This is a genomic window from Rhodococcus sp. IEGM 1379, assembly GCF_030056815.1.
In the GTDB taxonomy this organism is placed as follows: domain Bacteria; phylum Actinomycetota; class Actinomycetes; order Mycobacteriales; family Mycobacteriaceae; genus Rhodococcus_F.
Window position 1 is genome coordinate 1 of the sequence record NZ_JASHKR010000037.1, and the last position, 46,551, is coordinate 46,551.

A 46,551-nucleotide genomic window follows, 5' to 3' on the forward strand; every position below is an offset into this window, starting at 1 on the left:
AGCTCGTAATCCTCCTGGTGGTAGTTGTCACCGCCCTCGCGTTCGATTTCACGAACGGTTTTCACGACACCGGCAATGCAATGGCCACATCCATTGCCACCGGCGCACTCAAACCGAAGGTCGCGGTCACACTCTCCGCCATACTCAATTTGGTCGGCGCCTTCCTGTCGGTCGAAGTTGCAGCGACTGTCGCGAAGGGCGTCGTCAATCTCAACACCGTCAGCGGGCAAGACCTGCTGCTGATTGTTTTCGCCGGCCTCGTCGGCGGCATCATCTGGAACCTCGCGACGTGGCTGCTGGGCTTGCCGTCGAGTTCCTCGCACGCCCTGTTCGGCGGATTGATCGGTGCTGCAATCGCTTCCATTGGCATGGGTGGAGTCGAGTGGGGTGGCGTCGCCACCAAGGTCATCTTCCCAGCACTCCTCGCGCCTGTTGTCGCGGCGCTGGTCGCCGGTGTCGGCACCAAACTCGTGTACCGCATCACGGCCTCCGTCAAGGAAGACGAGCGTGAGCGCGGATTCCGTTTCGGCCAGGTCGGCACCGCCTCACTGATCTCACTAGCGCACGGCACCAATGACGCCCAGAAGACTATGGGCGTCATTTTCTTGGCCCTTGTCGCGCACGGGTCCATCACCGCCGATGCGGAAATGCCTTTCTGGGTGAAGTTCACCTGCGCCGTAGCCATCGCTCTGGGAACGTATCTCGGCGGCTGGCGCATCATCCGCACACTGGGCAAGGGCCTGGTCGAGATCGCGGCGCCGCAGGGACTCGCAGCCGAAGCATCATCCGCTGCCATCATCTTGACGTCCAGCCACCTCGGACTCCCCCTCTCCACGACCCACGTCGCCACCGGCTCCATCCTCGGAACGGGCCTCGGCCGCAAGGGCGCCGAAGTCCGCTGGGGCGTCGCCGGCCGCATGGGTGCCGCGTGGTTGATCACTCTCCCGTCCGCGGCCATCGTCGGCGCGATCTGCTGGGCGCTCGCGCATTACATCGGCGGCCTCGCCGGCGTGCTGATCGTGTTCGCCGCCTTGATCGCCTTCGCCGTGTTCATGTACCTGCGTTCGCGTAAAGAACCCGTAGACGCCGCCAATGTGACGGCGGAATGGGACGAGGATCAAGCGGTCACCGTCGTAGATCCCGAACCGTCCCCCGAGACCACCCACAACTCCTGAAAGGGGTAGACGAGAATGCACCTCATCACCGATACCCTCAGTTCGCTCTGGCAGGTAGTTGCCGTCGGCCTACTCTTCGGAGCCGGATTGCCCGCGATCTTCGCATTCGGCCTCAAATCCCTGAGCTTGCAGAACGCCGACGGCACCGACGGACCCAGCCCGCTGGGCAGAGCCGGCGCCTACCTGTGCTTCGCGGTTGTGCTCATCACGATCCTTGCTGGGATACTGCTGCTGATGAAGAACTTCTTGGCCAGCACGTTCGGGATCAACGTCTTCTGAGTTGGGTGCTACGACTAACCCACTCCACTACCGAAACGAAAACGAGGCCGAGGATTTGAGCAAGTATTCATTGCGCAGTGTGCTCGACTGGCTGCGGGCGGGATACCCCGAGGGAATCCCGGACAAGGATCATTTTGCGCTGCTCGCCGTCTTGCGTCGACGTCTGACCGACGAAGAAATCGAGCAGGTCGTCGCCATGTCCATCGAGTCCGCACACGAAGTTCCGGACCGGCACGTCGATTACGACAGCATCCGAGCGATCATCGCGGGAATCCTGAACGAGGAGTCGTCCGAGGAGGACGTCGACCGTGTGACCGCGCGTCTACGCGCAGGCGGGTGGCCCGTCGCTGAGGACAACGTCAGCAGCGAAGTTCGAGATGTGAGCTGACACCATGGCCCTTCCGCCCTTCCTCACCTCGATAGTCGGTTGGTTGCGGGCCGGTTATCCCAATGGTGTTCCCGAACAGGACTACATTCCGTTGTTCGCGTTGCTGACGCGTCGACTCTCCGAAACCGAGGTCGACGCTGTCGCCGATGCGTTGATCGAGGATGGTGATCTCCCGATCGAGAAAACCGACATCCAGGTGCTGATCACCAAGATCACCAACGAGATGCCCCTGGAAACCGATGTCGACCGCGTGCGCAGCCATCTCGCTGTGGGTGGCTGGCCGTTGGCCGAACCGGACGACCGACGGTGAATACTCTTCGCACACTGCCGGTTCCGCAGGGCGAGGCGGTTCTCGCAATGATGCCGCGGATCGCGCAGATTCTCGACGGCAACCACTCTGCAGTACTCCCCGTCCCGGCCGCGGATACCCGCGAAACCGCCAGGCTCACCGATGCGTTGCGTCCTGATGAGGCCATCGAAGATGCTATCTCGTTGGTGGTCGCAACGTCTGGCACCACCGGCACCCCGAAGGGCGCAATGCTCCGCGCCGACGCCTTGCGGGCCAGCGGCGAGGCCACCCACGAACACCTGGGCGGGCCCGGTTCCTGGCTGCTGGCCCTGCCCCCTCATCACATTGCCGGGATGCAGGTGTTGCTCCGCAGCGCACTCGCGGGAACCGAACCGGTAGTTGTCGACGTCAGTGAAGGCTTTTCTCCCGCAACACTTTCCGGCGCCATTTCTTCGATGAGCGGACCGCGTCGGTACACATCCTTGGTGCCCACCCAGTTGGTCAAGGCACTCGGTGATCCAGGCGCCGTCGAAGCACTCGCTTCCCTCGACGCAGTCCTTCTGGGCGGCGCCGCAACTCCGGCACCGGTTCTCGAACAGGCCACTGCTGCGGGCATCATCGTCGTGCGTACGTATGGCATGAGCGAGACCGCCGGGGGTTGTGTGTACGACGGAATCCCGTTGGCCGGAGCAAGAATCCGCATCGACGACGGCCGGGTGTTGCTCGGCGGACCGATGCTGGCGTCGGGATACCGCGGGCTTCCCGACCATCCCGCTTTTGCCGAGCCTGGTTGGTTCCGCACCGACGACGCCGGATCCGTGGTCAACGGTGGATTGCGCATCAGCGGGCGCCTCGACGAGGCGATCTCGACCGGCGGCCTGACCGTCGTACCGCAGGTGGTCGAGGCTGCACTGATCGACCATCCTGCGGTACGGGAGTGCGCTGTCATCGGTGTCAGCGATCCCCGTCTCGGGCAACGGGTTGTGGCCGTCGTGGTGCCCGAGGGGACACCGCCGTCGCTCGAAGAGTTACGCGCGCATGCTCAGCGCACCGTGGATGCGACGGCAGCGCCCCGCGAACTCTTCATCGTGGATTCACTCCCCCTGCGCGGGCCCGGCAAGGTCGACCGCGCAGCATTAGTGGCCCGCTTCAGCTAGGCGGAATTGCGCGAACCGAGACTTCTGCCGCGGGTCGCACTGTCATTCATTCAGAGGACTGTTCGGCACTACACCACTGCGCTAATCTTCAAATCGTAGAGACCCACCGAAAAAGATGAACTTGTCCATATCCGAGAAGGCCGATAAGTAATCTTTTCCTAAAGTTAGTAAAGATACTTCGGCTAACTATCTTCTCATTGGAAATATCAGGCCGAAATCGCAGACAAAGACGAATCGCCATACTTCGAATAGGTGAAACGATCATGAGCACACTCCTCGAACTGCACAATCTCGCAACCCAACATCTCTCTACTGTGAATGCTGCGGAATCGACCGAATTCCTGGCCAAGCGCGGCCTCAAGGTTTCCGGAAAATCAGGGTTCGGCGGGTGGATCCTCATCCTCGTGATCGGCGGCGGCATCGTCGGTGCCGTTCAGTGGGCGCGTGACCGGGGCAGATGGGATCAAGTGAAGCGAAATCTTTCGAATCGCCCGGGATCGATGCCTCCCCCGGTCACACCTCCACCAGGCGCGCAGCATTTCCCGAATAGCCAGCAGTACCCCAGCAGCCAGCCGTTCCCAGGCTCACCGCCACCACCGCCGGCACCCTACCCGACCGTGCATCCCGACAATACTCACTATCCCAACGGACCTTACTGATTCACGACATCCACCCAATTTCAGGAGGCAGAGTTACTATGGTTGCCACTCACAAATTCTCGAATTCGCACATCACCGTCAGCGGCCGACTCAGCGCTGACCGCTTGGCCGAATTGGCGCATTACGTCGCCGAGAATGCCGGCAGTACCGCAAAGATAAGGTTCGAAGGAAGCCAAGCCGGCACCATCAGCTACTCAATTCGCTCATGGGTGGGCGCGAGCATGATGACCTTCGACGTCCACATAACAAATCAAGGCGATAGTGCAAGCGCAAGAAGCGAGATCGACATGTTCAAGACAACCCAGCAAACAATGTTCTTCATTCCGGTCACTCCGAAACAATTGCTGGGCTACAGCATGTACAAAAGGTTCATGGAAGGTCTCGCTCTCGCGGTCCGTGCCGAGGATCCCAACGCCGATGTGCAGATCATCGAGCAACCTCAGTTTGCCTGAGCCCGTGAAACAGCGGTGGGTCGGACGTGTGGAACAGCAGTCCACACGTCCGACCCACCGGCGCAGAAATTGATCGATCTACCCGCTACTCTTCCTCGGAATGTCCACTGCCTCCCGGACCACGGTGAGTAGTCGTTGCACGATCTGTGGCGCGAGGCAGCCCGATACGAGCAGGCCGAATGCTGCAAGGGTGACTATTACGGGTGTCATCCTCGTCAGGTTCACGAACGCGTCCTTTGCATGTTGATTGCTACGTCTCGGACGCCATTTCCTGGCCAGCTCCGACAAAGTTTGCGATTACCCACTCGCATTCGGTCGCGGAACCGCCATGCCGTCCAACTTGGCAGCAGCGCATTTGAGCGGCGGCAATTTGTGGCGGGTTTCACACAATTTCCATTACGGATCGTAACGAAATATTATAATTCGTCCTGATCACGCCCACTAGTCGGGACTCTGGGCCCATCCAACTGAATGGGCTACCTCTAGCCGCATTTTCGGTGCAAGCGTCCGCAAGTTCCATGCAAGACATATGCAAGCGCACTCTGTCAGGCTTTACACCATGAACCACACAGCTTCGCCTTTTGCCATCGAAGCCGAGGGCCTGGTCAAGAAGTTCGGCGAGCACCGCGCCGTCGACGGCGTCAGCCTCACCGTTCCCACCGGCACGGTCTTCGGGGTCCTCGGCCCCAACGGAGCAGGCAAGACCACGACGGTCCGCATGCTCGCCACACTCCTGCGCCCCGACGGCGGGGAGGCCCGAATCTTCGGCCACGACGTCAGCCGCGAGCCGACTGCTGTTCGGTCGCTGATCGGAGTGACCGGGCAGTACGCCTCGGTGGACGAAGATCTGACCGCCACCGAGAATCTGGTGATCTTCTCGCGGTTACTCGGCTTGAGCCGCAAAGATTCTCGCAAGAAGTCGCTCGAACTTCTCGAGGAGTTCGATCTGACCGACGCGGCTACGAAGCCGCTCAAGAACTTCTCCGGAGGTATGCGTCGACGCCTCGATCTGGCCGCCAGCCTGATTGCCCGCCCTCCGTTGCTGTTCCTGGACGAGCCCACCACCGGCCTTGATCCGAGAACCCGCGCTCAGATGTGGGAGACGATCCGCCGTCTGGTCGCCGAGGGGTCGACGGTCATGCTCACCACCCAGTACCTCGACGAAGCGGACCAGCTCGCCGATCGGATCGCCGTGATCGATCGAGGTCGTGTGATCGCGAACGGCACAGCCGACGAACTCAAGGCTTCGGTCGGCATTTCCTCCTTGCACCTCAAGTTGGTCGAGCGGGATCGCACCGAGGAGGCCCGGTCGATCATCGCAGCGATGCTCGGCGTCGAGGTTGCCGTAACGCCCGAGGTCGGCCGGGTCACCGCTCCGATGAGCGATCCTTCCGTCACCGCCGACCTGCTGATTCGCCTGCGGGAACGCGGCATCGCCGTGGACGAGATCAACGTACAAAAGCCCAGTTTGGACGAAGTGTTCCTGACCATCACCGGGCATCAGCCCGAAGACGGTAGCCGCAACGACGCCGATTCCGACAACGACTCCGATCGGATTCCCGTATGACCACTACGCTGACAACTCCCCAATCGCCGGTCACCGACCATGTTCCGAGGCGCATCAGTCTCGAGCAGAGCTTCGCGAATACCTTCACCATGGCGTATCGCGGAATTCTCAAGATCAAGCACAACCCGGAGCAGTTGTTCGACGTCGTCATCCAGCCCATCATCTTCACGCTGATGTTCACGTACATCTTCGGCGGGGCCATCGCCGGCGACGTCACGGCCTATTTGCCGACGATCATCCCCGGCATCTTGGTTCAGACAGTGATCACCGGTTCCATCGTCACCGGCACCCAGCTACGTGAAGACATGGACAAGGGTGTGTTCGACCGCTTCAAGTCTCTGCCGATTGCGCGCATCGCCCCCCTGTCCGGCGCCTTGCTTGCCGACGTCGTGCGGTACGGAATCGCGACGACCATTACGTTCATCGTCGGTTTTGCGATGGGCTACCGCCCCGCCGGTGGAGCTGTGGGTATTCTCTCGGCCGCGATCCTGGTGATGGTCTGCGCGTTCTCGATCAGTTGGATCTTCGCGTTGATGGGCGTGATGATGAACAAAGCGTCTACGGTGCAGGGTGTTTCGATGCTCGTGCTGTTCCCGCTGACGTTCCTGTCCAACGCGTTCGTCGATCCTGCCACCATGCCGAGTTGGCTGCAGAAGTTCGTGAATGCCAACCCGGTTTCACACCTGGTGACCGCAGTCCGAGAACTGGCCAATGATGGTCACTTCGGCATCCACGTCGTATGGTCCCTGGTCGGCGCCGCCGTGATCGTGGCGGTGATGGCGCCGCTGACCGTGCGGATGTACATGCGTAAGACGTAAGGAAACTAGTTTTCCAGCGGTCCGCGAAGCGCAGCCAGAACTGCTTCGCGGACCGCTCTGCGTGAGAGGCCGGAGACCTTCTGCATCTCGACACGCCACCGGTCTTCCCCGACGATTCCGGCCGCAAATGCCTCGAGCCGTCCGTGGTGCAGCGAGAAGAAGTCCTGTCGCCCCGGCATCTTGACGGACAGTGCCATCAATTCCGTTCCGCGGCTCAAGTTTCCGGTGCATAAATCGTAGGCACCGACGGCCGCTGCCACCGAACCTGCGAGCGGTAGATCCGCATATCCGTTGGGGTGCAACTTGATCACGCTGGATTCACTCATCCGGCGCACTCGATCAACCATCGACGCAAACTCCCCGTGCACCGCGTGCGCGCATACCGCTGCCGCGCTGAGCAGAACGACAAACGGATCTCCGTACACATTCTCGACCTCACCACCGAGCAGTTCCAGAGCCTCCCGATAGTGACCGAGCCCGAGTTCGATGTGCCCTTCCGCCAGATCGGCCTCGGCAACACTGGCGAACAGCGCAGCGCGCCGCGGAGCGTTCTCCATCGCAGCGCTCCCACCCGATACAGCCAATGCAGGACGAATCTGATCCAGCAACGCACGTCCGCCAACGGTATCGCCGCCTGCAATCAGTGCGCCGGCTTGAAAACTGATGAGCTGCAATGCCTCTTCGTGAGCACCGAGCCGTTCCGTGGACGCTGCTGCCATCGCGTAGAACGCGACGGCTTCGATATACCGCGCGGATTGACTGTGCACCGACCCCACCTGCTGAGCGGCCATGGCAACACCCCACTCGTCCCCGATCCCGCACGCGTACCGCAAAAGTTCTTCGGAGTCACCGAGTGCGCCGCGCAGGTCGCCGAGGTTCTCGCGCATGTTCGCCCGGGTTGCGAGTGCTGCCATCCGTGTCTCGACGTCCGGACTACGCATGCCCTCGGCCACCAATCGCGCCACCCGATATCCGGATTGCGGGCCGACCATCAATCGAATGAGGAACACGAACGTCGGTGCCAGATCGTCCCTCTCGCGCAGGATCTTTCGCAGACGCAGACGTGCTCGGGCGTGATCCCTCGTATATGCCCCGAAGAGCAGGTGCATGGCCACCATCATGAATGTCATCGCCGCCAGTTCGGCATTGACGTCAGCCAAATCATGGTTGTTCGTGGCCTCGACTACCTTGGGTGCCCAGTTCGCGACTTCCGAGTGTGATCCTCGGATCGCCCACAGTAATCCCAGCACCGGAAAGACATTCGCCACTACGCGGCCGTCACCGCGTTCGACGGCCCATCGCAGAACTGCCAGAAGGTTGTCGTGTTCCTCGTCGATCTCGGCGGCAAGCCGAACCTGGTCGGACCGCGAACGCTTCCGCGCGTCCGCGGCGATATCGACGGCCCATTGGTTCAGTCGCCGAAGAACTTCCGCTCCCTCACCCAGCGCCGCCAGTTGTTCCTCGCCATATTCCCGAACCGTCTCGAGCATGTGATAGCGCAGCCCGTTCGACGTGTCGACCACCGAGAGCAATGATTGATTGACCAGTGCTTCGACTGCGTCGGCGACGTCAGCCAACTGCCCCCATTCGGCAACCGCCTCAGCCGATGCCAAGGTGAAACCTGCTGGGAATCGGCATAATCGGGCGAGCGCCACTCGATGCTCGGCCCCCAGCAAATTCCAACTCCAGTCGATGACCGCGTGCAGCGTGCGATGCCGGTCCGGGGACGTCGGGTCTCCGGATCGAAGCAGAGCGAAACGATCACTCAAGCGCGAGGAGATTTCCTCGACACTCATCGTGCGGGCTCGCGCCGCCGCCAATTCAATGGCCAACGGCAAGCCGTCGAGTGTCGTACACAGCTTTCCGACGGTTTCCGCATCCAGGCGTACGGAGGGTCGCACGGCACGGGCCCGGGCCGAGAACAACTCCACTGCCGATCCGGCATTGCCTTCGATAGCCAACGGCGGCAACGGATACACGACTTCGGCACTGATCATCAGGGGCGATCGACTGGTGGCCAGGACGGTCAACTGCCCACCGGCCGCAATCAGTTCTGCGACGATATCCGAACAAGCACCGATCACATGCTCGCAGTTGTCGAGAATGAGCGTCATCGGACCGGCCGACAGTGCTTCGGCAAGACGCTCACGTGCCGAATGCGTTCGCCCGACTGTCAATCGTCCTGGTGCCAAGTCGGATTCACTGATACCGAGAGTAGCCCCGATCGCTGCGATGACGTCCTCACTGCTGCGCAGCGCCGCCAGTTCGACCAACGCCACGGAGGTACGAGCCGACGCACGCAACCCCAATTCGTGTGCCAGACGGGTCTTTCCCGCACCACCCGGACCGAGAACAGTCACCACACGCGAACGCGAGAGCAACTCCTCGACGTTTTCGATATCACTGGCACGGCCGAGCAATGAGTTGGGCGCTGCACGTAGACCGATTGCCCGGGTGCTCCGCGCCGGAGCAGACGCCGCTCTCGGAAGCGGCGTACTCAGAAGCGCGGCATTCAGCTCCACCAATCCGGGGGACGGATCGCCGCCCAAACGATCGGCCAGGTGCGCCTTGAATGCGGCGAACACCTCGAGCGCCTCATTGGTGCGACCCAAGCCGGCCAGCGCTCGCATCAGATCCCCGGCGGCCGTGTCGTCAAAGGGGTTGCCGGAGTGACGGATTTGCGCAACCGGAAGTGCGTCGGAGAAGTCACCGAGAGCAAGGAGGACGTGCAGTCTCACGGCGGAAAGCTCGTCGTGCAGGCGCGATGCGGTCGAAGCCAGCTGCTCCCCCGGCACTCCGACAACGTCGTCCCCGGCGCTTCCCCGCCACAAACTCAGTGCCGCGGTGACTACCCTCAATGACTCTCGGGAATCGGCGTCGGCGCGAACGCCACGAAGCGCGTCCTGCGCCCGGGCGAGGTCCACTCGATCTCGCGGCACTGTGAGCCGATAACCCGCCGCCGTAACTTCCACCGAACCTTCCGGCAGCGCGGACCGCAAGCGTGAAACCTGTGTGTGCAAAGCGTTCATGGGTGACCGCGGCGGATCGGACCCCCAGATTTCCTCGATGAGGTTTTGCGCCGGACAGGGCCGACCGGGAACGAGAGCCAAGACAGTGAGCAGTGCCCGCGCCCGTGGCCCGGGCAACGCAACCAAACGGTCCCCGGTACTGGTCGAGACAGCGCCGAGCAACCCTATGTCCACCGCGTCTCGAGCCTTGTCCTGATCCACCGCGTTCAATCGTATTGCACAGTGCAAAGATCGTTGCATGGCTACAGCTGCTCAATGGATCGAAGGCGCGAGGCCGCGCACCCTCCCGAATGCGATTGCACCTGTGCTGGTCGGCACCGGCGCTGCAGCATCGCTGGACCTCGCAGTGTGGTGGAAGGCACTGCTGGCGTTGATAGTCTCCTTGGCCTTGATCGTCGGCGTGAACTTCGCCAACGACTACTCCGACGGAATCCGCGGCACCGACGACGATCGTGTTGGCCCGCTGCGGCTGGTGGGCTCGAAGCTGGTGAGCCCCGGATCGGTGAAAGCCGCCGCGATCGGTTGTTTCGCGATTGCCGCAGTGGCGGGCTTCGCTTTGGCGGCGACGACGGCCTGGTGGCTGGTCGCTGTGGGAGTGTTCTGCATCATCGGCGCCTGGTTCTACACGGGCGGCAAGAAGCCTTACGGTTACAGCGGTTTCGGCGAGATCGCCGTGTTCATCTTCTTCGGTCTGATCGCTGTGTTGGGAACGCAGTTCGTGCAGGCCGAGCGCGTGGATCTGGCTGGATTGGCCGGTGCGGTGGCCATCGGTTCCTTCTCGAGTGCCGTGCTGGTGGCCAACAATCTGCGCGACATTCCGACAGACACGGAGTCCGGCAAGATCACCCTCGCAGTTCGTCTCGGCGACGCCAGAACTCGTGTGCTGCACATCATCCTGCTGACAGTGCCGTTCATCGCGACATTGCTACTCATTCTTCGAACCCCGTGGGCGTTGCTCGGACTGCTCGCGTTGCCGCTGGCAATCCGAGCTAACGCACCACTGCGCACCGGCGGTCAGGGAATGGCCTTGATTCCGGCGCTGCGCGACACCGGACTGGCAATGCTCGTCTGGGGTGCCACGACGGCGGTTGCCCTTAGCTTGTCTTGATCAGCGCTTCTCGGGCACCAACGCTCCGAGAACGAAGTTCACGATCGAGATGATCAAGGCACCCCAGACCGCGGTCCAGAAACCGTCGATGTGCAATCCTGCGTCCAGTGACGTCGACAGCCACGCAGTCAGCAGGAGCATCAGCGCATTGATCACCAAGGTGAACAGGCCGAGCGTCAGAATCAACAGCGGCAAGGACAGTAACTTCAATGCCGGCTTGATCAGGGCGTTGACGATCGTGAAGATCAACGCGATAACGGCAATGACCAGGACTGTTCCCCAGGTGTCGTCCTGTTTGGTTTCGATCGTGATGCCGGTGACCCACAGGGACGCGAGCCAGATAGCGATTCCGTTGACGATGAGACGTGCCAGAAATGTCATGCCCGAATGCTGACACATCTCGACCGATCAGATCAGTAGCTGGCCACTGCTCCGTCAACTGCGTGCTGCAAATCCCCCTGCACGACGCGGGCGATATCCATCGGCTTCCCACCCAGATCAACCACCGGGGTTCCGACGAAAACACTTGCGCGCTTAACATTTCCGATGCCCGGACCGTAGCTGATTCCGATCGACACGAGAGCTGGCGAGCACCCCAACTTCTCGGCCCGCGAGACGATATGGCCGATTCCGCTGTTGACGTGCTGAAGCGTTTTCGGGTCCTCGACGTTGCACGTTCCTTCAGGGAAGATCGCGAGACAATCCCCGCTGTTCAGACGTTCGGCGGCAACGTCCATCATCACGCGGCCCGCATCCGACACTGCGCGGAGTCCGTGGTTCTTGCTACGGAAAACCGGGATGCTGCCCATCATGTCGACCTTCTTGCGCTGCGCCGGATCGACGAAGAGTTCGTCCTTGGCCAGAACTCGCGTCCGCCCGATCATCCGACGCAGCGGTGTACGCCACGCCGTCGCCGCAAGCGTGAATTGGTCACTCTCCGTAAGGTGATTGACCGCGACAACCAGTTGTGTCCGCCGCTCCAGCAGCGCCGTCAACGCTGCTTCGGCACCGGGCGCGTAGGCGATCCGTGGCCGATACTTCAGTGCCAGCGCAGCGTAGGCAAGTTTCGCCGCCCACCGATTCTGTTGATGCGCCCGGTAGTACTCGTACACGGCTTCGTAGTTGCCGAGTGAAACTTCTGGACTGTCCATGATCTGCCCGTCGTTCGAGAATGCCCCTCGAACAAGACGATACACAAACCTACGGTTGCGTAGGTTTGTGCGAGATCAGCCGTTGGGCGCCCAGATTCCTGATCGTATGAACTCGTCCAGCACAGCCGTCGGACCCTCGAGATCGATCCCTTCGGTCGCAACCCACTCGTCGTTGTAGTAGGTCCCCGAATAGCGCTCGCCGCCGTCGCAGAGCAGCGTGACGACGCTTCCGCTACGACCGGCCGCCATCATCTCCGCAATCAACGCAAATGCACCCCAGAGGTTGGTTCCCGTCGAACCGCCCACCTTGCGACCCAGCGCGGCGCTGGCGTGCCGTGCAGCCGCAACGGAACCGGCGTCCGGCACCTTGATCATCCGATCGACGACCTGGCCGATAAAAGACGGTTCTACGCGCGGACGGCCGATGCCTTCGATCCGAGATCCACGGGTTCCTACGATCGACGGGTCACCCGCACTCCACGCGTCGAAAAACACGGAATGCTCCGGATCGACCACGCACAGGCCCGTGTCGAACTTGCGATAGCGCAGGAAACGGCCGATCGTGGCCCCGGTTCCACCCGTGCCCGCTCCGACGACAACCCAATCCGGCACCGGGTGTTCCTCGTGTTCGAGCTGAGTGAAGATCGATTCCGCGATGTTGTTGTTTCCGCGCCAATCCGTTGCACGCTCGGCGTGCGTGAACTGATCCATGTAGTGCCCACCCAGCTCGCGGGCGAGACGATGAGATTCCGAATAGATCGACGAAGGGTCCGTGACGAAGTGACAACGGCCGCCCTGCGCTTCGATCAACGCAACCTTGGCCGGACTGGTGCTCGCCGGCATCACGGCGACAAAATCGAGGCCCAGCAACTTCGCGAAGTACGCTTCGCTGACTGCTGTCGATCCTGACGAAGCTTCGATAACAGGCGTGTTTTCGGTAACCCAACCGTTGCAGATCGCGTAGAGAAAAAGTGATCGCGCAAGACGATGCTTGAGACTGCCGGTGATGTGCGTCGACTCGTCTTTGAGATAGAGCTGGACGCTCCAACTACTCGGTAGCGGGTAGCGCACGAGGTGAGTGTCCGCGCTCCGCTGGGCATCGGCCTCGATCAGCCGGACCGCGTTGTCCACCCAGGCCCGAGGGACCCGACGGGAGACATCGCGGGTTCCCGACGTCACCGCTGGTCACCACGCAATTTGGCCCGCAAATCGTCGCGATCTGCGCGTCGCTGAGCGTCGACGGCGGCGATGCCGAGGTTCACTCGCTTGCGCAACTTCGCAAAAAGGGCGAGCGACAGCGGAAGCGCGATCAGCACCGCAAACAGTGCTGCTACGAGAAGCGGAACTTCCGTGCCAGCGAGCTTGCCGCCACCGATGATGATGCCGCCGATAACTACCACTAGCAGGAGTCGGGCGACCGAATACAGGACGACATCTCGTACCAGTTGCCCCTTCGTCACAACCCCGGCAGACGCAATTGCTTGCTCAGAGTTTGCGGACCGACTCTCGGTCAGGTCCGGGCGGGAAGGCTGGTTTTCAGGGTGTTCAGGCAACTTACTCACACTCCAAGGTTACCTACTCGAGGCGATTAAAAAATTCGGCCCGCTTTATCCGCTTTGTCTATTACTTTTTATTTACCTAAATTTTAAGTTTCGACTACCTGACCACATCTGTGCAAACATTGCGCTACCAATCGAAAAATGGTCGAATGTGAGCAGCGGCCGCCGAAACAAACTCGGCGTAGGTTTTGAGCAACTGTTCGACACCAAATGTTCGACGCTAAGACGGAGGAACATCAGATGAGCGCACCAACATTCCACGTAGCCGCAGACGCACTCATGACACCCGGACAGGTCGCGGCTCTGTTTCATGTCGACCCGAAGACCGTGACGCGCTGGGCGCACGCCGGGCGACTGGGATCACTGCGTACCCCCGGCGGACACCGCCGGTTCCGCGAGACCGAGGTCATGCAGCTACTCCGCTCGCTGACAACAGAAGCTGCTCACAACTGAACGGGCCGGGTCGCAGGTAAATCGGCTACACCGACTACACCCGTTCCACCCAGATACAGCTACACCAGATACAGCACGGCGCACCAAGCCCAACACACGTCCCCGGGGATTCTGGCAAACCAGACCGGAGACTGAGTAGGCTCTTCCTTGTACTGAGGAGGTGCGCCGTGCTGTATCTGTTGGCGTTAGTGGGTTTGGTGACTTTGGCCGTCTTGATGTGGAAAGCGTTCGGGCCGTCTCCGTCTACCCGAACGCCTGTTGGTGGCGTTCGTGGACCCGACGACGATCCCGAATTTCTCTGGAACGTCAATCAGCAAACTCGACGCAAGCAAAACGAAGGGCCGGACACCACGCCGACGGATCCGTCGGCGTAAGTCCGGCCCTGCGAGGGTTTCAGCGCTGCTGGGGGAGTCCGTGCGGCGGGCGCGGGAAGTCCTGTGCCACTGCGGCAGCCAGTTCGAACAGCGCATCACGAGTGCTGGGCCGAAGTCGGTCTAGATCTACTTCGGCGCCTTCCTCGAGGTGCGGATCGAACGGAACCAGCTGCACAGCGCGGCAGCGTTGTTCGAAGTGCTCGACAACGCGCGATAGATCGACCTTCCCGGAACCTGGACGGACTGCGTTGATCACGGCAACGGAATTGGCGACAAGCCTGCTGTGCCCGTGCGCGTCGAGCCAGTCGAGAGTCGCGGAGGCGCTCCGCGCTCCGTCGACTGAACCCGAACTGATCACGATCAGGGAATTCGATCCGTCGAGAATCGCTTTCATCGCCGAATGCATCAATCCGGTTCCACAGTCGGTGAGAACGATGCTGTAAAACTTTTCGAGCATGTCGACGGTACGCATGTAGTCCTCACCGCTGAATGCTTCGGACACTGCCGGATCGCTGTCCGAGGCAAGCACTTCGAGTCGGTGGCGACTCTGCGAGGTGTACCCGCGCACATCGCTGTACTTCTCGATGCTCGCTTCGTCGCGGAGTAGGTTGCGCACCGTGGCCGGTGTTTCGAGAGAAACTTTCTGACTCAGCGTGCCGCGATCCGGATTGGCGTCGACGGCAATGACGCGGTCTCCTCGAACCGACGCGAACGTGGAACCGAGTGTGACCGTTGTCGTCGTCTTGCCGACGCCACCTTTGAGGCTGAGCACTGCAACCTTGTAGCACCCTTGCAGCGGTTGATTGATCTGCCGGGTCAGCTCGAGCATCCGCTGATCCTTGGTGCCGTTCCCGAGGTTGAGATGACGCCCGGACATTGCGTAGAGAGCCTTGCGCCATCCCCCGACCGGTGCGGGCTTTACTTGCTTGAGCAGTAATGCGCTGGAGAGGTCTTTTGCGGACATCGGCAGAGCGGACGCAGGTTGTTGCGACTCCGGCCTACTTGGTGCGGCCTGCGGTCCCCCGGGCAACTGTTGACCGGGAGCCCCGGGAGCCAAAATCTGCGGTCCCGACGGCGTCAAGACTGACGGTTGCGCACCCGTTAATGCCGACGGGGTGGGAATTGGGGGTGCCACCACCAACCGCCGGGGAGTGCCAGCGGAATCTGGTTGCGGCACAACAGAATTAGTAGACGCTGGATTTACCGGAGCAGGATTCGCAACAGCAGCAGGCTGAGCGCCGCGATGCGCGGGTTCGTAAGTCTGCGGCGGCTGCGTGGTCGAGAATTGGTCGGCAGTGAACCCCGGCGGACCAGCGGGGTACTGAATGACAGGCTGACGTGGACCGCTGGGCCCCACTATCGGCGCCGCAACGGGTACCGAGCCCGCAGCCGTTACCGCCGGAACCTGGGGTGCCGCCGGCCTCGAATTCTGCGGTGGCGCATACATGGGACCCAAGCCCTCGCTGGACGTACGCGGAACCTGACGAGGATCGACTGAATCCGTCGGCGCGACGAACAGACTCCGTGTCCCGGCATCGATAATCGCAGCAGGGCCGATACCTCTCGCCTGGTCAACCCTGGCAACCGGAACAGGCGCCACCGCCGGCTTGACCGCACTCTGTTCGTGCAGACTTGCCGCAGGACGCACTGGCTCCCAGATCCCCGCCCCCGCGTCGTCCTTGTTGTCGGCCATGGCAGCCCCCCTGTCGAATTCTCGGTCGCGCATACCTACGCGATGCAGAACGACGATACAGCTATCAAGCAGCTAGTTCGATTGGGATGTTGCGCCCAAAACGCTTGTCACGACTCGCACACCGAAATTCGCGCGGTCTGCAACACCCCACCGTACCGGAAGGGATCAGGTCAGTCCTGCGTAGGAATGCAGGCCCGATACCACCATGTTGACGATGAACAGATTGAAGAGCATTGCTACGAAGCCTGCGATGTTGATCCATGCGGCCTTGGTTTCACGCCATCCGGACGTTGCTCGGGCATGCAGATATGCGGCGTAGATCACCCAGGCGATGAACGACATCGTCTCCTTGGGATCCCACCCCCAGAACCTGCCCCACGCCGCTTCCGCCCAGATCGCGCCGAGAATAACGCCGGCTCCGAACAGCGGGAACGCGATAATAGTGCTCTTGTACGCCAGTCGGTCGAGGGTCTGCGCGTCGGGAAGTCGCTCGGCGATCCGGCCACCGATGCCGGTGCCCTCTTCGCCGGGCGGGAACTTCAGGCGCAGCAGGAACAGCAGGCTGGCAATGCCACCGATCATGAAGATGCCGGATCCGACGCTCACGATCGTGACGTGAATCGGAAGCCAGTAGGAACGCAGTGCCGGAACTACCGGCGCTGCGTCGGCGTAGAGGATGGTTCCGGCAAGGAACATAAGGATCAGTACCGGCGCCAACAGGAAGACCCACATCGGACGGTACGTCGCCTTGGCCAGCAAAACGTGGCCGACCAGCAACGCTGCCGCACACGCCATCGCGACAAATTCATACATATTGCCCAGCGGGAATCGCTCCGTGGCAAATCCTCGCAGCACGATCGACGCGAAGATCAGAACGGTGCCGACCACAAGGACTGCCCGGCCCATACCGCCGAACCGCTCGGCCAACGGTTTTGCCGGTCGTTCCGTCACTCGTCCGGGCGCCGAAGCGTCCACGGCAGCACCGGCACCGACCAGTTCTTTGTCTTGAACGGCTCGGGCCTGGGCGGACGCATACTGGATGATCAGCAGTACAAACGCCAGGACCAGCACAGTGAATGCGGACTTGAAGGCCCAGTCGCTGTACTGAGAGAGAGTCTCATTAGTTGTCATCGGGCATTCTCCTGCGCATGCGGCCTGGTAGCCGTGTTGGTGGGATTGCTGTCAAGTAGGCGATCTGCGAGGCGATCGAACTCGTCGCCCCAACCGGCATGGTCGGTACGGGCAAGTCCGCCCAGCTCTACTACAGTACGTCGTTCTTCGTCGAGATAGATACGCGCCCAGATTCGGCGACGCTTGATCACCAGCGAGACCAGTAGTCCGGCCATCATGGTCAGTGCCGAAATCAGCACCCATTGCTGTGCTGGATCGTGAGAAACCTGCAGGTTGACGAAGTCCACAGCGCCGTCGAACCGCACCTGAGTTCCGTCGGCGAGTGTCGCGCTCTCGCCGGGGAACAGGTTGACACGGTCCTGTTTAACCAGGCGTCCCTGGTTGATGAGCTCGGTGTTGAGCTCGAACAGCGACTGCGGGTTGCCGGTGTCGAGTCCGGAATCACCCTTGTAGATGTCGATGGCGACAGCAGGATCGTTCATCGCCGGGAAGCTCGACGACAACAGGTTGCCGTGGAACAGAGCCGTCGGCGCGAACAGGCCCTCGATGGCGATCTGGTTCTTGCGTCGTTCGTCTGCGTCCGGGTACATGCCGCCGGGAGGATCGAAACGCATTGCGCCACTGCTCAGGAAGGTGGTCGCGTCGTCCGGTCGCCACTGCAGTGTCTCCGTGCGGGTTTCCCCGTTCGGGAACGTGACGGTGAAAGTCGGTGCGTAACCGTGGCCCTGGAGGTACACGCGGTCACCGGCAACGCGCAGCGGGTGGTTCACCTGGATCGTCGTATCGCGCCAGGTGTCGGTCTCGAGATCGTCACCGGATTGGTAGGAGATGTCCGAGGTGAACATCTCGGCCTGGCCGGTTTCGAGGTAGTCGGCCTGGAAGTTCTTGACGCGCACGCACAACGGCGTCATCCCGGTGCCGTCGAGGCTCAGGCCCGCGACGAACGAATCGAAAACGGCCGGAGATGTGGTGCAGAATCCGGGACCGTCGTTAGCGATCACGATCCTGTTGCCCTCGTAACCGAACAGCTTTCCGGCGGCGATGGCAATCAGAAGCGCGACGAGCGAGAGGTGGAAGACGAGGTTGCCGGCTTCACGCAGATAACCCTTCTCCGCGGAGATCGTGATTTCACCTTCGCGGTGAGACCGCTCGTCGTCGGTGCGGGTTTCGACGCGCCAGCCCTTGAGTTCCTTCGACAGACGCGAAGCCAACTCCTCCGGAGTCTCGCCTTCGGCGACGCTCTTCGTGTGGTGCGGCAGGCGAGCAAGGTTGCGCGGGGCCTGCACCGGACGTGTCCGCAGTGCCTTCGCGTGTTCGACGCAGCGCGGCAGGATGCAGCCTACGAGCGAGATGAACAGCAGGGCGTAGATCGCGGTGAACCAGAAACTGCTGAACACGTCGAACAGTTCCAGCTTGTCCATCCATGGCCCGAGTGTGGGCCGCGCGGCGATGTAGTCGGCGACCTTGCCCTCGTTGAGGGAACGCTGCGGCAGCAGTGCACCGGGAATGGCTGCGAGAGCAAGCAAGAACAGCAACACCAGTGCGGTCTTCATCGAGGTGAGACCGCGCCAGGTATTGCGTCCGAGCGCGATGACGCGACCGAGCATCGACTGCCGAGGCAGTGTTGGAGTCGGGTTGTCGTTTTTATCGTCAACTGTCATATCGGCAGCGTCACCTCCGAGATAAATGCGTCACGGACCCAGCCGACGAACTGGTCCCACGCGCCCGTGACGAGGGCAATACCCACCGCCACCAACATGATTCCGCCGAAAATTTGAATGGTCCGCGCATTGCGACGCAACCAACCGACGCCCGTCAATGCACGTGCCGACCCGAGGGCCAGGAAGATGAACGGCAATCCGAGCCCGATGCAGTAGGCCACAATCAAGGCGACACCGCGGGCGGCGGTCATGCCTTCGGTACCGGCGGCCACGGACATCACGCCGGCCAGGGTCGGGCCGAGACACGGAGTCCAGCCGAGTGCGAACACGCCACCGAGCAACGGAGCGCCCACCAACGAGGACACTCGACGCGGCTCGAAGCGGACGTCTTTCTGCAGTGCGGGAACCAATCCGATGAACACGAGGCCCATCGCTATGGTGACAACGCCGCCGATGCGCATCAGTACTTCGCGGTTGATCAGCAGCGTGGAGATCACACCGAACACGGAGGCGGTAGCCAACACGAAGACGACGGTGAAACCGGCGACAAACAGTCCGGCAGCGCCGGCGACTCGCAAGCGAGAACTGCGGGCGATCGTTCGGGTTTTTGCCTCGTCCGCGGTAATCGCCGGAGCATCGGCGCCCACTACCCCGGCCAAGTAGGACAGGTAGCCGGGAACCAGCGGCACAACACACGGCGACGCGAAGGAAACAAGACCGGCGAGCAGGCACGCGCCCAGCGCCAGCAGCAACGGACCGGACGAGGCTGCATTCTGAAAAGCTTCGCCCACGCCTGCGCCGAGAGTTTCAGTCACAGAAGTATTTGTCATTGCTGCGCAGGCTCTTCCGCTGCCACTCGTTGGACGACGGGCAGGAGATCCTCGGCAAGGAGTTCCTGCAGGAACACTGCGGCGACGCGATGCTGACGGTCCAGAACGATGGTGGTCGGGATGACCGACGTCGGATAGCCCTTGCCCAGAGCGATCAAAGTACGCATCGACGGGTCGTAGATCGACGGGTACGAGACCTTGTTGTCGACGACGAAGTCCTGCGCCTTGTTCTTCGTGTCGTCACGGACGTTGATGCCGAGGAATTGCACTCCGGAATCACGCGTCTGTTCGTAGACCTGCTCGAGATCGTCGGCTTCGGCGCGGCACGGCCCACACCACTGGCCCCAGACGTTGAGGACGACAACCTTGCCCTCGAAGTCGCTGAGGCCGACGGTCTCACCTTCGGACATCAGGTCCGGTCCGGAAAGTTTGCCGATGGTCCCGCGGGTCGACGGCGGGTCGTAGAAGATCTTCGTCTTCCCACCGGGGGAAACGAAGTCGAAAGTTCCGCCCTGGGCGACGGCGTCGGTGCCGGTCGCGCACGACGAAAGGAAGAGCATCGCTGCAGCAGCCGTGGCGACTGCGGCAGCGACCTTGCGGAAAATCATGCTCCAGTCACTCTCGGGTCGGAGGCACCAGCAGGTTCGGAGTAGATGATGTCGACGAGGGTGTCACCTTCGTAGACAAGTGACGTCAGAGAAGCGAGGCCACACTGACGGTGACGCGGGTCGTGCCAGAGGCGTTCACCCTGCAGGAATCGGCGCAGCGTCCACACCGGCAACTGATGGCTGACGACGACGGCTTCGTGACCGACAGCAGCGACGCGAGCGGCATTGACGGCGGCAAGCATGCGGTGCGCGATCTGCAGGTACGGCTCTCCCCACGACGGTGTGAACGGGTCGCGCAGCTTCCACCAGTGGCGGGGACGCGAGAGTGCGCCGTCGCCGACGGCAACCTTGAGCCCCTCGAATTCGTTGCCGGCTTCGATGACGTTGTCGTCGGTCGTGATGTCGAGACCGTGTGCCTCGGCAATGGGCGCGGCAGTTTCCTGAGCGCGCTGCAACGGCGATGCGACGACGTGGGTGATGTCGTGATCTGCAAGAACAGCCGCAACTGCCCGTGCCTGAGCCTCGCCGGCCACCGACAACCGGAAACCCGGAAGCCGTCCGTACAGAATCCCGCGGGGATTGTGGACTTCACCGTGGCGAAGGACATGCACGATCGTGCGGGTGGACGTGTGGTCTGGGTGATCGACGTCGGTCACAGTCGAGAGTCCTCGCTGAAGAAGGTGTGTGGTGGGGAGCGCGTGTGCTTGTTTTAAGACTTGACGGCTGCTGCCGCAGCCTTGGCTGCGTGAGGCATAGCGTCGGCGATGATCGAGAACGCCCGATCGTCGAGTGCGGCCGAGACGAACCACGCTTCGAACGCGCTCGGCGGCGGGTACACACCGCGCGAGAGCAGTGCGTGGAAGAAAGCGGGGAACCGCCAGGTCTGCGCGGCCTTGGCTTCGTCGTAATTGGTGACCGCATTCTCGGAGAAGAACACGCTGACCAGTGTGCCCGCGTATTGCACGCGATGTACGACGCCTTCGGCGGTGAGCGCCTCGGACATGAGGTCGCCCAAGGCCGTGGCATTTTTGGCGAGTTTGGCGTACACGTCGGCGTCGGCAGCACGAAGGTTTGCCAGTCCCGCAGCAACGGCGACGGGGTTTCCGGAGAGTGTGCCGGCCTGGTAGACGGGGCCGTCGGGTGCGAGGTGACCCATGATGTCGGCGCGACCACCGAAGGCTGCGGCCGGAAGCCCACCGCTCATGACCTTGCCGAAGGTATAGAGATCACCGGCGACGTTGTCGATGCCGTACCAACCCGAAGCGCTGACGCGGAATCCCGTCATCACCTCATCCATGATCAGCAGTGCTCCGTGCTCTGTGGTGAGTCGACGCAGGCCCTCGTTGAATCCGGGCAGAGGCGCGACGGCACCCATGTTTCCCGCAGCTGCTTCGGTGATGACGCAGGCGACTGCTCCGGGGTTCGCGGCAAAAGCTGCGGCGACCGCCTCGAGATCGTTGTAGCGAACTACGATGGTGTCCTCGGCCTGAGCCCCGGTCACGCCCGGTGACGTGGGCAAACCGAAGGTTGCGAGTCCGGATCCGGCGTCGGCAAGGAGGGCATCGACATGGCCGTGATAGCAACCGGAGAACTTGATGATCTTGGTGCGGCCGGTGAATCCGCGGGCCAGACGTACTGCGCTCATCGTGGCTTCGGTGCCCGAGTTGACCAGGCGAACCTTCTGCACGGGCGCGACGCGGGCGACGATCTCCTCGGCCAGCGCGATTTCACCTTCGGTGGGAGCGCCGAAGGACAGACCGCCGAGCGCGGCTTCGCGAACAGCTTCTACGACGGCCGGGTGTGCGTGTCCGAGGATCATCGGGCCCCACGACGACACAAGATCGACGTAGTTGTTGCCGTCGACGTCGGTCAGTGTGTAACCGGAGGCTTCGCGGATGAATCGGGGTGTTCCACCCACCGAACCGAACGCCCGGACCGGCGAATTGACGCCGCCGGGGATCACTTTGCCGGCACGCTCGAAGAGGCGAGCCGAGTTCGTTGCATGCAGGTCGAAATCACCGGAAGACACAGTCACGACCTCCAGTGTCCCAGTTCTGTCGAATCTGACAACGACAGGGTGTAGGACTTCGGCACCAAGACAGCGTTTTCAGGTCGGAACTGACCAATTATGAGACCATTTCGACCATGAAGCGACTGTTGACCACGCTATTGATTCCAGTTGCGATCCTTGTCACATCCTGTAGTTCAGATGCCTCGAACGACGCTACAGCGACAACAACAGCCGCTTCGACCAGTTCAGTTGCGGTCGTGGACACCGCCGCGGCGCCTCGCACCGAGCCTGCATTTCTGGGTGGTTGTTCCGCGGTCTCGGTCTACGTCGCGCAGCGAACGCAGACCGGCGGCGCCCCCACCGATACAGCGGTGGCCTTCCTGAAAATCGTCGAAAACGACCCGTCGTACCTCGCTATGCCCGATACCGACAAACAACTGTTCAGAGAGGGAATCGAAGCCGGCGCCGCCGGAAACTGCTGACGCCTCGCGCCGCTCACCGCTAGGGTCGGGTCCATGGCCACTACAGCGGACCACCTCAGGATTACTCTCGACGGACGCTGGCGGGAGGTGCGCGAGCGGGTACGCGGCGAGTTGGACGATCCTCGTTTCGCTCCGCACTACACACCGAACCTCGCCATCGCTCGCACCAAGACGCTCGAGCAAATGCGAATTCTCGCCGATCTCGGTTATGCCGCAAACGGTTTCGCGGTAGAACACGGTGGAACCGGAGATGCCGGTGGCGCCGTCACCAGCATCGAGATGCTCGCAATGTCAGACCTGTCGCTGATGGTCAAAGCAGGGGTCCAGTGGGGACTGTTCGGCGGAGCCATCGAAAATCTGGGCACCGAACGCCACCACCAGGCCTACGTCAAACCACTCATCGACCTGGAACTTCTCGGATGTTTTGCCATGACCGAGACCGGTCACGGCAGTGACGTTCAGGAACTCGAGACAACCGCCACGTACGACGCCGCCACCGGCGAATTTGTTGTCCACTCCCCCACTCCGTCGTCCCGCAAGGACTACATCGGCGGAGCGGCGGAGCACGCGAGCGTCGCCGCAGTATTCGCGCAGCTCATCACCGGCGGTGAAAGCCAGGGTGTGCACTGCTTTGTGGTGCCGATCCGCGACGACGCCGGAAACGACTTGCCCGGCGTCACGACGTCGGACTGCGGACTGAAGGGCGGACTCCCCGGAGTCGACAACGGGCGCATCATGTTCGATCAGGTTCGGATCCCCCGCGACAACCTTCTCAATCGTTATGCCGACGTCGCCGAGGACGGGACCTACAGTTCCGAGATCGAGAACCCGAACCGTCGTTTCTTCACGATGGTCGGCACCTTGGTGCGTGGCCGTGTCACCGTCGGTGGTTCGGCGGCCGCAGCGGCCCGGGTCGGATTGGCCATCGCGGGTCGATACGCCTTGCAGCGCAGGCAGTTCAGCGCCCCCAAGAGTGACGACGAAGTCCTCATCATGGACTACCTCGTCCACCAGAGGCGCCTACTGCCGCTGATCGCCCGCTCCTACGCCCTGCAGTTCGCCCAGAACGAACTTGTCTCGGCGATGCACGATGTCCAGAGCAGCAAGGATCCCGATCCACAGGAGCAGCGCGAACTCGAAGGCCGCGCCGCCGGCCTCAAGGCCGCCAACACCTGGCACGCCACCAAAGCTATTCAGGAAGCACGCGAAGCCTGCGGCGGCGCAGGCTATCTCGCGGAAAATCGCCTCACCTCACTGAAGGCGGATACCGACGTCTTCACCACGTTCGAGGGTGACAACCACGTTCTGACGCAGTTGGTCGCGAAGGAACTCCTCACGTCGTACGCAGATGAAGTACGCGGGATGAGCCCGGTCGACTGGATGCGTTTCGCCGCAACGACGGTCTCCGACGTGGTCAAGAAACGTACTGCGGCGCAACAGATTCTGCAGACCATCGTCGATACCCGCCAGGACAACGAGGAAGACGGCAGCCTCTTCAATCGTGGTACTCAGATGAAGATGTTCGAGGATCGCGAGGAGTACCTACTCTCCACGGCGGCAAGGAGATTGCAGGCAGCACAGAAGCGCGAGGAGAATCCGTTCGACGCCTTCAACTTCGTTCAGGACCACGTTTTGAAAGCGGCCCAGGCTCACATCGAGCGCGTCATCCTGGAAGCCTTTGTCGCCGGCATAGATTCGTGTGAGGACGAAACCGCGAAGGACCTCTTCGGCGAGGTGTGTGACCTCTACGCACTCTCCGTCATCGAGGAGGACAAAGCCTGGTTCATGGAACACCGGCATCTGTCGGTCGAGCGTTCCAAGGCTGTAACTCGCGGAATCAACGAGCGTTGCCGCACCCTGCGCCCGCATGCCGCGACGCTGATCGACGGGTTCGGCATCCCCGAATCGTTGTTGGGTTCGGCGATGCTCAACGGAGCGGGCACTGACGCAGTTCGTCTGAAATGAAAAAATGGCGGGGCAGAATAATCTGCCCCGCCGTTCTTTCTCGCGTAATTCTAGTGCGCTGATGCCTTCTTCGACTGCTTCGCAACCAAAAGTCCGGTAAGCGCGAGAGTCACAACCAACCAGGCACCCAGCACAAGAAGATGCCCGCCGGCGCCGTTGCCGTCGAAGTAGATGACGGATCGGATGGGTTCCATGGCAGATGATCCCAGCCAGAACGAGTGGATGTGCTGCCAGAACGACGGCAGGAACGAGACCGGAATGGCACCACCCGAACTCGGAAAGTTGATGAAGACCAGCACTGTCAACACCGCAAAGATCGCTGCCTGACCGATCAATCGATTGAGCAGGACGCTCACGGCGCCGACGGTAAATGTGTAGACCATCGCGATACCCAGCAATTGCAGGATCTCACCGAACGACGCACCGAACGCATGCATGAAGATACTGGTGATTCCGAATGCGAGGAGCGGAGTGAGGATTGCCGCGCCGGCCAGAACCGCATACTGCTCTTTCAGACGCATTCTCGGCGCAACCTGACTGAGCACCGTGATAGTCAGGTAACCACCGAGTGTGCAGACGATCAGGAAGTAGAACAGCCCGACGGTCGAAGAATCCCGCGCGGTCACAGGAGCAGAGTCCACTGTAGTGACCTGCTGGCCAGTCTGGTCCGCGATGGAATGTGCAAGGCCCGTCACGACAGACACCGTGGAGGCACCTGCTCCGGTCGCGATGTGCGCGGTAACGGTTTCGCCGATTTCGATGGCACCGATGGCATCACGGTTGTCGATACGGGAGATGGCGTCAGCAACGCTGTCGGTGGCGACGATGTCGAACTTGTCGCCCGACGTTGCTTCGATTCCGTCGATCAACGGTGCCGTCGCGGACGCTGGGCCTACCACCACGATCGGCGCCTGATTCGGCATCGGCGAGTGGAAGGCACTGACGTAACACAGACAGAACATGATGACGAAGAACAGTGGGAAGGCCAGCCCACCACCTACTGCCTTCCAGTTCGTGGGTAGATCGACCGGTTTTGCTGCCTGACTCGGGATCTTTACGTCGTTATCTGCCATTACTTTTACTTCTTTCCGCTCACCACATCCAGCTGTCAACAGTGTTGACAGACTCGACAGTCAACACTGTTGACACGATATAGTCAACACTGTTGACAACGAGGTTGACGTGAAAGCGAGTGCAAGGGTCGATGTCGTGACAGAGCGCGGACAGATTTCACAGCGAGAGCAATCCACGACGTCAGACGCTATTCGCGACGCCGCATTCCAGCTCTTCGGTGAGCACGGCTTCGGAGGCACCTCGGTACGCGCAATCGCAAAAGTCGCCGGAATCGATCCGGCACTGGTGATTCGTCACTTCGGATCGAAGGAATCACTGTTCCTCGAGACCACTCCGGTCGAGGACTATTTCCAGGGACAATTCGACGGTCCGCTCGACACACTCGGATTCAGGATCGCCGCGTTTGTCCTGGGTAAGGCAGACGCACGAATGCTGTCGGTGCACACTGCACTCATGAGGGCATCCGACAGTCCTCGAATCCGCGGACGACTACGGGAGATGTCCGATACGTTCGCCCGCAATCTCGGATCCCGCCTGCCCGGCGAAAATGCTTACACACGTGCGCTTTTGATTTCCGCCCAGGTAACCGGACTGTTGAGCGCACTCGGTACGGAAAGCATTCCGCCGGATGCAGATCGAGCCGAAGTGGCCGAACTGTACGGGCGGGCGATACAGGGACTAGTCGATCAGTAGCAAGAAATAACTTCGTCGGCAAAACGTCGAATCGAGTCGAGTCGACCCTGCCTGTCATTGGCGTCCACACCGTACCGATACCACGGCGAGACACGGCATTCCGTGACGCCGAGGTCTTCGAGCCCGTGGTATCCGGAGATGTCGCTGACATCGGTGGGCGAGACATTGATCTCGAACGGGACGTCGCTGCGACCGAACTCGGCACGCAACTGCGTGAGACGGTCAATGGCAGAAACCAATTGCTCCTGAGTTGTGTTTACCGAGATCCACCCGTCGGCCAGCCTGGCCGCCCGCTTCAACCCCGGTTCACTGTGCCCACCGATGAAGATCGGTACAGGCACATCGGGGGCTGGGCTGATCATCAATGCGTCGAAATCGTAGTGTTTACCGTGGTATTCGACCCATTCTGGACCGCGCCCGGCACACACAGCCTTCAAAATCTCGATCGCCTCATCGGTGCGTGCACCGCGCGTCCGCATTTCGGTGCGGGTGTAGGTGAATTCCTCAGGAATCCACGATAGCCCGATGCCGATCGCGACGCGGTTCCGCGACATCACGGCCATGGTCGACACCTGCTTGGCCGTCAACAGCGGATCTCGTAGCGGGAGCTTGAGTACGTTGGTATAGAACCGAATCCGCTTTGTCACGGCGGCCATCGCGGCCATGGCGATGAATGGATCCGGCATCGGAGTCTCCGGCGCCCACATTCGCTTACCGTCGGGCGAGTACGGGTAAGGCGCCGAGACATGCTCCGGGTAAAACACAGAATCGGACATCGAGAGACCGTCGAATCCTGATTCTTCTGCGACCTGAGCCAACTCGCACAAATCCAGGGCATCGATCATCGCGCCCGCCAACGACCACTTCATCGCTCCACCATCTCTTCATTGTCTGAACCGGCAGTTAATCAACGATTGTATTGCCTTGCAATACAGAATTACTCGCCGATTCTGATGACTGGGATGGGTCCACGCATCATGCCTGTCGTCCGACCCGGTGGCCGAGCTTAGAACCTCAAATCCAGACGCTCTAGGAACCGAACATGCTCAAGATGTTCCGCAGAATGTCAAGCAGGTTGCCGCCACCGGGGGTGGTGCCGGCGGAGACTGTGATCGTGGAGGCGGCCGAGGCCGACTCCGTCATGCCCGATGCTCCGATGTAGACGGCGGTGATGTGGCGGTCACCGGTCAGAGCGAACTGGTAGGACAGCGGCACTCGTAACGGCGGTCATGGATCTCGATGCGGATTCCGATGTAGGTGCCATGTTGATCCGCAGTGATCAGCGGATCTTTTGCGGCGGAGCGGATATCGCAATGATGGATTCCTGGAGTGGAACTCTGGACCGTGGCATTCGGCTGCGCCGATTCACGGCTGCACTGCACGATACTTTCGGGTGCAGCAGGGCACCACACGGAGCGGTCGGTCAGGCAGAGATGGTCTGTTCAGTGACCTGATCCCAGATGTGGAATCGGATTGAGGCTTCGGTGCGGTGCTCGCTGGGGGCATACGATGCCGGGGCAGGCGGAAGTGCGGGGAGATACAACTGAAAGCAGCCAGAAACCGTTGCGCTGCAACGACAGCGCGGAACCCCTTCATCGCGCGTTTGCGTTGCCTGGTCGGTTGATGGAAGTTCTCGCACCGATTGTTCAAGTATTTGTTCTGCCGGTGCCCGACCGTCGACATAGTGGTCCGGTGCGCGACATGATAGTTGGCGAGTTTGTTGGTTATCAACGCCCGCGGCGGGTGCCCCTGCCGCTTCAGAAGTTTCTTGAAGAACCTGGTCGCCGCCTTCCCATCCCGCATTTTCTGGATGAGAATGTCGAGCACATTGCCGTGCTGATCCACAGCCCGTCACACGTACTTCTGCACCCATCGACCTTGATGAAGACCTCATCGAGATACCCCTTGTCCCCCGCCGGCGGGGGTATTCCGGCCCCAACCGAGTGCACCAGGCGCAGATCGCCTCATAGGTAACCTCGATCCCACACTCGGCTATGAGAAACTCGATCTCGCGGAACGAGAGGGGAACCGGCGATACAGCCACACTCAGGGGGAAGTGATCTCCCGTGGAAACCGGAACCCCTTGCACGTCGACACCACTGGATTATCCCAGATCAGACTGTTCGACCTGGCAATACACCAACCACTGAATTTTCATGCAGTACAGAATCACTCGCCGTTTCGACGACCGGAACGAAGCTCGTCCCGGTCATCCCTTCGAACTCACAGCCATGCAATCAGATCACTTCGACGAGATCCAGGCTTTGTCGAAGAACATAATGTCTGTGATATTTCGCTTGACACCGTGAATGCTGTCGTCCCACGCGGTCAGTACCGATGCCGGCCCCCAAATTACATAAGGGACAGTAATATTGGCGTATTCCTGCACTTTACTGATTGCATCACGGATAGCATCGTCACTCGGCGCGGTCTGGACGGCTGTGATCAGCGTGTCCATCGCGGGATCATTGAACCCGGAGGGATTATTCTTCGAATCGCTTGCCATACTGTTGTACAGATTTATGTAAGGCGCTTCTTCCCCGACCGGCGCACCGCCACGGGTCATATCGAAGTCATGGTCTTTGTACACTCTGCGAACCAGGTCGGTCACGTCGGTTGCGTACTCGATAGTCACGTCGAAGCCGATCGAGTTCAGCGACGCCTGCACGGTCAACGCTGTGGCCTGTTGGCTGGGTTCGGACGTAGCGAGGTAGCGGAGCTTACCGTCGTACCCGTCTGCCTTCGCTTGATCAAGCAAAGCCTTCGCCTTGGCCGGATCGAAAGGTAGGCCTTCGGTGCTGTTGTACCAACGCGATGTCTCGGGGACCAGTTCGGAACTGGCGGTGCCTAATCCGTTGTTCGCTCGTGTATTGATCGCTTCCGGATCCACCGCGTGGGCGATCGCCTGGCGCACGCGAACATCAGCTCCAGGACGGCCCTCACGGTTGTTGATCGTGCCGATTCCGTTCTGGCCGGTAGGGCTGAGGTAGCCCGAGTACCCGTCGCCCAGAACTGCCTTGATCACGCCTTCGTCGCGAAGGATATATGTCATGTTCAGCTGGCCGCTCTCGAGCGATTCGTATTGAGACTGAGCGCCCGACGTGGGAACGAATCGTAGCGTGTCCAGCGGCGGTTTACCGCCCTGATAGTCCTTACGCGCGGCGAGGATCAGTTCCTCGTGCGGTGCGAACTTGGCCAAGATGAACGGACCTGCACCAATCGGAGTAAACGCTCCGCCTGCCTCGGAGCTCCTGGCAACGATCATTCCGGGGCCCATCGACAACAAGGCCGGGAATTGCTTCCACGGTCGTTTGAGCGTGAACTCGATGGTGGTTGCGTTCGGCGTATCGAACCGCTCGACGATGTTGATCCAGGTTTGCGACACATCGCCCTTGCCTGCCACGAATCGATCGATGCTCCACTTGACCGCTTCCGCGTCGAGGGGGCTTCCATCACTGAAGGTCAGACCGTCGGGCAGGGTGACGGTGTACGACGTGAAGTCGTCATTGCTCGTCAACGCCTTCGCCAGCTGCGGCGCGAAGCCCCCGGAATCGGAGTCACTGCGCACGAGGGTGTCGTAAATTGCGGCCATTTCGGTTCCGCCGGTCGAGGCCGTGGCTTGAGTTTTGGTCGGATCCAGCGCAGAAGGGAAGGAATAGGACCCAAAGGTCAGGACACCCCCCGCAACCGACTCGCCGTCCTCGCGAACGCCCACGAAACCAGCCGCACTGGCGCCAACCGAAGAGTCTGCGTCCCCAGAGTCGCCACTACTCGACGCGCAGCCTGTCAACAACAGCGCGCCGGCAATACCGAGCACAACTATCCGCGCGCTTGTTCGAATCATCTTGGTGTGCATACGATCCCCACTACTGATCAGGGTCCGGCGAACGGTCCCCCACGCAGCGGGATGCCGGACTGCGCGGCCGATACGACCGCGCAGTCCGACTGCTCACACAAGACCAGGTGAACTGCTCTGTTTTAGAGCTTGATTACCTTCGAGGTCGGGATCGGGTGCGTATCCGCCTTGATCCAACGCAGCGCCCATGTCCCTTCCGCATGCGAATCGGTGTTGATCCAGTTGCCGTAACCGGGATCCTTCGCCGCCACCACGATCGTCATCGTGCCGTCGTCGTTGAGCTTCGCGGTGTGGTTGTTGATGTAGATGTTCGTCCGGTTGTAGTCGAGCGACTCCACCCAGAAATTCTGCAGCACAAAGTTGAAGTACTCACAGTTCGGAACCTCGGTCTCGATGACCCACGCCTCGTCCTCGGCGAGCTTCCAGTAACCGTGGAAGTAGAAGATCGTCGGGTCGCCACCGGCGTCCTGGAAGTAGTCCTGCCCCCAGTCGAAGATCTCGTTGGCGTGAGGCTGGAACTTCCGCGACCACTCGAGGAAAGTCTCCGCCATACCCTTCACGATCCCGACCGACTTGGTCAGGCGATCCCCCATCTGCTCCGGAGTCAGCGGTTCGAACTCCCCGTCCGGATTCAGACACTCGATGGTCAGATCGCCGACAACCTCGTTGCGCCGGTCCTTGTAAGTCTGCCGGACAGAGATGAGGTTGCTGTCGGGTGCCAACGGCAGCCATGCACCCTCGGCAGGCTTGTCCACGCTCGCAATGAACTCGAAGCGGCCGTTCTCGTCGACCTCGAGGTCATGAATGTGTAGGTCGCCGGTCTGCAGCATGGTGCCGTCGATATGGTACCGATTGATGCGAGAACCGAAGGTGATCAGCGGGACCGTGCCCCGGGTGCCGATGATCCGGTAGCTGTACTTACCGGAGATGTTGGCGCGCATGTAGACGTTGTCCGGGTTGTCGGCACCGATCTTCGTCATCATGTTGGGATTGGGCGCCGACGAGAACTGCGGCCACCGCGGATCGGTGTACTCGACAGAGTTGATCGTCGCGTAGCGCAGCAAACGAGACAGGTAGCGGACGCCCTCGGCCTGGGTCAGCGGATCCTGAGGGACGATCTCGTCCTCCAGGACCTTTCCGACGTCGAGCAGATCTGCGCAAAAGTTTTCCCAAGTAGCGTTCATATGAATATCCTTTCTCTGGTTAATGTTTCGATAATTCAGACAGTGGTGGCGAACTTCGCTTCGACCTCGGCGGCCGTCACCCCGAAGTCCTCGAGCGAATACTGGTGCGACGGACGACGATGGTCGGCGAGGCTGGCCTGATGCGACGCCTCCACGGCGGCGCGAGCCGCATCCGTGAACGGCAGGGCGAACTGCGAATAGATCTTCTCGACCGTACCGACCGCGTCGGCGAGGAAGTCTTTGAAGTCAACGTCGATGAACTGCTCCGGGTTGTACCGGACACGCGCACTGTTGAAGTTCGCGTTACCGCGCGCCCACAGGTCCAACTGGGTGCGTCCGATGGTCGGGCGGTCGAACGCCTTCGACATGTCGTGCCCGCCTTGCTCCGAGAGGCTGAACGTCGACGCCATCGACGTCTGCGGATCGCGGAAAGTGCGAACGAACAACGCATCCGGGTAGACCCGCAGGATTTCGTCGATCGCGAAGACATGGCTAGGGCTCTTGAGGACCCACCGCCGCCCCTGGTCGTTCAGTCCGATCAACTGCAGGTTCTTCTTGTGCCGCGCGTACGTTTCGGTCCAGTCCTGCGTCTCCAGCCACTGCGAGTAACTCGGTACGTGCGCGACCGTCTCGAACGCGGTAGAGAGCAACGTCTGCTGCAGCAGACGCCAACATTCCTCCACCTCCTCCGACCCCATGAAATGCACCTTCATCAGGTCTGCCTCGTTGCGCTGACGGGCCCGGTAGAAGGCATCGGAGCGCACGAAATCCTCGTTCTCCGACCACTTGTCGCGATCGGGCCGCGGCTGCGGCGTCTCGGCGAGCCACATCTCGGCACCCTGATGCGCCGGGTCTGCCCCGAGCAACCGATGTAGTGCGGTGCTACCGGTGCGAGTCAACCCGACTACGAAGATCGGACGCTCGATCGGAACGTCTACGTGCTCAGGGTATTTCACGAAGCCGGCCTCGCTTGTCAGCCGGCCCGCGAGCGCTCCGATGATCATCTTGCGAGCGATCGCCTTCCCGTGGGGAGTGAGGTCGGCCTCTCGCTCGAACGACTCGAGCAGGACCCCAAGCCCTTCGAGGTAACCGTCACTGCCGAAGTCGTCGTACCCGGCTACCTCGCGCGCGGCCTGGTGCAGGTCCTCGATGGAACCGATACCGTCGTAATCCTGTGTCATAAGTAATCCTTGTGAGAGTTGCTTCAGTGGTGCGTGTGACCGCAGTTGACGTCGAGGCATTGCCCGGTGATGGCGCGAGCGAATTCTGATCCGAGGAAGACCACCGCATTCGCGATGTCGTCGGGTTCGGGCAGTCGACGCAAATCGGTCCCTGCCGCGATCTCGTCGTAGATCACGCGCGGATCGACGCCACGTTCGGCGGCCTTCTTGTCGAACATGTTCTTGACCGAATCCGCCCAGATGTACCCGGGTGCAACAGAGTTCACGCGAACCCCCTTGGGCCCGAGCTCGACCGACAGACTCCGCGCGATTGCCAGAAGTCCGGCTTTCATCACACGGTAGGCCCCGAACCCGGGAAGCTGATTGCGCAGCACCATGGAGTTGACCATCACGATGGACCCCTGCGACGCAATCAATGCCGGCGCCAATGCGCGCGTGACGTTCAACGCCGCAAGCATGTTGATGTCGATCCCCGACTGGATGGACGCCATGTCAGCTTCGAGGAGCGGGACCTGTGCCGGTTGAACAAACGCATTGTTGACCAGGGCGTCCACGGCACCGAACTCAGCGAGGGCAGTTTCCGCCAACGACGCAATCGAATCGACGTCGGTGAGATCAGTGGGAACCGCCAACGCGATCCCGCCGCGATCACGAATCTCGGTCGCCACCGTTTCCAGACGCTCGAGGGTGCGGGCAGCCAAGACAACTTTCGCTCCGGCTGCCGCGCTCTGCACTGCGATCGAACGGCCCAGCGCCGGGCCTACTCCCGAGACCACGACAACCTTGCCGGCCAGCAGGCCCGAAGCGCTCAACACAGGGCCTGCGGATCGAGAACCACACTCAGAGAAACGATCTTGCAGTTCTCGTCGAACTCGAAGAGATCCGAGGCTGCGAAGTCGGGAATACCGACTCGCTGCACCCGAAGTTGCATGGCTGCATACTTTCCCGCCACTGTGATCGGGCCGAGCAGGCTGACCGTGAAGTCGACCTTGGCGCACGCGGTGTCGAATGCGCGAATCTCGTCGACTCCGTGAAAGGTTTTGACACCCAACGGTTCATGTTGAACAGCGTCATCTGCGAACAAGGCAACCAACTTGTCGACTTCATGATTCCCGAGATGACGCACGTAGCTTTCTACAGCTGAGACGACGGCGGAACGATCAGGCACTGGATCTCCTCGTTATTCGTTGGCGGTCAGGAAATTGTTCCGCGGGCGCGGAGGAAGTCGACGATGATCACTGCCGCGTCGTGTGTGGTGGTGACGCTGGTGTCGATGTGGATATCGGGGCGCAGTGGCGCTTCGTAGGGTGAATCAACACCCGTGAAGTTGACCAGTTCCCCACGTCGAGCCTTTTTGTAGAGGCCCTTGGGATCTCGCTCTTCTGCGACGGCGATAGCGGTGTCGACAAAGATTTCGACGAAGTGGTCGTCACCGATCAATTCACGGGCGGCATGACGCTCCGCCTCGAACGGTGAGATGAACGACGCGAGGACGATCAGGCCGGCATCAGCCATCAGTCCAGAGACTTCGGTGACACGACGGATGTTCTCGACGCGGTCGGCATCGGTGAACCCCAGGTCGCGATTCAACCCATGACGGACGTTGTCCCCGTCGAGTAGGTAGGTGTGCGCACCGAGAGCGTGCAGTTGACGCTCCACGGCATTGGCAATGGTCGATTTCCCCGAACCGGAGAGTCCGGTGAACCACAAGACTGCGGGCCTGTGACCTTTCAACCTGCTGTGAGCGTCGGCATCGACATCGACGGACTGCCAGTGGATATTGTCGGACCGTCGCAGTGCGTGCTCGATCATTCCAGCGCCGACGGTACCGTTGGTCAACCGATCGATGAGGATGAAGCCGCCGGTATCGCGGTTATCGGTATACGGATCGAACGGGACCGGCCGATCGAAACTGATGTTGCACACACCGATTTCGTTCAGCGCCAGGGTGTTGGTGGCCGTCTTTTCGAGAGTGTTGACGTTGATCTTGTGTTTCGGTTTGGTAATCCGCGCTTGGACCGTAACCGTGCCGATCTGGCAGAGGTAAGGCCGCTCGGGCAGCATTTCGTCTTCACCCATCCACACGAGGTGGGCTTCGAATTGGTCGGCGACGGGCGACGGCGCGTCGGCCGCTGCGAGAACGTCACCTCGGCTGATGTCGATCTCGTCGGCCAGTGTAATCGTGACCGATTGGCCGGCACCTGCCTCTGCCAGGTCACCGTCCATAGTGACGATGCGGGCAACAGTCGACGATTTTCCGCTGGGCAGAACCCGCACGGCGTCGCCGGGTTGCACTGTCCCGGAAACAATCTGACCCGAGAAGCCACGGAAGTCGAGATCCGGTCGGTTAACCCACTGCACCGGCATCCGGAACGGACTCCGCTGAGTGGAATCGTCGATGTCGACGCTCTCGAGGTGCTCGATCAAACTGGGACCGGAGTACCAGGGCGTGAGCGCACTGCGCTCGGTGAGATTGTCGCCCTTGTACGCCGACATCGGAATGGCAACAAACCCTTCGAGTCCGATCTCTTGAGCGAAGGACGTGTAGTCCGCCACGATAGTGTCGAACACCTCCTGCGAGTAGTCGACAAGATCGAGCTTGTTGACGGCGAGCACAACATGTTTGATGCCGAGCAACGACACGAGATATGAGTGCCGACGGGTCTGAGTAAGGATTCCTTTGCGCGAGTCGACAAGGATCACGGCGAGATCAGCGGTCGAAGCGCCGGTCACCATGTTGCGGGTGTACTGCTCATGTCCCGGTGTGTCGGCGACAACGAACTTACGACGTTCGGTCGTGAAGTAGCGATAGGCGACATCGATGGTGATGCCCTGCTCACGTTCGGCTGCGAGACCGTCGACGAGGAGCGCGAAATCGAGCCCTTCGCCCTGCGTGCCGCTCTTGCGCGAATCCGCTTCGAGTGCCGAAAGTTGGTCGTCGAAAACAAGTTTCGACTCATAGAGCAAGCGGCCGATCAAGGTACTCTTGCCGTCGTCGACGCTGCCACAGGTGATGAAGCGCAGCATGCTCTTGTTGGCGTGCCGTTCGAGGTAAGCCTCGATGTCGTCGGCGATAAGGTCCGAGGAAACGGTCATCAGAAGTACCCCTCTTGCTTCTTCTTCTCCATCGACGCGCTGGAGTCGTGGTCGATGACCCGGCCCTGGCGTTCGGAAGTGGTGGTGAGCAACATTTCCGAGATGATCTCGGTCAAGCTGGTGGCAGTCGATTCGACAGCACCGGTCAGTGGGTAGCACCCGAGGGTACGGAAACGAACACTCTTGAGTTCCGGAGTTTCACCGGGCAGCAACGGCATCCGGTCGTCGTCGACCATGATCAACGCGCCGTCACGTTCGACAACGGGACGCTTCGCCGCAAAATACAGCGGAACAATCGGAATCTGTTCCTGGCGTATGTATTCCCACACATCCAGTTCGGTCCAATTCGAGAGCGGGAACACGCGCAGGCTCTCGCCCGGCGACTTGCGGACGTTGTACATCCGCCACAGTTCCGGTCGCTGCTGCTTCGGATCCCAGCGGTGCGCGGCCGATCGGATCGAGAAGATCCTTTCCTTGGCCCGGGATTTTTCCTCGTCACGGCGGGCGCCGCCGAATGCCGCATCGAACTTGTAGTGATCCAGGGCTTGCTTGAGGCCCTCGGTTTTCCACATGTCGGTGTGGACGGCGCTACCGTGGGTGAAGGGGTTGATGCCCTTCTCCACACATTCCGGATTGGTGTGCACGAGGAGATCAAGGTCCGCTGAGGCTGCGGTCTCGTCGCGAAGGTCGTACATCTCGCGGAACTTCCAGGTCGTGTCGACGTGGAGCAGCGGGAAGGGAAGCTTCGACGGATAGAACGCCTTACGCGCCAGGTGCAGCATCACGGCGGAGTCCTTGCCCACCGAATACAACATCACCGGGTTTTCGCTCTGCGCCACGGCTTCGCGCATGATGTGGATACTCTCGGCCTCGAGCCGTTCGAGATGGGTCAGCGTCACAGTCATCGGTTCAGCACCTCCAGTGCTTGGGGGGCGAGTTCGGGTCGGCAGATCAACAGATCCGGCAACCACGGATCCTCTTGGTTGTAGCGCAGTTCACTACCGTCGATACGTGAAACATGCAGTCCTGCAGCTTGTGCGACGGCAACAGGAGCGGCAGAATCCCACTCGTACTGGCCGCCGGCGTGGGCATAGATATCTGCGTCCCCGCGCACCACCGCCATGGCCTTGGCTCCGGCCGAGCCCATCTCGATCAACTCGGCACCCATCGAATCGGCCATTCGCATGACCGGCTCCGGACGCCGCGTCCGTGACACCGCAACCCGAACCGGCAATGCCGAACTACGTTCCTGGCGGCCGTCGGCGCTCGAGTAGGTAACCCCGAGGGCAGGCATTGCGACTGCGCCTACCGTGAGAGCACCTTTTTCGATCAGGGCGACATGGACGGCCCAATCGGATCGTCCTAGCTCGCCGTACTCGCGAGTGCCGTCGAGCGGGTCGACGATCCACACCCGATGTGCATTCAGGCGGGCTGTGTCGTCAGCGCCCTCTTCCGAAAGCACCGCGTCATCGGGAAAGAGTCGGGCAAGTTCGGCGACGATGAACTCGTGGCTGAGCCGATCCGCCGCGTCCTTGAACTCCGCAGGGTTCGTGTCGGAGCCGAGAGCTTTCCGATGATCGAGCAAGAGCACACCGGCGGCAGTCGCGATGTCGCTCGCCGCCTGCTCGTCCCTGGTCCGTGTCATTCGTACTCCACAACTGTGTAGACCTCCCGCGCTTTTCGCGCTGGGGAGGAACAAAATGTCTGCGATCGAGCCGGTGGCCCGAATCTTCTCGACCGTCGAGGGTTCGGCATATCGGAACCCCTCAACTGTGGTCTGAAGCACACCGTAGCAGAAGAATGAACGATGTTCATTCTATTTTGAACAATGTTCTTTCCGTGATATGAATCACTGAATGACAAACCGGGTGGTCAAGAACGAACAGCGTTCATATGCGATTGAGGTTGCGACTGGTCCCGACTACGGTGATCGAATGCGCAGTACCAGCAGTAACTCGATCTACGGCGACGCCGAAGTACGTCGACGCCGAACACTGGATGCGGCCATCGCACTCCTGGACGAAGGCGGGTACTCGGCACTGACCCTCCGAGCCGTCGCGAAACGCGCCGGGACCAGCACCGGATTGATCTATCAGTACTTCCTCGACAAGCAAGACATCTTTGCGGCGCTTCTCAGCGAAAGCCAACTCGAGATGGCAGATTTTGTGAACTCACTCCCCCGCGAGCAAGGGCTGACCGCACTACTTGCGGCCATGATCCCGGAATTTGCACGGCATTGGGCCAGGGTAGGTCGACTCGTCACCACCTGGCGCGACATCGAGGGAATGGCCGGATCCGAAAGGGAGAGCATGCTCGACCTTCACGCATCCGTGTCGATCTACAACGCGGCGTTAATTCGAGCCCTCGCCGAGTCTGCTGCGGCTGAGGGAAGCACTTTGCTGGACGATCCTGCACTGATCCATGTTGTGCTCTCCGGGCTGAAAGGCCTGTCGGACACCATCGTCAACGACTTTGCCAAGGAACTCACCCCCGGGCACCTGGTGAATTTCTCGGCCCGCGCACTCGCGCGAGCCATCACAGCGTGAATCGAACTTTTGCTCAGGATTTGACGAGACGCGCGATTGCGGCCTGAGCTTCTTTGATCTTCACGTCCGCTTCGGGACCGCCCTGCTTGGCTGCTTCGACGACGCATCCGGCCAGGTGTGCGTCGAGAAGTTTCAGGGATACAGACTGCAATGCGCTGGTAGCCGCAGATACCTGCGTGAGGACATCGATGCAGTACCGGTCGTCCGCGACCATGCGCGAGATACCCGCGACCTGACCTTCGATGCGACGAAGACGTTTGAGCAGGTCTTCCTGCTCCGGACTGTAACTACTCATGCAGCAAGCATACCCCCTACCCGTATAAGGTCCATTGAAGTGCGGGCCATTGAAGTGCGGGTCAGTGAAGTGCGGGTCAGTGAAGTGCGGGTCAGTGAAGTGCGACGAACCCCAAGCGCACTCGTCGAATCACATCGATCATCATCAGGCATCCCAACAGAACAGACAATCCTGCACCCGAAATCCACAGGCCGTCGTAGTGGGTTCCCTCGAACGGCGGTGCACCCTCGATCAACGGAGCGAAGGTCGAGGTAGTTCGGCCGGCATTCCAGCACATCACCGCCAGAGCCAGAGCGGCCACAGCGCCGACGAGGCCCACCCAGGTTTTGGCACTCGCTTTCACACCACCGCGTCGCTCACTCATCGTTCACGCTTTCCTTTTCAGCGCCCATCGCCTGGTTCAAGGCCGCGCGCAATGCCTCGTCATCCTTGGCCCAGGCCCTCACCAAACCACCGGTTGTCAGCCGTAGGCCGATGCCGTGTCGTCGGCGAGGTACACCCGACAGTTCGCCCAGTGCCCGCGCGGTCTCCCACGGTTCTATGTCTTCTTCGTAGGCAGCGTCATCCGATTCGGGAAACACCTCGGCGATTTCACGGAGCGGCACCTCCTCGGTGCCCTGGCGCAGCGTCGTGGTGGTCAATTGGACGCTGGCATGCCGACGCGCAGCAATCACCTGCACGTAAACCAACCCGGTCAGGATCACCGCGAACATCGCCAACCCGAACCAGTGCACAACAGGACCGGTGAACAGTTCGATAATCAGCGCAATCACGCAGAAAATCGGGCCGAATGCGATGGCAACCATCCGTGAACCCGGCTCGTAGAAGAGGACCTCCGGCGACTCTTCAACCATGGGCAAACCAACTCCGAGTCGAATCACGATAGATCGACACACCGGCACCGACCAGCATGACGGGAACGACGAGCGCCAGCAGCGTACTGATGCCGGCAACCACCAAAGCGATCTGCAGTACCGAGAACACACCCGAATAGATGACAAGAATTCGTCGACACAGACTCCGGCCCATCCGCGTCGGAGTGGCCAGACCGCCGACAATCAGTCCGCTGAGCAGCAACACCACACCGAATACGCGCACAAAAGTGACGTAGGTATCGATATTGCCGGGAGAAATGCCCTGACCGGAGAACTGTTCTCGCAGTGAGTACGAGGCACTCGACATATTGATCAAGCCGAACAGGATCAGCAGGAATGCACTCGCGATCCACAACCAGAAGGCCGCGTCGACCGTGGTCGGCGGCCGGACTTTGCTCGATGATCTCACAGCGCCACGCCTGTGCTATCCGCCACCGTGTTCACCGCGCTTGCGGGGGAAATCTGAGAAAATACGGATTCGAGTCCTTGCGGTGCATCATCACAATCGCAAAAACCGCGGCAACTGCTTGCAGGATCTGTGCGCCACCGAGCAAGAGCGTCGTACCGCCGCCGACGCCGAGACCCAGAATCACCGGAACTGCGGAGACGACCATGAAGACTCCGCCGAACGTCAACAGCATGCGCGCCCAGTTCTTGCCACGACTCATGAATCGCACGACCAGCAGGAACAAGGCTGTGAATATCAGGATCATGACTGCTGCCATGACAACCGCCATCGGGAAGACGTTCTCGATGTCGCCGCGTGTGAGGCCTGCGTCAACTGCAGCGGGGTTTCGGAGCATCTCGTCGACAAACGTGGACTTCTGACCGAGCATCATCGCGATCATCGCGCCGCCCTGCACCACACCCAGCACAGTCACCGCCCACCACAACTGAATCGCCGTCACCACGTCGGTCGGCGGTTCGGCCTTGTTTCCCGACGAATGCGGCGACGGATTGGTCGGCATCGGGCCGAGTGGGTGGAACTGGTTTTGGTACTGCTGGTTTTGGTACTGCTCGTTGTCGTACGGGGGTTCCTGGCGAGGAGGCGGCCACTGCTCGGTCATGAAGACAGCGTATCCGTCGAAGCACCCATACTCACCAATGCTCGCGTCACTTCACAACCAGCCGGCAACTTCGGCAGCCCAATAGGTAAGCACAACATCTGCTCCGGCCCGCCGGATACTGGTCAACGATTCTAGAATGGCCGCATCCCGGTCGATCCAGCCGTTCTGCGCTGCCGCCGTGATCATCGAGTACTCACCTGAGATCTGGTACGCAGCCACCGGAACCGGCGAGCGGTCGGCGGTCTCACGCAGGATGTCGAGGTAGGACATGGCCGGCTTCACCATCACCATGTCAGCGCCTTCGGCGATGTCGAGATCGACTTCGCGCATCGACTCACGACGGTTGGCCGCGTCCTGCTGGTACGTACGACGGTCACCTTCCAACGAGGATCCGACAGCTTCACGGAAAGGTCCGTAGAACGCCGACGCGTACTTCGCCGCGTAGGCCAACTGTCCGACCTCGGTGTAGCCGGAGGCATCGAGCGCCCCGCGGATGGCTGCCACCTGGCCGTCCATCATTCCACTCGGACCGAGGAGGTGAGCGCCTGAATCTGCTTGCGCGAGAGCCATTTCGATGTACCGAATCAGAGTCGCATCATTGTCGACGGCACCGCTGGGCGCCAGAACTCCGCAGTGACCGTGATCGGTGAACTCGTCGAGACACGTATCGGCCATAATGACCGTCGAATCGCCGAGTTCGTCTGCGAGAGCACGCAATCCAACGTTGAGAATGCCGTCGGGGTCAGACGCTCCCGACCCCTGAGGGTCTTTGTCCTCGGCCTTGGGAACACCGAAGAGCATCAATCCGCCGACACCGGCCGCAACGGCCTCGGTCGCGGCGACGCGCAACGAATCCAGCGTGTGCTGATAAACGCCTGGCATGGAACTGATCTCATAAGGGGCGCTGATCCCGTCCGCGACGAACATCGGCAACACGAGATGCCGGGGCTCGAGCGTGGTCTCCGCGACCAGTCGCCGAAGCGCCGGAGTGCGCCGGAGTCGGCGAGGACGATGGGTGGGAAACACGAGACGGGATCTCCTTCGTCGGACCTTGGCTTGTGCGCCTTTATCGACGGTCGGCGGTCGATAAAGGCGCACAAGCGTGTTAGCGCCTACGTGACTTCTTGCGCGGAGGAGGCAAAGCGCCCTCGGCACGAAGGCGAGCAGCATGTTCCGCGAGTGCCTCGACCAACGGGCCGACCTGCGAGGTTTCGGGTTGCACGTCGACGCGCAGACCGAACTCGATAGCGGTTTCCGCAGTCTTCGGGCCGATGCACGCAACCAGGGTGCGAGCGTGCGGCTTGCCGGCGATGCCGACGAGGTTACGAACCGTCGAGGACGAGGTGAAGCAGACGGCGTCGAATCCGCCGGTCTTGATCATCTCGCGGGTCTCGGCGGCCGGCGGTGCAGCGCGCACGGTGCGGTAAGCGGTGACGTCGTCGATTTCCCAACCGCGTTCACGCAGACCTTCGGCGAGGGTTTCGGTTGCGATGTCGGCACGGGGCAACAGAACTCGGTTGACCGGGTCGAAAACGTCGTCGTAGGGCGCGAATTCGGCCAGCAGACCTTCGCTGGACTGATCACCCTTGGGTACCAGCTCGGGGTTGATGCCGAACGAGCGAACCTTGGCTGCGGTGGCTTCACCGATGCAGGCGATCTTCACACCCGAGAATGCGCGGGCATCGAGACCGAATTCTTCGAACTTCTCCCACACTGCGCGAACAGCATTAGTGGAAGTGAAGACGACCCACTGGTAACGACCGTCGACGAGGCCCTTGACTGAACGCTCCATCTGAGCGGGGCTACGCGGCGGTTCGACGGCGATGGTCGGAACCTCGATCGGGATGGCACCGTGGGTGACCAGACGGTCACTCATTTCGCCGGCCTGATCCTTGGTGCGCGGCACGAGGACGGTCCAGCCGTACAGTGCGCGCGACTCCCACCAGGACATCTTGTTGCGCTGGCTGACTACCTTGCCGACGGTGACGATGAGCGAGCCGACGAGTTCGGAGCCGGCTTCGTTGAGCGTCGCCAACGTTGCTTCGACGGTGCGCTGCTGACGCGTGGTGCCGCGCACGGTGATGGCGGCGGGCGTCTGCGGTGCCATGCCGTTTTCCACCAGAGCACTTGCCGTCTCGGCGAGGTGTCCGGAGGTAGCGTGCAGAACCAACGGTCCCGGTGCTGCGGCCAGGGCAGCCCAGTCGACCTCGCCGCGGACGTCAGCTTCGGTGTGACCCGAACCCAGTGCCATACCGGCGTAGCTCGGCACTGCCGAACCGGACGGAAGTCCGGGCAGGACCTCGAACTGGACCTGGGTGCGGGCTACGGCGGTGACCTCGGCGATCACGGAATCCGTAGTGAGCGGATCACCCGAAACGAGACGGACCACGTCGTGGCCGTTCTTCGCTTCGTGCACAAGAGTTTTGGCAACCTCGGCCGGCTCCCCGAGAGCGGGGCGCACGTCGGCGATCAGTTCACCGGTTTCTTCGTCCCGACCCATGTCGATGCCCACAAGAGCGACAACGCCCTTGTCTACATCAGGATCGGTGAACGCCAAAGCTGCGCCGGTGAGGACGTCGCGGGCGCGAACGGTGAGCAGGGCGGGGTCGCCCGGTCCCGATCCCACGAACAGGATCCGTCCGGGAGTGTTCTTTCGGACTCGGGTCATCGGTGATTCTCCAGTGCGCTGTATCGAAATGGGAACTTGGTGCAAGTGCAATTGGTTGTGTCAAACATCGGCGGCCTCGCCTGTGGTCACGTTCATCAGCTCTCGGGCGCCGAGTTCGAGCAACTCACGCGCCACCGCTCGGCCGAGTTCCTCGGCCTTGTCCGGTGCACCGACGGCGCCGGTACGGATGACGTCCGAACCGTCGAGTGCCGCTGCGCAGCCGCGGATCGACAGCTCGTCGAAAATGTTGCCGTCTTCGTCAATCGATTCGACGATTTCGGCGATTGCCCCGACGGGCGCTGTGCATCCCGCTTCGAGTTCTGCGAGCAGTGACCGCTCGGCGGTAACCGCAGCCCGGGTACTCGCGTCGTCGAGCTGCGCGAGTATCGCCACCAATTCTTCATTGGCGGAGAGGCATTCGACTGCCAGCGCACCCTGCGCGGGCGCGGGCAGCATCTGAACCGGTTCGATGTTCTCCGTGATGAGATCGAGCAGACCGATCCGGGACAGTCCGGCACGCGCGAGAATTACGGCGTCGAGTTCACCGGATTCGACCTTGCCCAACCGGCGCTGCAGGTTTCCGCGCAGCGGCACGATGTCGAGTCCGAGGCCGAGTGCGCGCAACTGCGAAACTCGTCGCGGCGCAGACGTTCCGACCTTGGAGCCGACGGGCAGTTCACCGAGGACCAGTCCGTCACGGGCAACCAGCGCGTCACGAGGATCTTCACGAACCGGGATCGCAGCGATCACGAAGCGAGAATCCTGAGCGGTCGGAAGATCCTTGTACGAATGCACGGCAACGTCGACGCGATTGTCCGCCAAAGCTTCTCGGAGCTCGGCGGTGAAGACACCGACGCCGATGGTCTGCACCGGATCGGTGGACTGATCACCCTTGGTCTTGATGATGACAAGCTCTGCCGGATGCCCGGCCGCAATCAGTGCATCGCGCACGGTTCCGGCCTGGGTAGTGGCGAGAAGACTTCCGCGAGTACCGATCCGCAAGATATCGCTGCTCATGCCTGCGGTTCCTTTCCGAAGCGTTCGTCCACCAGATCGGTGGGCGTGGCAACTGCAGCCGGCGATCCGGGACTGAGCTCGAAGAGCTCACGGAGCGCTGCTGCATACGAGTCGCCGCCTGGCGCGGACGCCAGTTGTTTGACGCGCACTGTGGGCGCGTGCAGCAGTTTGTCCACGACGCGGCGCACGGTGCGTGCTACCTCGTCTCGTTGCGGATCGTCGAGTCCGGGCAGACGCGAGTCGAGTCGCATCAGTTCGGCTTCGACGACGTCGGCGGCGCGCTGTCGCAGCGCAGTGACAGTCGGGGTGACCTCCGCGAGTCGCTGAAGGGCTAGGTAGGTGGCCAGTTCGCCGGCAACGATGGCGCGGGCGGCCTCGGCGTCGGATGCTGCGGCACCGGCGGCCGGGTCACGTTGCAGCGCTTCCATATCGAGCACAGTGACGCCGGGGAGACCGGCGACGGCCGGGTCGATGTCACGGGGCAAGCCCAGGTCGCAGATCACAAGATGCTTGGTGGTGTCGCGGCCCGGATGAGCAAGAGCCCGGTGAGCGTCGGCGAGAGTGACGACGGCTCCGACTGCCCCGGTACAGGTCACCAGAACGTCGGCCTGCGCCATTGCGGACGAAAGTTCCTCGAAGGCAACACCTTCTGCGACGACGCCGTTGGATCGCGCGGTCTCGGCAAGGTGCTCGGCACGCTCGCGGGTGCGGTTGACGACGATGATGCGGTCGATACCGGCCCGGGTCAGGTGCGCAACGGAGAGCCCGCCCATCGCTCCGGCGCCGACGACCACTGCCGTTCGTCCGGCCAGCCCGCCGTCACCGATGATTCCGGCAGCACGGTCGAGCGCTACCGACACCACTGATGCTCCGGCAGAGTCGATTCCGGTTTCGGAGTGCACACGCTTACCGACGCGCAATGCCTGCTGCGCCAGTTCGTGAACAACCCGACCGGCCGCGTGCTGTGCGTCGGAAGACGCGTAGGCGGTGCGGATCTGACCGAGAATCTGCTGTTCACCGATCACCATGGAGTCGAGTCCGCTGGCGACGACAAAGAGGTGTTCGACGGCGGCTTCGCTGTAGCGCACGTAGGCGTGTGCATGCAGTGCCGTGAGATCCATGCCCGAGTGGTCTGCGAGGATCTCGCCGACTTCGGTGAGTGCACCGTGGAACGCGTCCACCACCGCGTAGATCTCCACCCTGTTGCAGGTGGAGACGATCATCGCCTCGGTTATGTGTGACGACGCCAGAAGCTTGTCGATCAGCTTCGGACGGTCGGTGTCGGTTACAGCCACTCGCTCGAGAACCGGCACGGGTGCGGTTTGATGCGAGACCCCGACAAGCAGAACACTCACGGCGCGATCACTGATCCGTTTCTGGTCGAACCTGCCCCGACCGGAGCGGGTGAACTTGTGGATGGGATAGACGAAGCGGATGTCGCATGTGCGACGCGTACTCGGGGGCCGTTGGACGCCTGATCTGCATTGCGTGCGCTGTTGAATGATAGGACCTGCATTTCGACTGCCAGGTCGACGCGGCGAAGTTCCACGTGGTCCGGTACGTCGAGGGCGATGGGCGAAAAGCTCATGATGCACCGAAGGCCGGCCCGGACGAACTGATCACAGACGTCCTGAGCGGCCTCGTCGGGAGTGGAGATGACACCGATGGTGGCTTTCAGTTCCCGGCACGCGGATTCGAGTTCGGTGGTATCGCGAACTGTCAGCTCCCCGACCTGGGTTCCGACCCGGCCGGAGTCACTGTCGAACAACCCGACCATCTCGAAGCCGCGCCGACTGAATCCGCCGTATCCGACCAGGGCTTTGCCGAGGTTGCCGACGCCCACGAGGACAACTTTGTGCCCGCGATCGAGCCCGAGAGCCCGCTCGATGCGGATGCGCAGTTTGGTGACGTCGTATCCGACTCCGCGAACACCGTTAGGACCGAGGAATGACAGATCCTTGCGCAACTTCGCTGATCCGACGCCTGAGGCCTGCGCGAGTTCTTCACTGGAGACGATGGAGGTGCCGCGGTCTGACATCACTCCGAGGACCCGCAGGTACGCGGCCAACCGGGTCACCGTAGCCTGGGGGATGACGCGATCCTGCGTAGTAACCGAAGAATCCGCGGTGGCGGCACCGGCAGTAGTGACAGAAGTGCCCG

At 61.3% G+C, this 46,551-nt stretch carries 49 protein-coding genes and 1 pseudogene; 16 read left to right on the forward strand and 34 right to left on the reverse strand.

Annotation, left to right across the window (positions count from 1 at the left end; translation table 11 throughout):
- The 9 genes from QM600_RS18635 to QM600_RS18675 all read left to right on the forward strand — a co-directional run.
- Positions 1-1,175, forward strand: a 1,175-nt coding sequence (locus QM600_RS18635; RefSeq protein ID WP_283262997.1) for an inorganic phosphate transporter, incomplete at its 5' end; no start/stop codon positions are given.
- 15 nt (positions 1,176-1,190) lie between these two features.
- On the forward strand, positions 1,191-1,454 hold the full coding sequence (locus QM600_RS18640) for a hypothetical protein (RefSeq protein ID WP_283263000.1): 264 nt from the start codon (positions 1,191-1,193) through the stop codon (positions 1,452-1,454).
- Positions 1,455-1,509: 55 nt separating this feature from the next.
- Positions 1,510-1,842: a DUF3349 domain-containing protein gene (locus QM600_RS18645; RefSeq protein WP_283263002.1), complete on the forward strand. Its 333-nt coding sequence runs from the start codon at positions 1,510-1,512 to the stop codon at positions 1,840-1,842.
- 4 nt (positions 1,843-1,846) lie between these two features.
- The gene (locus QM600_RS18650) at positions 1,847-2,152 is read left to right on the forward strand and encodes a DUF3349 domain-containing protein (RefSeq protein ID WP_283263004.1); all 306 of its coding nucleotides are present in this window, start codon (positions 1,847-1,849) and stop codon (positions 2,150-2,152) included.
- Positions 2,149-3,288, forward strand: a complete 1,140-nt coding sequence (gene menE, locus QM600_RS18655; RefSeq protein ID WP_283263006.1) for an o-succinylbenzoate--CoA ligase — start codon at positions 2,149-2,151, stop codon at positions 3,286-3,288. The genes QM600_RS18650 and menE overlap by 4 nt, the downstream gene beginning before the upstream one ends.
- 263 nt (positions 3,289-3,551) lie before the next feature.
- Positions 3,552-3,947, forward strand: coding sequence for a hypothetical protein (locus QM600_RS18660; protein ID WP_283263008.1), 396 nt, complete (start codon positions 3,552-3,554; stop codon positions 3,945-3,947).
- A 38-nt stretch (positions 3,948-3,985) separates the two neighbouring features.
- Positions 3,986-4,399, forward strand: coding sequence for a hypothetical protein (locus QM600_RS18665; protein ID WP_283263010.1), 414 nt, complete (start codon positions 3,986-3,988; stop codon positions 4,397-4,399).
- A 559-nt stretch (positions 4,400-4,958) separates the two neighbouring features.
- The gene (locus QM600_RS18670) at positions 4,959-5,966 is read left to right on the forward strand and encodes an ATP-binding cassette domain-containing protein (protein WP_283263012.1); all 1,008 of its coding nucleotides are present in this window, start codon (positions 4,959-4,961) and stop codon (positions 5,964-5,966) included.
- Complete coding sequence (locus tag QM600_RS18675) at positions 5,963-6,784, forward strand: ABC transporter permease (protein WP_283263014.1); 822 nt, start codon at positions 5,963-5,965, stop codon at positions 6,782-6,784. Before QM600_RS18670 ends, QM600_RS18675 begins: the two co-directional genes overlap by 4 nt.
- A 5-nt stretch (positions 6,785-6,789) precedes the next feature.
- On the opposite strand, the gene QM600_RS18680 is transcribed toward QM600_RS18675, so the two are convergent.
- Entirely contained in the window at positions 6,790-10,053 is a 3,264-nt protein-coding gene (locus QM600_RS18680) for an AfsR/SARP family transcriptional regulator (RefSeq protein ID WP_502943021.1), read from the reverse strand.
- On the opposite strand from QM600_RS18680, the gene QM600_RS18685 reads away from it, so the two are divergent.
- Complete coding sequence (locus QM600_RS18685) at positions 10,052-10,921, forward strand: 1,4-dihydroxy-2-naphthoate polyprenyltransferase (RefSeq protein ID WP_283263016.1); 870 nt, start codon at positions 10,052-10,054, stop codon at positions 10,919-10,921. The two genes, QM600_RS18680 and QM600_RS18685, sit on opposite strands and share 2 nt — an antisense overlap.
- Here QM600_RS18685 and QM600_RS18690 read toward each other — a convergent pair whose 3' ends face one another.
- The 4 genes from QM600_RS18690 to QM600_RS18705 all read right to left on the reverse strand — a co-directional run bounded on the left by QM600_RS18690 (position 10,922) and on the right by QM600_RS18705 (position 13,634).
- Entirely contained in the window at positions 10,922-11,302 is a 381-nt protein-coding gene (locus QM600_RS18690; RefSeq protein ID WP_283263017.1) for a phage holin family protein, read from the reverse strand.
- A gap of 32 nt (positions 11,303-11,334) precedes the next feature.
- A complete protein-coding gene (locus tag QM600_RS18695; protein ID WP_283263018.1) occupies positions 11,335-12,072 on the reverse strand; it encodes a lysophospholipid acyltransferase family protein in 738 nt (245 codons plus the stop codon).
- A 75-nt stretch (positions 12,073-12,147) separates the two neighbouring features.
- Entirely contained in the window at positions 12,148-13,251 is a 1,104-nt protein-coding gene (cds1, locus tag QM600_RS18700; protein WP_283263019.1) for an L-cysteine desulfhydrase Cds1, read from the reverse strand.
- A complete protein-coding gene (locus QM600_RS18705) occupies positions 13,248-13,634 on the reverse strand; it encodes a DUF4229 domain-containing protein (RefSeq protein ID WP_283263020.1) in 387 nt (128 codons plus the stop codon). Before QM600_RS18705 ends, cds1 begins: the two co-directional genes overlap by 4 nt.
- Positions 13,635-13,871: 237 nt before the next feature.
- Here QM600_RS18705 and QM600_RS18710 point away from each other — a divergent pair, with 237 nt between their 5' ends.
- Both QM600_RS18710 and QM600_RS18715 read left to right on the forward strand, forming a co-directional pair.
- Entirely contained in the window at positions 13,872-14,084 is a 213-nt protein-coding gene (locus QM600_RS18710) for a BldC family transcriptional regulator (RefSeq protein WP_094274852.1), read from the forward strand.
- A gap of 167 nt (positions 14,085-14,251) precedes the next feature.
- On the forward strand, positions 14,252-14,458 hold the full coding sequence (locus QM600_RS18715; RefSeq protein WP_094271765.1) for a hypothetical protein: 207 nt from the start codon (positions 14,252-14,254) through the stop codon (positions 14,456-14,458).
- 19 nt (positions 14,459-14,477) lie between these two features.
- Here QM600_RS18715 and QM600_RS18720 read toward each other — a convergent pair whose 3' ends face one another.
- From QM600_RS18720 to hemL, 7 genes are all read right to left on the reverse strand, one after another.
- Positions 14,478-15,905 carry a MinD/ParA family ATP-binding protein gene (locus QM600_RS18720; RefSeq protein ID WP_283263054.1) on the reverse strand — a complete coding sequence of 476 codons (1,428 nt, stop codon included), beginning with the start codon at positions 15,903-15,905 and terminating at the stop codon, positions 14,478-14,480.
- 411 nt (positions 15,906-16,316) lie between these two features.
- Complete coding sequence (ccsB, locus tag QM600_RS18725) at positions 16,317-17,282, reverse strand: c-type cytochrome biogenesis protein CcsB (RefSeq protein ID WP_283263021.1); 966 nt, start codon at positions 17,280-17,282, stop codon at positions 16,317-16,319.
- Positions 17,279-18,943 (reverse strand): cytochrome c biogenesis protein ResB, encoded by a 1,665-nt coding sequence (gene resB / locus QM600_RS18730; protein WP_283263022.1) that lies wholly within the window; start codon positions 18,941-18,943, stop codon positions 17,279-17,281. Before resB ends, ccsB begins: the two co-directional genes overlap by 4 nt.
- The gene (locus tag QM600_RS18735; protein ID WP_283263023.1) at positions 18,940-19,773 is read right to left on the reverse strand and encodes a cytochrome c biogenesis CcdA family protein; all 834 of its coding nucleotides are present in this window, start codon (positions 19,771-19,773) and stop codon (positions 18,940-18,942) included. Before QM600_RS18735 ends, resB begins: the two co-directional genes overlap by 4 nt.
- Entirely contained in the window at positions 19,770-20,381 is a 612-nt protein-coding gene (locus tag QM600_RS18740; protein ID WP_283263024.1) for a TlpA disulfide reductase family protein, read from the reverse strand. The genes QM600_RS18735 and QM600_RS18740 overlap by 4 nt, the downstream gene beginning before the upstream one ends.
- On the reverse strand, positions 20,378-21,037 hold the full coding sequence (locus tag QM600_RS18745) for a histidine phosphatase family protein (RefSeq protein ID WP_243619701.1): 660 nt from the start codon (positions 21,035-21,037) through the stop codon (positions 20,378-20,380). The genes QM600_RS18740 and QM600_RS18745 overlap by 4 nt, the downstream gene beginning before the upstream one ends.
- Before the next feature lie 53 nt (positions 21,038-21,090).
- Positions 21,091-22,416 carry a glutamate-1-semialdehyde 2,1-aminomutase gene (hemL, locus tag QM600_RS18750; RefSeq protein ID WP_283263026.1) on the reverse strand — a complete coding sequence of 442 codons (1,326 nt, stop codon included), beginning with the start codon at positions 22,414-22,416 and terminating at the stop codon, positions 21,091-21,093.
- Between the two features lie 233 nt (positions 22,417-22,649).
- Here hemL and QM600_RS18755 point away from each other — a divergent pair, with 233 nt between their 5' ends.
- Both QM600_RS18755 and QM600_RS18760 read left to right on the forward strand, forming a co-directional pair.
- Positions 22,650-22,874: a hypothetical protein gene (locus QM600_RS18755; RefSeq protein WP_283263027.1), complete on the forward strand. Its 225-nt coding sequence runs from the start codon at positions 22,650-22,652 to the stop codon at positions 22,872-22,874.
- 33 nt (positions 22,875-22,907) lie between these two features.
- Entirely contained in the window at positions 22,908-24,839 is a 1,932-nt protein-coding gene (locus QM600_RS18760; RefSeq protein WP_283263028.1) for an acyl-CoA dehydrogenase family protein, read from the forward strand.
- Positions 24,840-24,889: 50 nt separating this feature from the next.
- Here QM600_RS18760 and QM600_RS18765 read toward each other — a convergent pair whose 3' ends face one another.
- On the reverse strand, positions 24,890-25,912 hold the full coding sequence (locus tag QM600_RS18765; RefSeq protein ID WP_283263029.1) for an ABC transporter permease: 1,023 nt from the start codon (positions 25,910-25,912) through the stop codon (positions 24,890-24,892).
- Between the two features lie 136 nt (positions 25,913-26,048).
- Between QM600_RS18765 and QM600_RS18770 the strand changes: the two genes are divergently transcribed.
- On the forward strand, positions 26,049-26,606 hold the full coding sequence (locus tag QM600_RS18770) for a TetR/AcrR family transcriptional regulator (protein ID WP_283263030.1): 558 nt from the start codon (positions 26,049-26,051) through the stop codon (positions 26,604-26,606).
- On the opposite strand, the gene QM600_RS18775 is transcribed toward QM600_RS18770, so the two are convergent.
- The 11 genes and pseudogenes from QM600_RS18775 to QM600_RS18825 form a co-directional block, all read right to left on the reverse strand.
- Positions 26,600-27,475 (reverse strand): TIGR03619 family F420-dependent LLM class oxidoreductase, encoded by an 876-nt coding sequence (locus tag QM600_RS18775; RefSeq protein WP_283263031.1) that lies wholly within the window; start codon positions 27,473-27,475, stop codon positions 26,600-26,602. The two genes, QM600_RS18770 and QM600_RS18775, sit on opposite strands and share 7 nt — an antisense overlap.
- A 160-nt stretch (positions 27,476-27,635) precedes the next feature.
- Positions 27,636-27,821: a hypothetical protein gene (locus tag QM600_RS18780; protein WP_283263032.1), complete on the reverse strand. Its 186-nt coding sequence runs from the start codon at positions 27,819-27,821 to the stop codon at positions 27,636-27,638.
- 208 nt (positions 27,822-28,029) lie between these two features.
- A pseudogene (locus QM600_RS29935) lies at positions 28,030-28,652 on the reverse strand (IS6 family transposase).
- A 196-nt stretch (positions 28,653-28,848) separates the two neighbouring features.
- On the reverse strand, positions 28,849-30,462 hold the full coding sequence (locus QM600_RS18790) for an ABC transporter substrate-binding protein (protein ID WP_283263033.1): 1,614 nt from the start codon (positions 30,460-30,462) through the stop codon (positions 28,849-28,851).
- Between the two features lie 122 nt (positions 30,463-30,584).
- Complete coding sequence (locus QM600_RS18795) at positions 30,585-31,646, reverse strand: DUF1214 domain-containing protein (protein ID WP_283263035.1); 1,062 nt, start codon at positions 31,644-31,646, stop codon at positions 30,585-30,587.
- A 35-nt stretch (positions 31,647-31,681) separates the two neighbouring features.
- On the reverse strand, positions 31,682-32,827 hold the full coding sequence (locus QM600_RS18800; protein ID WP_283263036.1) for a sulfotransferase family protein: 1,146 nt from the start codon (positions 32,825-32,827) through the stop codon (positions 31,682-31,684).
- Between the two features lie 23 nt (positions 32,828-32,850).
- Positions 32,851-33,642, reverse strand: coding sequence for an SDR family oxidoreductase (locus QM600_RS18805; RefSeq protein ID WP_283263037.1), 792 nt, complete (start codon positions 33,640-33,642; stop codon positions 32,851-32,853).
- Positions 33,636-33,995 carry a nuclear transport factor 2 family protein gene (locus tag QM600_RS18810; protein WP_283263038.1) on the reverse strand — a complete coding sequence of 120 codons (360 nt, stop codon included), beginning with the start codon at positions 33,993-33,995 and terminating at the stop codon, positions 33,636-33,638. Before QM600_RS18810 ends, QM600_RS18805 begins: the two co-directional genes overlap by 7 nt.
- A gap of 26 nt (positions 33,996-34,021) precedes the next feature.
- On the reverse strand, positions 34,022-35,923 hold the full coding sequence (cysN, locus tag QM600_RS18815; RefSeq protein ID WP_283263039.1) for a sulfate adenylyltransferase subunit CysN: 1,902 nt from the start codon (positions 35,921-35,923) through the stop codon (positions 34,022-34,024).
- Entirely contained in the window at positions 35,923-36,828 is a 906-nt protein-coding gene (cysD, locus tag QM600_RS18820) for a sulfate adenylyltransferase subunit CysD (RefSeq protein WP_094271745.1), read from the reverse strand. The genes cysN and cysD overlap by 1 nt, the downstream gene beginning before the upstream one ends.
- Positions 36,825-37,568, reverse strand: a complete 744-nt coding sequence (locus tag QM600_RS18825) for a 3'(2'),5'-bisphosphate nucleotidase CysQ (RefSeq protein ID WP_283263040.1) — start codon at positions 37,566-37,568, stop codon at positions 36,825-36,827. The genes cysD and QM600_RS18825 overlap by 4 nt, the downstream gene beginning before the upstream one ends.
- Positions 37,569-37,857: 289 nt before the next feature.
- Between QM600_RS18825 and QM600_RS18830 the strand changes: the two genes are divergently transcribed.
- The gene (locus tag QM600_RS18830) at positions 37,858-38,469 is read left to right on the forward strand and encodes a TetR/AcrR family transcriptional regulator (RefSeq protein WP_283263041.1); all 612 of its coding nucleotides are present in this window, start codon (positions 37,858-37,860) and stop codon (positions 38,467-38,469) included.
- A 13-nt stretch (positions 38,470-38,482) separates the two neighbouring features.
- On the opposite strand, the gene QM600_RS18835 is transcribed toward QM600_RS18830, so the two are convergent.
- From QM600_RS18835 to QM600_RS18880, 10 genes are all read right to left on the reverse strand, one after another.
- The gene (locus QM600_RS18835; RefSeq protein ID WP_094271743.1) at positions 38,483-38,764 is read right to left on the reverse strand and encodes a metal-sensitive transcriptional regulator; all 282 of its coding nucleotides are present in this window, start codon (positions 38,762-38,764) and stop codon (positions 38,483-38,485) included.
- Between the two features lie 91 nt (positions 38,765-38,855).
- Positions 38,856-39,128, reverse strand: a complete 273-nt coding sequence (locus QM600_RS18840; protein WP_283263042.1) for a hypothetical protein — start codon at positions 39,126-39,128, stop codon at positions 38,856-38,858.
- Complete coding sequence (mce1N, locus tag QM600_RS18845) at positions 39,121-39,618, reverse strand: transport-regulating membrane protein Mce1N (RefSeq protein ID WP_283263043.1); 498 nt, start codon at positions 39,616-39,618, stop codon at positions 39,121-39,123. The genes QM600_RS18840 and mce1N overlap by 8 nt, the downstream gene beginning before the upstream one ends.
- Positions 39,611-40,048, reverse strand: coding sequence for a hypothetical protein (locus tag QM600_RS18850; RefSeq protein WP_283263045.1), 438 nt, complete (start codon positions 40,046-40,048; stop codon positions 39,611-39,613). Before QM600_RS18850 ends, mce1N begins: the two co-directional genes overlap by 8 nt.
- Positions 40,049-40,079: 31 nt before the next feature.
- Entirely contained in the window at positions 40,080-40,706 is a 627-nt protein-coding gene (locus QM600_RS18855) for a hypothetical protein (RefSeq protein WP_283263046.1), read from the reverse strand.
- 51 nt (positions 40,707-40,757) lie between these two features.
- The gene (gene hemB / locus QM600_RS18860) at positions 40,758-41,732 is read right to left on the reverse strand and encodes a porphobilinogen synthase (RefSeq protein WP_283263048.1); all 975 of its coding nucleotides are present in this window, start codon (positions 41,730-41,732) and stop codon (positions 40,758-40,760) included.
- 79 nt (positions 41,733-41,811) lie between these two features.
- Positions 41,812-43,374 carry a bifunctional uroporphyrinogen-III C-methyltransferase/uroporphyrinogen-III synthase gene (locus tag QM600_RS18865; RefSeq protein ID WP_283263049.1) on the reverse strand — a complete coding sequence of 521 codons (1,563 nt, stop codon included), beginning with the start codon at positions 43,372-43,374 and terminating at the stop codon, positions 41,812-41,814.
- Positions 43,375-43,434: 60 nt separating this feature from the next.
- Positions 43,435-44,391, reverse strand: a complete 957-nt coding sequence (hemC, locus tag QM600_RS18870) for a hydroxymethylbilane synthase (RefSeq protein WP_283263050.1) — start codon at positions 44,389-44,391, stop codon at positions 43,435-43,437.
- Positions 44,388-45,746: a glutamyl-tRNA reductase gene (locus QM600_RS18875; RefSeq protein WP_283263052.1), complete on the reverse strand. Its 1,359-nt coding sequence runs from the start codon at positions 45,744-45,746 to the stop codon at positions 44,388-44,390. The genes hemC and QM600_RS18875 overlap by 4 nt, the downstream gene beginning before the upstream one ends.
- On the reverse strand, positions 45,743-46,551 hold an 809-nt coding region (locus QM600_RS18880; protein ID WP_502943022.1), incomplete at its 5' end, for a redox-sensing transcriptional repressor Rex. The genes QM600_RS18875 and QM600_RS18880, both read right to left, overlap by 4 nt.

Coding starts and splice junctions, on each gene's coding strand:
- QM600_RS18640 (WP_283263000.1), top strand. CDS start 1,191: ATGCACCTCATCACCGATACCCTCAGTTCGCTCTGGCAGGTAGTTGCC.
- QM600_RS18650 (WP_283263004.1), top strand. CDS start 1,847: ATGGCCCTTCCGCCCTTCCTCACCTCGATAGTCGGTTGGTTGCGGGCC.
- QM600_RS18660 (WP_283263008.1), top strand. CDS start 3,552: ATGAGCACACTCCTCGAACTGCACAATCTCGCAACCCAACATCTCTCT.
- QM600_RS18665 (WP_283263010.1), top strand. CDS start 3,986: ATGGTTGCCACTCACAAATTCTCGAATTCGCACATCACCGTCAGCGGC.
- QM600_RS18670 (WP_283263012.1), top strand. CDS start 4,959: ATGAACCACACAGCTTCGCCTTTTGCCATCGAAGCCGAGGGCCTGGTC.
- QM600_RS18675 (WP_283263014.1), top strand. CDS start 5,963: ATGACCACTACGCTGACAACTCCCCAATCGCCGGTCACCGACCATGTT.
- QM600_RS18685 (WP_283263016.1), top strand. CDS start 10,052: ATGGCTACAGCTGCTCAATGGATCGAAGGCGCGAGGCCGCGCACCCTC.
- QM600_RS18680 (WP_502943021.1), bottom strand. CDS start 10,053: ATGCAACGATCTTTGCACTGTGCAATACGATTGAACGCGGTGGATCAG.
- QM600_RS18690 (WP_283263017.1), bottom strand. CDS start 11,302: ATGACATTTCTGGCACGTCTCATCGTCAACGGAATCGCTATCTGGCTC.
- QM600_RS18695 (WP_283263018.1), bottom strand. CDS start 12,072: ATGGACAGTCCAGAAGTTTCACTCGGCAACTACGAAGCCGTGTACGAG.
- QM600_RS18710 (WP_094274852.1), top strand. CDS start 13,872: ATGAGCGCACCAACATTCCACGTAGCCGCAGACGCACTCATGACACCC.
- QM600_RS18720 (WP_283263054.1), bottom strand. CDS start 15,905: ATGTATGCGCCACCGCAGAATTCGAGGCCGGCGGCACCCCAGGTTCCG.
- ccsB (WP_283263021.1), bottom strand. CDS start 17,282: ATGACAACTAATGAGACTCTCTCTCAGTACAGCGACTGGGCCTTCAAG.
- resB (WP_283263022.1), bottom strand. CDS start 18,943: ATGACAGTTGACGATAAAAACGACAACCCGACTCCAACACTGCCTCGG.
- QM600_RS18735 (WP_283263023.1), bottom strand. CDS start 19,773: ATGACAAATACTTCTGTGACTGAAACTCTCGGCGCAGGCGTGGGCGAA.
- QM600_RS18740 (WP_283263024.1), bottom strand. CDS start 20,381: ATGATTTTCCGCAAGGTCGCTGCCGCAGTCGCCACGGCTGCTGCAGCG.
- QM600_RS18760 (WP_283263028.1), top strand. CDS start 22,908: ATGGCCACTACAGCGGACCACCTCAGGATTACTCTCGACGGACGCTGG.
- QM600_RS18765 (WP_283263029.1), bottom strand. CDS start 25,912: ATGGCAGATAACGACGTAAAGATCCCGAGTCAGGCAGCAAAACCGGTC.
- QM600_RS18775 (WP_283263031.1), bottom strand. CDS start 27,475: ATGAAGTGGTCGTTGGCGGGCGCGATGATCGATGCCCTGGATTTGTGC.
- QM600_RS18790 (WP_283263033.1), bottom strand. CDS start 30,462: ATGCACACCAAGATGATTCGAACAAGCGCGCGGATAGTTGTGCTCGGT.
- QM600_RS18795 (WP_283263035.1), bottom strand. CDS start 31,646: ATGAACGCTACTTGGGAAAACTTTTGCGCAGATCTGCTCGACGTCGGA.
- QM600_RS18800 (WP_283263036.1), bottom strand. CDS start 32,827: ATGACACAGGATTACGACGGTATCGGTTCCATCGAGGACCTGCACCAG.
- cysN (WP_283263039.1), bottom strand. CDS start 35,923: ATGACCGTTTCCTCGGACCTTATCGCCGACGACATCGAGGCTTACCTC.
- cysD (WP_094271745.1), bottom strand. CDS start 36,828: ATGACTGTGACGCTGACCCATCTCGAACGGCTCGAGGCCGAGAGTATC.
- QM600_RS18825 (WP_283263040.1), bottom strand. CDS start 37,568: ATGACACGGACCAGGGACGAGCAGGCGGCGAGCGACATCGCGACTGCC.
- QM600_RS18830 (WP_283263041.1), top strand. CDS start 37,858: ATGCGCAGTACCAGCAGTAACTCGATCTACGGCGACGCCGAAGTACGT.
- QM600_RS18835 (WP_094271743.1), bottom strand. CDS start 38,764: ATGAGTAGTTACAGTCCGGAGCAGGAAGACCTGCTCAAACGTCTTCGT.
- QM600_RS18840 (WP_283263042.1), bottom strand. CDS start 39,128: ATGAGTGAGCGACGCGGTGGTGTGAAAGCGAGTGCCAAAACCTGGGTG.
- mce1N (WP_283263043.1), bottom strand. CDS start 39,618: ATGGTTGAAGAGTCGCCGGAGGTCCTCTTCTACGAGCCGGGTTCACGG.
- QM600_RS18855 (WP_283263046.1), bottom strand. CDS start 40,706: ATGACCGAGCAGTGGCCGCCTCCTCGCCAGGAACCCCCGTACGACAAC.
- QM600_RS18865 (WP_283263049.1), bottom strand. CDS start 43,374: ATGACCCGAGTCCGAAAGAACACTCCCGGACGGATCCTGTTCGTGGGA.
- hemC (WP_283263050.1), bottom strand. CDS start 44,391: ATGAGCAGCGATATCTTGCGGATCGGTACTCGCGGAAGTCTTCTCGCC.